Source organism: Pantoea sp. B9002, from assembly GCF_013385945.1.
GTDB lineage: Bacteria > Pseudomonadota > Gammaproteobacteria > Enterobacterales > Enterobacteriaceae > Pantoea.
The window spans coordinates 237-44,122 of the sequence record NZ_JACAPA010000048.1; the positions used below are offsets into that span (position 1 = coordinate 237).

Annotated in this window: 17 protein-coding genes; 7 read left to right on the forward strand and 10 right to left on the reverse strand. The window is 52.7% G+C overall.

Translation table 11 applies throughout. The features are described from left to right. A partial coding sequence (locus tag HX773_RS21230) for an Ig-like domain-containing protein (protein ID WP_176973200.1) occupies positions 1-1,260 on the forward strand: 1,260 nt, incomplete at its 5' end. Between the two features lie 313 nt (positions 1,261-1,573). Here HX773_RS21230 and HX773_RS21235 read toward each other — a convergent pair. The 8 genes from HX773_RS21235 to HX773_RS21275 all read right to left on the reverse strand — a co-directional run bounded on the left by HX773_RS21235 (position 1,574) and on the right by HX773_RS21275 (position 24,526). Next, entirely contained in the window at positions 1,574-4,192 is a 2,619-nt protein-coding gene (locus tag HX773_RS21235; protein ID WP_176973201.1) for an autotransporter outer membrane beta-barrel domain-containing protein, read from the reverse strand. A gap of 1,535 nt (positions 4,193-5,727) precedes the next feature. Continuing rightward, positions 5,728-6,432 carry a response regulator transcription factor gene (locus tag HX773_RS21245; RefSeq protein ID WP_255433288.1) on the reverse strand — a complete coding sequence of 235 codons (705 nt, stop codon included), beginning with the start codon at positions 6,430-6,432 and terminating at the stop codon, positions 5,728-5,730. Positions 6,433-6,494: 62 nt separating this feature from the next. Continuing rightward, positions 6,495-8,363, reverse strand: a complete 1,869-nt coding sequence (locus tag HX773_RS21250) for a TolC family protein (RefSeq protein WP_255433289.1) — start codon at positions 8,361-8,363, stop codon at positions 6,495-6,497. 3 nt (positions 8,364-8,366) lie between these two features. Beyond that, positions 8,367-9,596: an HlyD family type I secretion periplasmic adaptor subunit gene (locus HX773_RS21255; protein WP_176973202.1), complete on the reverse strand. Its 1,230-nt coding sequence runs from the start codon at positions 9,594-9,596 to the stop codon at positions 8,367-8,369. 10 nt (positions 9,597-9,606) lie between these two features. Further along, positions 9,607-11,919, reverse strand: a complete 2,313-nt coding sequence (locus HX773_RS21260) for a type I secretion system permease/ATPase (protein WP_176973203.1) — start codon at positions 11,917-11,919, stop codon at positions 9,607-9,609. A 149-nt stretch (positions 11,920-12,068) separates the two neighbouring features. Continuing rightward, entirely contained in the window at positions 12,069-12,938 is an 870-nt protein-coding gene (locus HX773_RS21265) for a hypothetical protein (protein WP_176973204.1), read from the reverse strand. An 85-nt stretch (positions 12,939-13,023) separates the two neighbouring features. Continuing rightward, positions 13,024-13,911 carry an OmpA family protein gene (locus HX773_RS21270; protein WP_176973205.1) on the reverse strand — a complete coding sequence of 296 codons (888 nt, stop codon included), beginning with the start codon at positions 13,909-13,911 and terminating at the stop codon, positions 13,024-13,026. A gap of 118 nt (positions 13,912-14,029) precedes the next feature. Next, positions 14,030-24,526 carry an Ig-like domain-containing protein gene (locus HX773_RS21275; RefSeq protein ID WP_176973206.1) on the reverse strand — a complete coding sequence of 3,499 codons (10,497 nt, stop codon included), beginning with the start codon at positions 24,524-24,526 and terminating at the stop codon, positions 14,030-14,032. A 302-nt stretch (positions 24,527-24,828) separates the two neighbouring features. Here HX773_RS21275 and HX773_RS21280 point away from each other — a divergent pair, with 302 nt between their 5' ends. From HX773_RS21280 to HX773_RS21295, 4 genes are all read left to right on the forward strand, one after another. Next, complete coding sequence (locus HX773_RS21280; protein ID WP_176973207.1) at positions 24,829-28,071, forward strand: transporter substrate-binding domain-containing protein; 3,243 nt, start codon at positions 24,829-24,831, stop codon at positions 28,069-28,071. Between the two features lie 145 nt (positions 28,072-28,216). Beyond that, positions 28,217-31,840 carry a transporter substrate-binding domain-containing protein gene (locus HX773_RS21285; protein ID WP_176973208.1) on the forward strand — a complete coding sequence of 1,208 codons (3,624 nt, stop codon included), beginning with the start codon at positions 28,217-28,219 and terminating at the stop codon, positions 31,838-31,840. Between the two features lie 132 nt (positions 31,841-31,972). After that, entirely contained in the window at positions 31,973-32,599 is a 627-nt protein-coding gene (locus HX773_RS21290; protein WP_176973209.1) for a response regulator transcription factor, read from the forward strand. Between the two features lie 153 nt (positions 32,600-32,752). Then, positions 32,753-33,145, forward strand: coding sequence for a response regulator transcription factor (locus HX773_RS21295; protein WP_176973210.1), 393 nt, complete (start codon positions 32,753-32,755; stop codon positions 33,143-33,145). Positions 33,146-33,329: 184 nt separating this feature from the next. On the opposite strand, the gene HX773_RS21300 is transcribed toward HX773_RS21295, so the two are convergent. Continuing rightward, the gene (locus HX773_RS21300) at positions 33,330-34,559 is read right to left on the reverse strand and encodes an Ig-like domain-containing protein (RefSeq protein WP_176973211.1); all 1,230 of its coding nucleotides are present in this window, start codon (positions 34,557-34,559) and stop codon (positions 33,330-33,332) included. Between the two features lie 483 nt (positions 34,560-35,042). Then, entirely contained in the window at positions 35,043-35,444 is a 402-nt protein-coding gene (locus tag HX773_RS21305) for a hypothetical protein (RefSeq protein WP_176973212.1), read from the reverse strand. Between the two features lie 873 nt (positions 35,445-36,317). On the opposite strand from HX773_RS21305, the gene HX773_RS26200 reads away from it, so the two are divergent. Both HX773_RS26200 and HX773_RS21315 read left to right on the forward strand, forming a co-directional pair. Further along, the gene (locus tag HX773_RS26200; RefSeq protein ID WP_176973213.1) at positions 36,318-41,984 is read left to right on the forward strand and encodes an Ig-like domain-containing protein; all 5,667 of its coding nucleotides are present in this window, start codon (positions 36,318-36,320) and stop codon (positions 41,982-41,984) included. Between the two features lie 342 nt (positions 41,985-42,326). Beyond that, positions 42,327-43,886 (forward strand): Ig-like domain-containing protein (locus HX773_RS21315; protein ID WP_255433290.1); only part of this gene is annotated, 1,560 nt, incomplete at its 3' end.

Here is a 43,886-nt window from a genome sequence, read left to right on the forward strand (position 1 = left end):
GTGACCGTCTTTAACGGCAGCACCGCCGTCGGCAGCGTCACCGCCGGCGCGGACGGCAGCTGGAGCTGGCAGTACAGCAGCACTGAGCGCTTTGCAGAGGGAGCCCACGCGCTCACCGTGCGGGCCACCGACCCGGCAGGAAACGTTTCGATGCCGTCTGCAGCCTTTACGATTACTGTCGATACAATTTTACAGGCCGCAACAATTACAGCGGGAACGGACAATGTTGGTGCATTAACAGAAACAATATTGCGAGACCGGGTAACAGATGACACCACGCCTGAATTCCATGGCACTGCCGAGCCTTTCGCGCTAGTCATCCTTTATGACAACGATATTCCGTTAGGTTCTTTCCATGCTGACGCAAACGGGAACTGGAGCTGGACGTTGCCCGAACTGTCTCCCGGTCGTCATAATTTGACCATTTCCTCCAGCGATAAAGCAGGAAATATTCAGACCTCGAATGAAACCTATCCGTTCCAGGTTGGCCAGGTATGGGACTTTAATGACGGTACGTTTAATGGTTGGACAATCCATGGTGCTCATGCTGCTCCCGGTGCGACATTCACTACTGAAACAGGTGATGGTGGCTATCAACTTGAGTTTACGACCCCTGGCGGAGCAAACTATGCTGCCGATGTGATGAGCTTACAGATACAAGTTGAGGCAGGTAAAATCTATGATTTCAGTTTTATCCTTAGTCGGATCACCAGTTTCACGCTAATAAACCCTGCACAGCTAGCATTAACAGTAGATGGTGTTCCGGTGAGTAACTATTTTACTGTCCTTGATACACCACAAAAGGTTGAAGGTTCCTGGACATCAAACATCACAGGAACAGTGACATTAGCAATCAATAACTTGGTGACAACTGGATCTGGAAATGATTTTTGGATTGATGATATTGCCATTGCGCCAAGTGAACTGGCTGGTCCGGTGATGACATTCAGCGCTCCGTCATTTGAAAATGAGCTCGCAACACTTACCTTCCAGGATTCAGTTCCTGGAATGGAAGAAGATAATAGTGAAACCATTTTCCTGACACAAAGAGAGATTTTGCCCCTGAGCGAACCGTCTTTGTTTGCAGAGGTTGCAGAAGATCATGATACAGAGCTATTGATTAACGATGATCTGATGGACCAAGAATTGCACGATACATCAGTTATCGAGCAAGATATAAATGAGCATCAGCTTTTCCTCCCAGTCAACAAACAAGTTGATTTAATAGCCGAGCAAAATATTGACGTAACTCAACACTAGTTAACACAGTAAACCTCCCACTTATTCTCTTTATGGGATAGCTAAAGCACTGCAGATATAACTTGCAGTGCTTTTTTTACAGTGCAGATCTGTAAAAAAACGTTGGAAGAACAGTCAAAAATATTAAGAATATAACATCATGTGTCAGCTGCATGATTAAACCAATATCTAAATAGTCATAGCCCGTCTAAAAGTAAGTGACAGTTTAAGTCAGCATTAAGGTTATTTGGATAGATGGCACCGAGATTTTAGTGGTATTGATACAATAAAAACGGGCAGCCTTAGCTGCCCGTTTTTATTGGCTGTTTTTTATTTAGAACGAATAACGTACGCCAAAGCCCGCGCTGTAACTCTCGCGCTCTTTGAGCGCAGAAGAGGATGCGCCCATCTGGTAACCCAACGCACCATACACTTTCAGATTAGTCGTCAAGCCGCTCCCCACGCCCACTTCGGTGCTAATACGCCCTGCTGATGAAGCCAGCGGTGCACTATCTTTCCCGTCGTAAACCGTAGTAGAACGGCCATTCCAGTCTTGCCAGTAATTGACACTGGCAAACGGTTCAACCACTGCGCCAGATGCCGTTTCAATGCTCCATTTCGCGCGCAAACCTAAGCGTCCTGTCGTGCCGGTGGTTTTACCTAACGCAACGTTGCTCTGACGATCTGCACTGTCTTTGAAGCGCGTTTCCTGCCAGATGAGTTGCGCTTGCGGCTCAAGGGTAAAGCCCGCACCGAATGACGGTAAGGCAAACGGATAACCGCTCTCCAGCGAAGCAACCAGACCATATCCTGTCGTCTCGAGGCTGCCTGACTCACTCGCTGCGCTACCGCGATAGCGGGTGCCCTGCACTGTAGCATCCAGATAGCTGTCGCCCGGACCATAATGCGTCCAGTAGCCGCCCAGTGAGGTACCGGTGAGTTTTACTTTACCGGTGTTCTGGCGTTCATATTGCGTGCCCGCTTCGTTTGTCACCAAACCGCTAACCGAGATATTGGCGCGGGTTTGTGCCGCATACAGGCCAAAGCGTTCGCGATGTCCTTCAATGAAACTGCCCTGCCAGAGATCGGCACCTATCTGTAAACCGCCCAGCGTGCCTTTTGCCGTTGGTGCAGCAAAGGCCTGATATGAATGATCTATTTCGCTCACCAGCAGACGTGTCCACATCGCCGGCCCCTGCGCAGCATCGTTGATCATCAGTGCCATATCGCCGCCGCGCTGGCTCAGCGTGCCCAGCGTCAACATGCCGAGTTCGCGAGCAACGGGTTGAACCACACCGTACGTCGCCACGGCAGGACCGATCACCGGATACTCACCCGGCGGCAATACGGCCGGTGGCGGGGTTAACGGCAAACTTGTACCGGGTCGACCCGGTTTAGTCGGATCAACATCTTCGCCAGGCTCGGAGGGCAGCTCGGGATTCACCGGTTCGACGATGTCACCGCCTTCGCCTGGATCAACAGGCTTCCCCGGGTCAACCGGGCCAACAATGAACTGATTACGCAGATACCAGCTATCCGTATCTGCGCCACTCAAACTTCCACGGAACAGACGATAACTCAGCGCGCCGCTGCGTGTATCGCCAGCCAGACGGAAGGCATCGTCTTCGGTGGTTGCACCATTTATCGCCTGAATAATCTGAATGCCGTCGGCATAGGTATACTCTTCGCCGCGGTTGGTATTCGTGATAGCAACGCGCGTGGTACCGCTGGCATGGCCGCCATCCAGGATCAACTGGTCTGTTGGCGAACCGTCTGCGCCCAACCAGCTGTTCAGTGCCAGCACACCGTCGTTGCCAGTGTAGTCTCCCGTCACCGTTATCGCGCGATAATCGGCCGCACCAACGGCACCGGGGCGCAGCGTCCCGCTATTAGTCAGTGACCCGAAAATTTTTGCCTCACCTGTCAACGTACCTGCTGCGGCAATAGTGGTATCAGACTGCACAGAGCCCTGAATACGCAGAGTGCCATTCTCAACGCGCGTCGCGCCGGTATAAGTTTGATCGCCCTCAAGCGTCAGCGTGCCTCTGCCCAGTTGCACCACATCACCGCTGCCGGTGATTGCATTACTGAAGGTGATATCATCACTGCGATTAAACTGCAGCGTACCTACATTGACGACATCGCCGGTAATACTGCCGCTGGTGCCGCCATTTCCTACCTGCAGCGTGCCGTTCGTGATGGTAGTTCCGCCGCGCCAGCTGTTATCCGCGCCAAGCACGGTAGTGCCGCTGCCCATCTGCTCGAAACGTCCTTCGCCGGAGATGACGCCGTTCAATAATGTGGCGTCTGAACGATTTACCTGCAATCCGGCACCGGAGGCAATATGCACATTCCCGGCCAGATTGCCGCGCGTGCCGCCATCACCGACTTGTAGGTTACCCGCTTCAATTTGGGTACCGCCGGTATGGCCGAGATCGCCGGTCACCACGCTATTACCCGTTCCCCTTTGTACCAGGGCGCCACTGCCGCCGACGTTGCTGGTCAGTGCCAGTACGTCAGAACGATTAAGTATGAGTTGCGTGTTATTAACAATATCACCCAGCAAACTACCGGAGGTGCCACCATTACCAATCTGTACAACACCGTCATCAATAACCAAGGTTCCGTTCAGGCTGCTGTCACCGGTCAGGATAAGTGCGCCACTGCCCTGTTTGACTAACATCCCACCGCTCCCGGTGATGCCGCCGTTGAAAGTCAGATCGTTACCATTATCGTTGATAATTCCACCGTTGCTGCCCACGGTAAGACGATCTGAAATATCGCTGGTATTGCCGGTCTGCCACAGCAGCGTTCCGCCGTTCAGTTCGACCGTTCCGCTTCCGAGGTTGACACCATTATCAAAAGAGAGCGTGCCCTGTTCGATGCGGGATCCACCATTCCATGAATTATTACCGCTTAGATTCAATGTTCCTGCGCCGGTTTTGACTAGCATGCCAGTGCCGCTTATTGGACCTGAAATATCCATGGTAGAAGCCGTCCCGTCAGCCAGGAAAGTGCCAGTGCCCCCAAGCATTATTGGCACATCAGTTCGCAAATCGTCGTTGACGCTAAAATTGGCTAAGGTACCATCATTTAAGCTGATCTCTCTTGTCGCGATACCATTACCGCTTAGGATGTTACCTGCGCGCAATAGCGCGCCACTTTCAACAGCAATGCGCGCGATCATGGAGCCGGGTCCACTGATGATATCGCCCATGGTGATGGTATTGGCCCTGATGACTCCACCATTACTGACACTTAAATTAGCGAACACGCTTCCAGTACCTGAAGAACGTTCACTTACGCCTAATCGCAATTGATCAACTTCTAATAGCCCAGCGCCCATACTCAGTGTTCCTCGTGCCGACTGGGAGCCATATCTAGCAGTACCAATCGTAAGCGTATTCACTTTCGCACTAAGTGTCCCATTTTGGGTGTTTAAAGAACCTGTAGATCCGGTGAAGTTGCTGTTGGTGCCGGTACCAATATCGATATTCTTCACTGCATCAATACCATTGGTTCCACGCAACACTAATATTCCGCTATCGATCGATGCATTAAATACTACTACACCAGTACTCTGATTATTTCCCAGCATCAGTGTTTCTATATTGAATATATTCGTCTTGCCCAATATGAGTACACCAGAGTTAATCATATAACCACTTGATGATCGGTTAATAGAGCCTACACCTAACATTTTTGCTGATATCGTATTTGTTTCATCCGCGAGGGTGACAACAGCGTGGGTATGACCAGAGTTATCAGAATTATTACCTGTGCTACGCCCTGAAATAATCATAGAACCTAATGGGTTTTCGAAAACAAAATGGGATAACCCCCCCATTCCTAAACTAGTACTGGTATTGGCTCTATCACCACCGATCAACAAATCACTGGTGCCGTTATAAACAAGGGTGCCGCCCTTGCCGGTGACGTTAGCAGCAATGTTATTGCCCACACTTAAGCCATTAATCTCTTTGCGTTGATTGGCAATATCTTCCGTGCGATTTGAGGTGAAATCCCAGACCTCCGCTGAGGCAGCACTCCCAAAGGCTATGCTCAGTGAAAAAAGACAAAGGGTTAATGCATTTAAAGAAAATGTCGGCACTGTAATATCAGCCACCGGCGGTGATGAATGAATAGTTGATGGCTTCGATATGCGCATGGCACTTCTCCTGCTATTAAGAATCATGGCCAGGTAAGGAATTTCTTACTGATGGCCTATTCTAGGGGGAGCGTGCTTAAATGCTTGGCGAGACATTTCTCGAAAATAGGAATTGGCTGTAATTATAATGACTAATTTAAAGGATATTGGGCGTCGACAACGGTATGAGGCAGGCAGAGGCAGAGCCGATATGCATAGCGACCTTACGAGGAATTAGCGGAGATAAAAAGCATACTTACAGCAATCCTTTGCATGCCAGTATGCTCACACTTAAAGCAAGAGTAGATAATAATAAGAACGCAAAAATGAAATAAACGGGCTTAAAGCCCGATTATCAAATCCTGATAACGGAAAAGCTCAACATCAGATTTCATGCCAAGCTTACGCAGCGCACCCTGCTTTTGGCCGCTGATGGTTTTACGACTGCGATTAAACTTCTCGGCAATTTGCGTAATATTCAGACCAGCAAGATAACAGCGAATTACCTCCATCTCACGCGGGGTGAGTTCACGCACCAGAATCTCAATATCTTTTCCACCGGGACGCACACTCGGAGCGATATAGGGATACATATCAGCGTCTGGCTCATTAAACATATCCAGCTCGTGCTGCATATCGGTGCTGAGATAACGTTTACCGGACGCTACTTTACGAATAGCCGCAATCAATTCTTCCTGCTCTTTGCTTTTACCCACAAAGCCCATCACGCCGGCTTTAATCACCTGATTGACCACCGCTGGGCTTTCAATGGCCGACGAGACCAATATTTTCAGTTTTGGATAGTGCAGGCGAAAATGTTTAACCAGCTGCAGACCATCGAAATCCTCTTCAGCCAGCAAATAATCCAGGACTAACAGATCAATCTCGCCATTTTGTAAAGCTGACGTGATTTCCTGCCGATTTTTGTACATACCGACCAAATTCAGGTCTAACTCATATTCCAGGCTGTAGTGTAACGCTTTGCGAATAAGTGGATGGTCATCCAGGATCGCCACTTTAATCGGGGGATTTTTATTTAACATCATTTTCATCCGTAAGAGTAAGGGGAAACCGCAACAAATGCTGTGGCGTCATACCCCAAAAGGTGTTAACGACCTGGCGTGTTCAGCCATTCGATCAATTGTCCTGAACTGGCATAGCTACGCATAATAGCGGCATAACCATCGAAACGACTGCTGACTTCACTGACCCGATTATTATAGTAGTCAGATTCCGCGCTGAGCACATCCAGTAAGGTGCGCTTGCCTAAATGATACCACTGTTCAAAGAAAGCCAACCGGATACGATCTGACTCCACTTTCAGGTTCTGGTACAAGTCAGCGCGTTCCAGTAACGATCCGGCATCCTGATTAGCCGCGCGAACACGCTGCTCAAGATCGCGATGCTGCTCATCCACTAAATGGCGATTTGCCTCCGCGCGCGCCAGCGCAGCACGTTCAGCTGCACTGTTTGAGCCACCACGGAACAGTCCCCAGCTCATTTGCAGACCGGTCTGGAAGGCCTGCGTGCGGCCAAGCTCATCTTCCCCGGTATTTTTGCTCACTACCCAGTTCAGGCTTGGCAAACCGGATGAACGAACCGCTGCGGCTTCAGAAAGCGAGGCCTGCGCATCGGCTTTTGCTTTGAGGATGGTCGGGTGACGATCCAGCCGTGCCAGCTGACCATTCAGGTTAGGTAAACTCATATTCCATTGCGCGGCAGCTGGCAGCGCAACCTGTGATTCACCCAGCAGGCGATAAATAACAATCTCGGTATCACGGGCGCGCGAAACGGCCGCATCCAGCGACGATTGAGCCGTCAGTAAACGCCCTTTCGCCTGGGTTAATTCGCTGCTGCGTCCTTTATCTACCGCAACAATGCCGCTCAACATCGCCGTTAATTCTTTCATGCGGGCAACAAAATCCTCGCTGAGTGCAATGATCAGACGCTGCTTGTTGAGCTCAATCATCGCATTACTCAGTTCCCACGCGGTGTTTTCTTCTTCAGCCGCGATGCTTACCGTTGCGGCACGCGCCTGATCCTGACGCGTTTTAATGGTGTTACTGGTCTGGCCGAAGTCATACAACGTGGTCGCAACATTAATGCCCACGGAAGGAACATCACTGCTGCTGCCACCATTGCGGGTGCCGCTGCCAAAATAGAGGCTTTTGCTGTTACTGGTAAGATCAACCTGCGGCCAGCGCTGGCCTTTTGCTTCATCAACACTGCTTTCTGCCGCCGCCGCTTGTGAGCGTGAACTGCTGATGCGTGGACTGATGCGCAATGACTGACGCACCGCGTTCGCAAACAAGGTTTTAATTTCGGCTTCTGACGGCGCATTCGCTGCCGTACGACGCGGCGTAGCGACCTCGCGCGGCACCGAAGGCATCGGCGTTAACGCTGGCTGCGCCGCGGTGTTGACCTCGCGGAAATAGGACGAAGTGCTGGCGCTACTTGTTGGTAAAGATACAGCAGACGGTGCGTCCAACGGAGCCCTTACCGGCGCGGTTGCGGGTTGCACCGGCTGAAATAGCGGCCTTTGCGATGTGACTGGCGGCTGCGCCACAGTGGTCTGTGTCACTGGCGGCTGCACCAGTGGCTTTACTGGCTGCGGCTCGGGTTTGACCGGTGCCACAGGGCGATTGAAGAAGCTGCCGGAAAGCGATGGGTTCACCCAGTTGGCAGCCGGAGCCGTGCGCCGGGGAGCGCTTTGCGGCGCTTCAACGCGTGCCGGAACAGCGGGGGCCGCAGCCACCGGCATCGTCCTAACGGCTGGCGCGGCAACCGATGCCGGTGCCACCGGTTTAGCGGCAGACGCAACCGGACTCGACGGTGCCACCTGAATAAACATCAACAGCTCATCGTCGTCGCTGGCTGAAATAACCGGCAGGCTGGCCATTCCGCTCAGCGCGGCGACAATCGCCAGCGTCAGCAGCTTAACGTTATAAGGACTTTTTTTCATATTACGTTGCGACATCTGTTAGCGCTCCCGGAAGGCTTCACGGGCTTTCAGCACCGGTTTAAGTAAGTAATCAAGAATGGTTTTTTCACCGGTTTTGATTTCAACGCTGGCAACCATGCCGGGAATAATCGGCAACTGTTTGCCGCCCGCCTCAAGATGGCTGTTATCGGTCAACACCATCACGCGGTAATAAATCGCATCAGGGCGGCCTGCGGCAGCTTTTTGATCGTCCTTTAACGTATCGGGACTGATATTTTCCACCACACCGGTCAACCCGCCGTAAATGGCGTAATCGTAGGCGGTGATTTTCACCGTGGCTTTTAAGCCAGGACGCAGGAAGGCCACATCTGAAGGACGAATCTGGGTTTCTACCAGCAGCTGATCTTCCAGCGGGATGATTTCCATAATGTGTTCGCCGGGCTGAATAACCCCGCCAATCGTACTGACACGTACATTCTTAATGGTGCCGCGTACCGGTGCCGTAACGGTGGTGCGGTCCACGATGTCGGCGCGTCCCACCAGGTTTTCGGTGGTTTGCGAAAGTTCAAGTTCCAGCTTGATCAGCTCGGAGTTCGCTTCAGCCTGATAACGGTTTTTGCGCTCGGTAACCTGCGAAAGAATGTCGTTGGCCTGGCGACGCATACGCAGCATTTCCACTTCTGACAACAATCCTTTTGCCGCCAGCGGTTCCGACATCCGGATCTCGCGGGAAGCCAGCGCGTGGCTGCGTTGAAGAGAAGCCACGCTGTCATCTAATGCCCGCAGTCGCGCGTTATAGGCACGGGTTTCCTGCTCAACCACTCCCGGGTCCTGCATGACTTGCTCATCAAACTTCAGCGGCAATGAATAGGCTTCGGCGCGCAAACGGGCGATGGTGGCTTTCAGCCCGATTACTTTGGACAGCGCCTCACGATAGCTTGACTGCGCGCGAGTAGGATCGATCTGTAACAGCATCTGGCCGCGTTCGACTACGTCACCTTCATGCACATTCAGGCTCGCGAGAATGCCGCCTTCCAGGCTTTGAATCACCTGCTCACGGCTCTTAGAAATGATCTTCGCTTCACCGCGCGTAATCTCTTCCACGCGAGCAAACTTCGCCCACGTCAGGCCACCAATAAGCACCACCACAATCATGTACAGCACCAGTTTGGAGCCGGGCGTGGTTTGTGCCAGCAGCGACTCCTGAACGTCATCCATAAAGGCGGCGTCCGCTCTGGATAGTTGTGGTTTTTTCTTTTTAAACAACATGTTCAGTCTCTCAGGCTAAGTTAGGTTGCTGGGCATCAGCAGCAGGTTCATTCGCCGCTGGGATGGCTGCCTGGCTGGCTGTCGGAGGCGCGTTAACCGCGTCTGTGGCCGCCACCGGCTGTTTTTTCGCCGCCGGTTTGCCCTGCAGTTCGGCCAGCACCTTCTCTTTCGGGCCGTCTTTTACCACCTTGCCCTCTTCGACGATGATGATGCGGTCAACCAGCGCCAGTAATGACGGACGATGGGTCACCACAATCAACGTCTGGCCCTGAATCGCTTTATGCAGCTGCTGAATGAATAACTGTTCGGTCATGTTATCCATCGCGCTGGTCGGCTCATCCATCAGCAGCAAGGTCGGGTTTGCCAGCAGCGTACGCGCCAGAGAAACCAGCTGGCGTTGACCGCCGGATAAACCGTCGCCGCCCTCGCCAACCGGCAGATTGATGCCGGCAGGATGTCGAGCCGCTACCTGATCCAGGCCGGTCAGCTTCAGCACACGTAACAACTCACGCGGCGTGGCGTCCTGGCAGCCAATCATCACGTTTTCACGCAGGGTGCCGCAGAACAGGCGTGCATCCTGGCCGACATAGCCGACCGCTTTACGCCAGTCGGCGGGGTCAATCTGATTAACGTCCAGGCCATCAGCAAACATCTGTCCGCCGGTCGGTTGATACAGACGCGCAATCAGGCGCAGCAGGGTCGATTTACCACTGCCGATACGGCCTAAGATGGCGACGCGTTCACCTGCGTTAATGTTAAGGGACACTTTTGTCAGCACCGCCGGATTTGGCTGCATTGGAGGCGCAGGATAGGAGAAGTCCACCGCTTTCAGCGCGATCTGGCCGGTAACCTCGGGGTTGGGCAGATAATCCTGGGCCGTATCGCGGTCAACCGGCATTTCCATCAATTTGTTGAGGGAATCCATTGCCGCTTTGGCCTGCTGGTAACGAATCGCTAAGCCCACCACCTGGCCTAAAGGCGCAGTCGCACGACCTGAAAGCATCACCGTGGCGATCAACGCACCCATGGTCAGCGTGCCGGCATCAATCAGATGCACGCCGATAACGATCAGCATCACCGTTTGCAGCTGCTGGAAGAACGCAACCGAACCGGTGGCCATCGCCGAATAGCTTTTGGATTTCATGCCCGTAGCAGACTGCAAGGCACTGAAATTCTGCCAGCGACGCTGCATCCATGAAGTGCCGCCGGTGGATTTGAGGGTCTCGATCCCTTCAATCGATTCGATCAACACGCCCTGTTTCAGCGATGACTCTTTCAGGTTCTCTTTCATCACCTTCGAAAGTGGCCACTGGATGATGACGCTGACAATAATGATCAGCGGGATCATCATCATCGGCACCCAGCCCAGCGCACCGCCGATGACGAAAATCACGCCAACAAACATCAGGGTAAACGGCAGGTCGGTAATGGCAGAAAGCGTGGCCGAGGCGATAAAATCACGTACCGATTCGAATTCACGAATCTGGTTAGCAAATGAGCCCGACGAGGCTGGCTTGTGCTCCATGCGAATCGACATCGCCTGGCGGAACAACATGCTGCCTATCACCAAATCCGCTTTTTTTCCGGCCACATCCAGCAGATGGGCGCGGATATAGCGCGTGACGGCTTCAAAGATCATGGCGATCACCACGCCAATGGCCAGTGACCATAAGGTGACAAATGCCTGGTTGGGGATCACGCGGTCATATACGTTCATGGTGAAGAAGATGGAGGCCAGTGCCAGCACGTTAATGAGGACGGCGGCAATGGCGGTGCTGCGGTAGTAGCGGCGATAGCGCCATAAGGTGCTGAACAACCAGTGACCGCTCGGTTGCGGCAGCATGTCTTCTTCACGCTTATCAACTTTAGCCACAGGCTTCACCAGAATGGCGTAACCGGTGTAATACTGGGTCAGCTCGCTGTGCAGGATCTGAACCGGCTTGTCGGTGACTTCCGGCATGATGATCTGATAGGCGTACTCTTTTTTGCCTTCGGCATTTTCTGCCACGCCGCGTGACAGCAGCACACAGCCACCGGAACCTTCACGCAACAGGATGATTGGCATCACCTGCTCAGGCAGCTCATGCGCGCCGCGTTCAACCAGACCGCCCGCCATGCCGGCATTTTCCAGTGCCTGCAATGCCAGTGAGGGGGAGAGTAAGTTGCCGTGCGGAAGTCCCGCCAGCAGCGCCTCATCGGATTTATCAAGACCGTAGTGGTGACAAACCCATGAGACACTTTTGAGCAAGCTGTCGTCCAGGCGGGTAAACGCCTTGGCTTCCACGACTTCCGTCTGCTCCGTAGTGTCAGTGCCTTGTTGCATAGTTATCTCTCTGTCAGATCATAATTCCAAAGCAAAAAGTCGGTGATGCAGACGCTTTTGCGTAATGGAGAAAATTCTGACAGAGAGAGGTCAAAAACCTACGCAAGACATTTCCCGAATCCAGTCCTTATTGGGACATTTCTTATCGATTAGCGTGCGTAAACCACAATCTGCTGCTGCGGCACCGCGCACTCACCGATGCAGGTTTGCGGCTTGACATCTGACTGTACCGTGGCGGAAATAGCGACCAGTTCGGAAGGAACTGCGTTGTAGATCAACTGATTACGAATAATCTCTGCACGCTGCTGACGCAAGCTATCCGCTAACACATTGCCATGCTGATCGCGGGATTGACTCAATACATCCACCTGATTGATGCGGTTGAGATCCTGCCTGATGGTCAGCGCCAGATCCCGGAGTGCTTCTCGTCCTGGCTCAGACAACGTGCTGCTGCCCGGCGAGAACAACACCGCAATATCGATGGTGTATTGTCGCGTTGCCTGCTCGCGGTCGCGATCGTAAGCACAGGCCTGAATCTGGGTGGCCCGGTTGAGCATGTGCGCCTGACGATGGATGCTTTGCAGGCTGGCTTCGGCCTGTATCCGATCCACTGACTGTGGCTCGGTTACGCCCAGTTCATTGACGCGCAGGAAATAGGTGCTGCCTCCCTGCAGATCGGCTTGGTACAGATGGGTGTTTTTACCTGGATAATGCGCGCCCTGGGTGAAGTAGGCACCCAACTGGTGCCTGCCCGGTCGCAGGCAGAATGCGGTGTAGCCGCCTGGCAATAGCGTGGTATGAAATTCGCCGTCAACGTATACATTAGCGCCTGTAAGCTGCTGGAATTCGCTGCGCTCACGGTAATAAATCACCTGAGCAAGTTGGTTAACCACCGGTAAGGTGATATCAAATTTTTCAGCAAACAAGGGGCGTGAGGGTGTGTGTATAGCGGCTTCAGCGGCGGCGGCGAGGGAAAGTGCGGCCAACCCGCAGCGCCATCCGAAACGGATAATAGCCATCAGGATTTATTCTCTTTCGCTAGAGGAATGAAAAAGCAGCGATGCCGGGAGCGGCCATCGCTGCGTTGGGACAAAAAGAAAGGCGTTACTCGCTGGCGGCGCTGCCGTCGACGCGAATGGTGACGCGGCGGTTCGGCGCATAACAGGCGATTTGCTCCGCCTTGTTACCGGCGCAGTGCTGCACCAGTGGTTCGTTCATCCCGGCGCTGCTGGCCGTGATGTCCCGCGCCGGAATCCCCGCCTGAATCATCATCAGACGCACCGTGGCCGCACGGCGCTGGCCCAGCTTGTCGTTGGCCGCAGCCGAACCGATCTGGTCGGTATGGCCGGTGACCACCACGTTTCGCAGCGTGTGGTTCTCGCGGCGGATCTGCTGCACTAACTCAGTAATGGCGCGATCGCCTTCACGCGTCAGGCTGCCACGTTCAGACTTACCGAACGGGAACAGCACGTCGCTGGACAGCGTGTAATCTTTAAACTGCTTTTCGGTGTACTGACAGGCTTCCACCGCTGAGGCGCGCGACAGCGTGTGATTCTGCTTACGCATCGCCTGCAGCACCTGTTCGGCATCCGCCCGGCGTACCGCCTGCGGCAGACCGGTAACACCGTCACCTAAGCGCAGAAAGTAGGTACGCCCGCCTTCCAGCGTGCTGCGCCACGGCTGAGTGGCTTTGCCCTGATACGACGGCGCATCTTTGACGAATGCCCCAACGCTGTGGTCGCCCGGTGCCACGCAGAAGGTGGTATAGCCGTTGGCTAACAGCGCTGACTGGAACTCGCCGTCAATATAAATATTGGCGCCGCCCGGATGTTCGTCGCTTTCGCGGTAGAACACGATCTGCGCCTGGGTTTTACCCACGCTCGCCACCGGCTGGTAGCTGTGCGCGTAGGCTTCAGGTTTGACCGCCGCCTGAACGGTGAATAAGGCGCTGCTCAGTACCAGTGACAGCGCGCTGATTTTAAATAGAGTCATAACGTCTCCACGGCTCCCGCAAAGGGAGTCGGAAATTAGATGAGTGGAATGGTGTTGCATGCTGCCGGGCTGCCGTTCAGGCCAGCCCGGTCATTTACATGCGTTAAGATGCTGCTGGTCAGATCAGGTTGGTCTGGACACCCTCCTGAACTAACAGCTCGGCGTTGACGGTGCTGTGTTTGTAGACTTCATAACGCACGCCCGCCACTTCCACCACGCCGGTCTCTTTGGCCCAGTCTCCCGGATCGGTACCGTTGAGCATGTCATCGAGGTTAACCACGTCACCTTCGTCACCGTTGATCATCAACTGCACGCTGCCGTCGGCAATAAACAGGTCTTTATCACCGTGCGCCAGAATATCGCCGAGGCTGATATGCAGGGTGTTATCGCCGCTGCCGGTAATGTCAATCACCTCAATTCGCTGTTGCGCCGGGTCGACGTTGCTGAGATCGATAACCTGGTCTGCACCGTCAAGGATTAGCAGGCCGTCTTCGAGCGCTGGCTGAGCCAGAGATTGCTCTAAATGTTGTTCTGCTTTCTGCTCCAAAACCGGAGTTAGTTTTGAATCATTCTCATGCTGAAGAGCTGCAGCTATATCATGCTCATTCTCTTTTTCTTCATCACCTGCAAAAGTCTGTAAAGTTGATGGATAAGTACCGTACGATATATCCCAAACATTTGAAACAAGACCAGGAAATGTTTCATATCCAAATTCAATAACTTTGACACCTTTAGGTGGCGTAATTGTAAACCTCCACGTATAAACGGTAGCATTAATGGGATCATTCACACCGTTTCCAACCCCCCACAATGCCGTTCTATACTGAACGGGTATATATGAGACATATGGGTTTGCAAGTCCAACATACACTCTTCCAGTAGAATCTCTAAATCGGATTCTATGATCTGTCACAGGGTTAGTCGGAATATTGGTATATATACCCATTTCTATCGTTAGTGAGTCCACGCCTCCATTTAATATTCTGAAATTATTCAGAACAGAAGAAGCATTTGGGTTGGCTGTTTGCAATGCATAATTCAATTTCCAGCTTGACTCCCCCTGTATAACGTTGGGGTTAGGTAATACATGACCGGTCTGATTTGTCCCTTTTGAATATCCCACGGCACTAACACCGCCACCTCCAGATGTAAATTGGAACATGCCTCCACCAAACGTGCGACCATTCGTTGCGTTGAAAGATCCCGCCCCACCATAACTCTCCCAGTCTTCAGCAACACCTGCATAGACAGGCGCCACCGGCGCATCCGGCTCAATTCTCACCTGTACCGGTGCCGTATGCCCGCTGCGGTTACCCAGGTCGTCCTCAAAGGTCGCCGTCAGGTTATGCGTGGCGTTGTTTGCAAGCGCTGGCGTAATGCTCCACGTGCCGTCCGCTGCAGTCACTACCACAGAACCCACCGCCGTGTTGCCGCTCCACAGGATGACCAGGTCGCCCACGACGCCGCCACTGCCGCGGATTTCCGGGGTCATGTCATCGGTGACAATCTGCGCGCCCGTATTGGGTCGCAGACCCGTTGAGGCACCTGCATCGTCAAACAGGCCGGTAATGCTGCCCACCGCTGGCGGCGTGGTGTCGATGGTGAACGACCACGCGTCAACCTTGCCGCTGGCGTTGTTCGCCCGGTCTACGAACTGCGCCTGATAGATATAGGTGCCGTCACGCTGCGCCGGTAAGGTTACGCTCCAGCGACCGTCTGCGCCCGCCTGAACCGACGCAATCGGATTGCCGCCACGGCTGTCGTAGATATAGACCATCGCCAGCGCTTCGGTCGTGCCCGTCAGGGTTGGCGTGTTGTCATCGGTACGCCCATTGACTGGAATCGACCCGGTGGCACCATCGCCGCGTGCACCCGCATAGTCATCAATGATGTCGGTAATGGTGCCCGTCGGCGGCGTGGTGTCCACGTTTATCACCCACGGTGCCGTCACCGTCTGGTGCAGGCCGTCGTCAAAGGTCGCCGTCAGGGTGTGCGACGCCTCGGCCAGTGCCGGGGCCACCGTCACCTGCCATGTGCCGTTCGGCTGGACAATGGCCGAGCCGCGTGCCGTTCCGTTCGCGTCACGCAGCGTCACGGTGGTGCCCGCCTCGCCCGTTCCGCTGAAGACCGGCGTTGGATCGTTGGTCAGCCCGCCGTTGGTCACCGCCACCGGATTCGCCGGGTCGTTGTCGTTCAACACGCCGGTGATCGCGCCCACCGGCGGTACGGTATCGATGGTGATCGGCCACGCGTCAACCTTGCCGCTGGCGTTGTTCGCCCGATCAACAAACTGCGCCTGATAGGTATAGGTGCCGTCCGGCTGCGCCGGTAGCGCCACGCTCCAGCGCCCGTCCGCGCCCGCCTGCACTGACGCAATCGGATTACCGCCACGGCTGTCGTAGATGTAAACCATTGCCAGCGCTTCGGTCGTGCCCGTCAGGGTTGGCGTGTTGTCATCGGTGCGGCCGTTAGCGCCCACCGATCCCGTCACCGTTCCGAAGTCATCAATGATGTCGGTAATGGTGCCGGTCGGTGGCGTCATATCCACGCTCACCGCCCACGGTGCCGTTACGGTCTGGTGTACGCCGTCGTCAAATGTCGCCGTCAGGGTGTGCGATGCCTCGGCCAGCGCCGGGGCCACCGTCACCTGCCACGTGCCGTTCGGCTGGACAATGGCCGAGCCGCGAGGCGTACCGTTCGCGTCGTGCAGCGTCACCGTAGTGCCCGCCTCGCCAGTGCCGCTGAAGACCGGCGTTGAGTCGTTGGTCAGTCCACCGTTAGCTACCGCCACCGGGTTCGACGGATCGTTGTCGTTGACCACGCCGGTGATCGCGCCTACCGGCGGTACGGTATCGATGGTGATCGGCCACGCATCGATCTTGCCGCTGGCGTTGTTCGCCCGGTCAACGAACTGCGCCTGATAGGTATAGGTGCCGTCCGGCTGCGCCGGTAACGTCACGCTCCAGCGCCCGTCCGCGCCCGCCTGCACCGACGCAATCGGATTACCGCCACGGCTGTCGTAGATATACACCATTGCCAGCGCGTCGGTCGTGCCGGTCAGGGTCGGCGTGTTGTCGTCGGTACGGCCGTTAGCGCCCACCGATCCCGTCACCGCCCCGAAGTCATCAATGATGTCGGTAATGGTGCCGGTCGGTGCCGTGGTGTCCACGTTCACCGCCCACGGTGCCGTTACGGTCTGGTTCGCGCCGTCGTCAAAGGTCGCGGTCAGCCCGTGGCTGCCCTCCGCCAGCGCCGGGGCCACCGTCACCTGCCACGTGCCGTTCGGCTGAACAACGGCCGAGCCGCGCGCCACGCCGTTCGCATCGTGCAGCGTCACTGTAGTGCCCGCCTCACCCGTGCCGCTGAAGACAGGGGTGGTGTCTTTCGTCCAGCCGCCGTTGGCAATCGCCACCGGGTTCGACGGGTCAATGTCGTTGACCACGCCGGTGATCGCGCCCACCGGCGCTACTGTATCGATGGTGATCGGCCATGCGTCGATCTTGCCGCTGGCGTTGTTCGCCCGGTCAACGAACTGCGCCTGATAGGTATAGGTGCCGTCCGGTTGCGTCGGTAACGTCACGCTCCAGCGCCCGTCCGCGCCCGCCTGCACCGACGCAATCGGATTACCGCCACGGCTGTCGTAGATATACACCATCGCCAGCGCTTCGGTGGTACCGGTCAGGGTCGGCGTGTTGTCGTCGGTGCGGCCGTTAGCGCCCACCGATCCCGTCACCGCCCCGAAATCATCAATAATATCGGTAATGGTGCCGGTCGGTGCCGTGGTATCCACGTTCACCGCCCACGGTGCCGTTACGGTCTGGTTCACGCCGTCGTCAAAGGTCGCCGTCAGGTTGTGCGATGCCTCGGCCAGCGCCGGGGCCACCGTCACCTGCCACGTGCCGTTCGGCTGGACAATGGCCGAGCCACGCGCCACGCCGTTCGCGTCGTGCAGCGTAACCGTGGTACCCGCCTCACCCGTACCGCTGAAGACAGGCGTGGTGTCTTTCGTCCAGCCGCCGTTGGCAACTGCCACCGGGTTCGACGGGTCAATGTCGTTGACCACGCCGGTGATGGCGCCCACCGGCGGTACGGTATCGATAGTGATCGGCCAGGCATCAATTTTGCCGCTGCTGTTGTTCGCCGGGTCTACAAACTCGGCCTGGAAGGTGTAAGTGCCGTCCGGTTGCACTGGCACGGTGATGCTCCAGCGTCCGTCCGCGCCCGCCTGCATTGACGCAACCGGAGTCGGGTTAACGCCGTCGTAGATATACACCATCGCCAGCGGCTCAGTCGTCCCGGTCAGGGTTGGCGTGTTGTCGTCGGTACGACCGCCGGACCCGATGGATCCCGTCACAGCACCGAAGTCATCAATGATGTCGGTGATAGCGCCGGTCGGTGCCACGGTGTCGATATTCACCACCCACGGTGCCGTTACCGTCTGGTTCGCCCCGTCGTCGAAGGTCGCCGTCAGCCTGTGGCTGCCCTCGCCCAGCGCTGGTGAGACAGTCACCTGCCACGTGCCGTTTGGCCCTACAATCGCAGATCCGCGAGGCGTGCCATTCGCGTCGTGCAGCGTCACCGTCGTGCCCGCTTCGCCCGTACCGCTGAAGAGCGGCGTTGGATCGTTAGTCAACCCACCGTTCGCCACCGTCACCGGGTTCAGCGGATCGTTGTCGTTGACCACGCCGGTGATCGCACCGGTCGGCGGTACGGTATCGATGGTGATCGGCCAGGAGTCGGCGCGCGCCGGCGCGGCGTTGCCCGCGCGGTCCACGAACGCCGCGGTAAAGTTGTAGGTACCGTCGTTCTGCGGAGCCAGCTCCACTTCCCACCGCCCGTTAGCCCCTACCTGTACCGACCCCAGCACAACGGTGCCGTTGCCGTCGTAGATGTATACCCAGCTCAGCGGCTCGCCCGTGCCGCGCAGCGTCGGCGTGCGGTCATCGGTGATGCCGTCGCGCCCTATCGCGCCGGTGACCGGGCCAAAGTTGTCAATAATTTCGCTGATGGTGCCAGCCGGCGGTGCCGTGGTGTCCACGTTCACCACCCACGGTGCGCTCACCGTCTGGTGCACGCCGTCGTCAAAGGTCGCCGTCAGCGTGTGCGAGGCCTCGGCCAGTGCCGGGGCAACCGTCACCCGCCAGGTACCGTCAGCGCCCACGATAGCAGACCCGCGCGCCGTGCCGTTCGCGTCGTGCAGCGTCACCACCGCACCCGCTTCGCCCGTGCCGCGCAGCACCGGCGTGGTGTCGTTGGTCCAGCCGCCGTTCACCACGTCGACGATGTCCGACGGGTCGTTGTCGTTCGCCGCGCCGGTAATTGCACCGGCCGGCGGTACGGTGTCAACCGTCACTTCCCACGCCTCCGAGCGCGGCCCTTCAATGCCCACGTCGTCGCTGAAGCTCACCTCTATCTCGTAGGTGCCGTCCTGCTGCGGCGGCAGCGTGTAGTTCCAGCTGCCGTCCGCATTCACCGGCACGCTGTCAATCTTCACGCCGTCTACGTAGACGTTCACCGTCTCGCCCGGCGTGCCGCGACCCTGCAGCGTCGGCGTGCTGTCGTCCGTGCGGCCCGGGTTGGTCAGGTTGCCCTGCACCGCGCCCACGTCGTCCACCACGTTATCTATCACCGCGCGCGCCGGCCCGGTGGTGTCCACGCTCAGCTCAAACGGGCTGGTCACGGTGGTGGCACCGCCCGGCGCCGTGACGCTGGCGGTTATGCTGTAGGTCCCTTCGCTCAGCGTCAGCTCAAGCGCCCAGTGGCCGAACGCGTTGGTCTGCACAGAGCCCACAGCCACGCCGTCTACCAGCACGGTCACGACGCTGTTCGGCGTCGCGCGGCCGTGCACCACCGGCGTGGTGTCGTCGGTGCGGCTGCCGCTCGCCAGGTCGCCGGTCAGCGCGCCCTCGTCGTCCGCCACGTGGGTAATCGATACCACGCGCCCGGAGGTGTCCAGCGTAAAGTCAATCGCCGGACGCTCGCCGCCCGAGTTGCCCGCCGCGTCAACCACTTCCACCGTCAGGCTGTGGTCGCCGTCTTCCAGCGGCGTGGTTGGCGTCACGCTCCAGTCGCCGTTCGCGTCCGCCACGTCCGTGCCGATGACGTTGCCGTCCTGGTCACGCACGATGACCGTCGCGCCCTCTTCCGCCTTGCCCTTCAGCGTCGGCGTCGGGTCGTCAGTCGTGCCGTCCTGCGGCACCTCCACCGCCGGGTTGTCGTTCTCGTCGTCCCACAGCGTTACGTCGCTCGCCGGGTCCGGCGCGTCGAGGTCAACGGTGATGGTCCAGCCGCCCGTCGCCTGGCCCAGCGTACCGTCGGCCAGCACCGGACGCGCGCTCAGGGTGTGCTCACCCGAGGCCAGCGCCGGGGTGGTGAGGCTCCAGCGGCCGTCCGCGCCCACGGTAACCGAGTTAAGGAAGGTGTTGCCGTCAAACAGGTGCACCACGGTGCCCGGCGTGCCGGTACCCTGCACGGTTGGCGTCGCGTCGTTGGTCAGGCCGCCCTGCTGGATCGGCCCCACGTGCGCCAGCTCGTCGTCCAGTACCGCCACAATCGCCACGTCCGGCGTGATGCCGCCGCCGACCAGCGCCAGGTCGAACGGATTCGACGGCAGGCTGGTGTTGCCCGCCTTATCCTGCGCGGTCGCCGTCAGCGCGTGCTCGCCCTGCGCCAGCGGACGCTCCGGACGGAAGCTCCAGTTGCCGCCCGCGTCGGCCTGCGCCGTGCCCAGCAGCGTGCCGTCGGTGTCGTAGATCTCAATCAGCGCGTCCGCCTCCGCGGTGCCGCTGATCAGCGGGTGCGGATCGTCGGTGCTGCCGCCGGTGACCGGGCCGTTCGCGTCGGTCACGCCGGTGATCACCGGCGCGGCCGGGGCCACGGTGTCAACCTCGAACTCAATGGCCTCGCTCTCCGGACTGCGCTGGCCTGAAGGCTCAACGATGATGATGCTCACCGCGTGGTCGCCGTCGTCCAGCTCGTTACCCGGCTCCGGAGTGAAATTCCAGTTGCCGTCTTCATCCACGATGGCGGTGCCGATAATCTGCTTGTTGCCGCCGAAGTCGTCCCAGATCTCCACGGTGTCGCCCGGCTCAAGGCCGCCGCCGGCGAAGGTCGGACGGTCATCGTCGGTCAGGTCGTCGATCAGGCCGGTGTGCGGGCCCACGTCATCCCACGCGCCTTCCAGCGCCCCGCCCGGTCCGGTGCTCGGAATGCCCGGTGCAACGGTGTCGACTTCAATCACCCAGCTGTCAGAACGCTCAGAGATCCAGCCCGCCTGGTCCTGCACTGCCACACTGAATTCATGGCGACCCTCGTTCAGGCCCGGGTCAGGCGTCCAGCGCCAGTTGCCGTCCGCGTCAGCCTGCTGGCTGCCGATACGCTGGCCGTTGTTATAAATGATCACCAGCGCGTGCGGCTCGACGTTGCTGCCGGTCAGCGTTGGCGTAGGGTCATCGGTGATGGCCGGGTTGGCCAGCGGGCCCTGAATGTGACCCACGTCATCAAGAATGGCGTCAATAGCCGGTTTCGCCGGCGGGGTAAGGTCTACGATGAGGACAAACTCACCGGTTGGCGCGCTTTCGCCGCCCGCCGGGGTGGTGACCGTGGCGGTGATACGGTGCTCGCCTTCGGTCAGCGTCGGGGTGTGGGTCCACTCGCCGCGGCCGTTCGCCATTACAGAGCCCACGGCGGTGCCGTCAACGTAAATCGTGACCAGCGCGTTCGGTGTCGCCTGACCGCGCAGCGTCGGCGTGGCGTCATCGGTAACCGCGCCGTTGCTTAACGGACCCTGAATCGCGCCGACGTTGTCGGTGGCTGAATCAATGGCGATCAGCACCGCGCTGGTGTCAACGATGAAATCAATTGGCGTGGAGGGCTGGCTTTCGTTGCCGGCCTGGTCTGCGACGATCACGTCAAAGCTGTGTTCGCCTTCGCTCAGAGGCGGCGTGGTCCAGCTCCAGCTGCCGTCGTCTTCGGTGCGTACGCTGCCGATGATGACGCCGTTATCGCGGATATACACGATGGCGTCTGGCTCCGCCGTGCCGTTAAAGGTAGGCGTGCGGTCGTCGGTGGTGTCGCCGGAGTTGATTGGCCCGACAATGTCCGGCACGTCATCAATCAGTTCCAGATCGCCCGCAGCGGCAGGCGCCGTCACGTCAACGTGGATAATGTATTCGCCGGAGGGCGGCGTCAGGCCGTTGACCGCTTCAGCGACAATAACGTGTTCACCGGTAGCCAGATCGCGATCGGAGACGATGCTCCAGCGGCCGTCTGCATCTGCCGTCACGCTGCCAATGGATACGCCGTCAATCGTGACGTTAACCACGGTACCGGCCGGGGCGGTACCCTGCACCTCTGGACGCGGATCGTTAGTGACGCCGCCCGGGGCGATGTTGCCGACGATGCCGCCCGCCACGTTGTCAATCACGCCGGTGATGGCCGGTGAGTCCGGGATCCCGCCGGCCTGTACGATCAGATCGAACGGTTCGGACACCTGGCCGCGGTTGCCCGCGCTGTCGCTGGCCTGCGCGGTGATGATGTGCGCGCCGTTGCTTAACTGGCGCTCTGGTGTAAACGTCCAGCTGCCGTCAGCATCGGCCATCACCGTGCCTTCCAGCACGCCGTCAATGTAGACCCACACTTTACTACCCGCATCCGCGGTGCCGCGGATTTCAGGCTGGGCGTCGTCGGTCGGCACGCTGCTGTCGATAGGGCCGGTCACCGCGCCCTGGTCGTCCCACAACTCGGTGATCAGCGGCTGTCCCGGCGGGGTAAGGTCGACGGTAAAGTCGAGCGGATCGCTCGGCTCGCTGACGCGCCCCACCTCATCTTCAATGACAATTTCAAACACGTAGTCGCCATTGCTCAGTGGGCTATCCACTTCTGGCGTCCACGTCCAGTTGCCGTTGGCATCAACGATGGCGGTACCCATTTCGCCAAAGAAGTCCTCGCGGATATGTACGATGTGGCCCGGCGTTAAGCCGGTGCCCTTAAATTCAGGGCGGCTGTCATCGGTGCTGCTGCCGGCTTCAATCTGGCCGACGATTTCACCCACGTCATCCCAGGCGCCTTCAAACTGGCTGCCGGTAGGCTTCGGTGGCGGAACGGTGTCAACGGTAAACTCAAAGGCCGGGCTCGGCTCGCTGCGGTTCTGCGCCGGATCAACAATGATGATGGAGATGCTGTGCGGGCCTTCGCTCATGTCGGCTTCTGGCGTAAACGTCCAGCTGCCATCGGCTTTAACAATGGTAGTACCAACAAGCTCGCCAGTGACAGAATCGTGGACTTCAACGGTGTTACCGGGAACCAGTCCACCACCATTAAAGGTTGGACGATTATCATCAGTGATATCACCGCTGGAGATAGGGCCGGTTTTAAGGCCGACATCATCAATGACGTTATCAAGATCAAATGCGCCCGGCACCATCACCGGCGGCGTAATGTCGACTTCGAAGTTAAAGGGTGGCGTGGTCAGGCTCGGGTTGCCGGCGGTGTCCACCACCACCAGTTCAACGCTGTAGTGACCTTCCGGCAGTGGCGCATCCGGTGTCCAGGTCCAGTCGCCGTTCGCATCAACCGGAACCACCTTAACCACTTCGCCGTTCAGGATGATTTCAACCGTGGCATTCGGCTCTGCCTTGCCGCGAAACTCGGGCTGCTGATCGTTGGTGCTGCCGTCATTCTCCACCGGGCCTACGCCGGGAGCCACGTCATCCCAGACTTCATTCAGTTCGGCACGGTCTGGGGCTTCTAAATCGATAATCAGCTCAAAGCCTTCTGAAGGCAGGCTGGTGTTACCTTCAGGATCGCGCTCAACAATGATAATGGTGTGATTGCCATGCTCCAGCGGCGGTGGCGTGTAGCTCCAGCTGCCGTCACCGCCTACGGCCACTTCACCCAGCTTGGTTTCGCCATCCCAGATCTCAATGGTGTTGCCCGGCGTACCGCTGCCGTTAAAGGTCGGCGTGCTGTCATCGGTCACATCGCCGCTGTTGAGCGGGCCGGTGATGCTGCCAAAATCGTCAATTACTGAACCGACGGAAGGAATGCGACCCCCGATACCGCCAGCGTCGCCCTCGCCGCCGCCAGAGCGGCTATTTGCATTGTCGTCGCTGTCACGGCGGCCAGCCAGATAACCCAGACCCGCTGCTGCAGCCAGCGCGCCCAGCATACCGAGCGCGATAAGCGCCGGTGAAATCGCCGTGGCCGCCATCGCCAGGCCATCCAGACCGGCGATGGTATTCGCCCCGAGTGCCACACCGCTGATTTCACCGTCCATCAGGAATGCGGCGTCGTCTTTCTCTTCACCACTGGTGGCAATGTATTCGTGCCACTGGCCATCTTCGCCCTTACCGACCAGCTCGCCTGGATGATCATAAAAACCTTCGATGATCAATTCCGGATGCTCTATGTCTGAACCTTCAAGGATGACATGCAGGTTCTTACCGACACGCCTGAGCGTAATGTTTTCTGGCGCGACGCCGTTTTCACCCTCGGCCAGTACGTATTTTGCACCGGGAATGGCTTTAATCTTGACCGCTTTACCTGCGGTTAACACTTCTGCTTTGACTATCGTATTATCGTGCACGACGGCCGCGTTAACAGGAATTACACTCATTGAAACTTTCCTTTATGTGAGTTTGGTTCTTTGCGACAGCCGCTGCGGCGGCGCAAAAGACAGCCTGGAACACACATCCCCGATGAGGGAGTTCGCCAGATGGGTAAATCATCACCCCGTCTAGGAAAATTCCTTGCAGAGACATTTCTCGAATATTTGAATCAAACAGTGAGCCGCTCAAAAGACAGGGACTAAAACAATCAAAGCACCATGGAAATAACCCCATAATATTTATACTGTTATATTGATTTTACCTTCTAAAAATGTCGTATTTACGCGACGCTCAGCATAAGGAACGTTTTTTGCTATTACATCGATTGACCAGACTGATTATGTTCATAGCAATGATTTGTCTTACAGCGCTGGCGCATGCTGCAGGACAACCGGTGCATTTGGCCGAGCGCGTTTCAGCCGTCGTCGCCCCCATCGTTCTGCCTGCATCAGGCGCGGCATGGCTCAAGACGCATACGAGCCTGAATGTCGGCGTGTGGCTGCCGGCGCAACCGCCTTTTATGATGGATTACGCACCGCAGAAAGAGTTTGAAGGTTTATCCGCCGATTATCTTGCGCTATTGGGGAAAATGCTGGATGTGTCCGTTAAGGTTTACGTTTATAACGATCGGCGGAGTGCCATTACCGCGCTTGAGCAGGGTGAGGTTGAACTACTCAGCGGGCCTGCATTACATGGCGAGCATGATAGCAACCTCATTTACTCCATCCCGTTTATTCAGGACAGCGCAGTACTTATCCATCAAAAAGGCGTTCAGCCTTCATCACCCGAGACGTTACGCGGCAAGCAATTGCTTTACGTTGGCGATGATGAAGTCGCCCTGGCGCTAAGCAATGCCTGGCCGGATGCCGTTCTCTCGCGCCAGACCAGTTATTATCGGGCTATCGCAATAGTGAAAGATAATCCCGATGCGCTGCTGTGGGGAAGCCGTCGTACGCTGGAAAGTATTAACCACCAGATTTATCGATCTGCGTTGGTTACCACTCCTGCCTCAGTAGGCGCATCCCTCTCGCAGGGTTATTTAACCCGACCGGAGAATCAGCCATTAATCGATACCATCAATGCGGCACTCGAAAAAATCCCAACGGAAACATTGAATAAGCTTGATCAGGTCTGGCGTCAGTTCACTAACGGTGAACCTCAGACCGGAATATTAAATCTCAGTGAAAGCGAAAAAGCCTGGCTGCGGGATAATCCGGTTATCCCGGTCTATCTCGACAATAACAACTCGCCTCTCTCAATGGTTGATTCCGAAGGCCATGCGCACGGCATCGTCATTAATTTGCTCAATACCATTGCCAACCAGAGCGGGGTGAAATTCCGCTATGAGCGCATGAATAATCTGGTGGATATGCGGCAAAAGCTGATCAAAGAGAATGACGGTGTGATTGCCACCGCCGATGCCTCTGCGCGTCACGAGCCTGATATACGCTATACAACCCCCTATTTTATTTCCCGCTGGGTATTGGTAACGCGTGATAATGCGCCAACTATCACCTCTCTGGCCGATATGGGCGGGAAAAATATCGTGGTCTATCCTGGGGTGTATTATCTTGCCGAATTGAAAGCGGCATATCCGCAAGTGCATTTCACTGAAAGCACAATGTCATTTAGCGGTTTTTTCAAAATTCTCACGGGAAAAACAGATGGTGCAATCGTTCCAGTCCTGGTAGCCGATGTATTGAATGACACCCTTGTTGATCGGTTTTTTAAAGTGGCGCTAGTGATGGATTTACCACCGGTAAGAATGGCGATGGCCGTCAATACCGCCAATAGTCAACTCCTGTCCATCCTGAATAAAGCCATTGAACAAGTGCCACCGCGTAATATGGTCAGAGAATATGTGCAGTGGCAAAAGCATCATCCGCTTTCTTCATTAAGCTTATGGGACCGTTATAAATATTATCTTTATGCAGCGCTGCTGTTAATTACGGTCATTGTGGCATTTATATTGCTGCGCAATGCAATGCTGAAGAAAAATGTGGCAGCGTTAGAAAGTCTGCAGGCTGAGCTTGAGGCCGCCAGAAAAGCGGCAGAACAGGCCAGTCTCTCGAAGGGAACGTTTCTGGCGCAAATGAGTCACGAAATCCGTACGCCAATGAACGCGCTGATTGGATTACTTGAACTGGAAAACTTCGGCCACTCCACGCCAGAACAACGCAGGAACAACCTCGCGGTAGCCTATGAGTCCTCCAAATCACTGCTGATGTTGGTGGGAGACATTCTGGATATGGCGAAAATTGAGTCAGGTTCTTATACCGTGCGGCATGTGCCGGTTTCGCTCAGTGAAACATTAAACAGTGTGACCACGCTGTTCCGCTACAGCGCCGAGGAAAAACATCTGCAGTTATCCTCCACGCTTGAGGTTACACATCCTGATATTCTGTTTGATCCCATTATGTTGAAGCAAATCCTGTCTAATTTGCTCAGCAACGCGATTAAATTTACCGAGCAGGGCGAGATTGAGGTGGGCCTTTACCAGTCGGGTGAGGTTAATGAAAATCGCGCTGTCTATGTGATTGAAGTGTCAGATTCTGGCAGTGGTCTTAGTGAGACGCAGCAACGCGAGATTTTCGAGCCATTCGTCCAGGTTGAAGATTCTCGGGCCCGACATCAGGGAACCGGACTTGGCCTCAGTATTTGCCGTCACCTGGCGGATTTACTGGGAGGACGGTTGAGTATCGACAGTGAGCCTGGCGAAGGATCAACGTTTATTTTTCGTTTTAGCGCCGAAGTAAACCATAACACCGCCGCGGTGGCGTCCAGCCGCGCAGGGATACCGCGCACAGCCCACACACTCAAACGAATTTTGATTGTGGATGATCATGCACCTAACCGTCTGTTGCTAAGCCAGCAGATCGCCTTTGCCGGTCATCATAGCGTCGCGGTTGAATCAGGTGCGCAAGCGCTGCTGGCCTGGGCTGATACCCAGACGCCATTTGACGTGGTGATAACCGATTGCAATATGCCGGAGATGAGCGGATTTGAGCTGACGAAAAAACTCCGTCATATTGAGCAAAACGCTGGCCGTGTTCCCATTCCGATTTTTGGTTTAACCGCGATGGCCGAACAAGATGTCGCCATCCGCGCTCGGGCCTCTGGCATGACCGATTGCTTATTTAAACCGATAGAAATTGCAAATTTGCTGGCACGTATCGACGGAGATGTCGATGCGCCAAGCCCCATACAGAGTGAAAGCCCAACTATCATGACGTTGGATAAACTCGCCCGTTCAAACCCTCGCGCCTTTGACGATTTAGTGTTGACCATTATTGAACAGAATCAAAAAGATATTGAACAACTCGCACTGCATATTGCAGCCGTTAATTTTCCGGCAATTGCGATTACGGCACATAATATTTTGGGTGGCGCGCGGTTGATTGACGCGTCTGATCTGGAAGAAGTTAGCAAGAAAATTGAGTCGGCGGCGAAGGAAAGTAATTTAAATTCCGTGTCAGAAGCCTACCAGCAGTGTGTGGGGGTGATCTTACAACTTGAACATCAGTTGCAAGCAGCATTAAACGCCAGCAATTAACGTTTATATTCCAACCACACGTGAACAAGACTCTTCTCGAATAATGCCCTTTTCATTACGGAAAGGGGATTTGCACTTGCCGCGAGCGACAAACAGAATAAGAATCCTCTGACTCATACCGTTGTCACCACCAGGAATAATCATCGTGAGAGTGGATATTTACGCTTTCGCATGGGCGCTTATTGTGTTTTTTTTCTCAATTGAAAACGTACCCGCTTATGCAAAAAAAAATCAAGTTGAGTTATTAGCCAGAACTCAAATCGCCTCACCTGAAATAATGCTGAGTGGCGAGAGCGTACGCTGGATTATTGATAATAAAACCATAAAATTAGCCATCTGGGGCAACCCACACCCGCCTATTTACATGGGATATGACAGCAAAACTTACGAGGGAATTGGGGCGGACTATGCCAACATTCTGGCAAAAACACTCAACAAACGCGTTGAGGTTTACCATTTTACTACCTTAACCGAGGCTAAAAAAGGCCTTGATCAGGGTGACGTAGATGCGCTTGCATTTTATACGCCAACCGATTTGAAGGCTGATAATTATCTTACCACGCAACCTTATTTGCTTGATTATCAGGTTGTAGTGCACAAGAATAATCTCGACTCTCAATCCTTGCTCAATTTTAAAAAAAGTGAATTAGCTTTTGTCGGTGATGATGAAACACAACGTTCATTAAGAAGCTATTTTCCTGAAGCGCGATTAAAACCGTATCTTTATTTTAGTGAAGCGATGGCATCTCTGGCTTATAAAGCCACCGATGCATTCTGGTTGAATGCATCAACGGCACGATTTCTCATAAAGCAGGGTGTTGAGACGCAGGCCAAGGTCATGCTGCAGACCTTACCGGCCACTGCCAATGTCTCGTTTGCTGTTCGGTCTGAAAACCGGGGCCTGTTCCAGGCCATTGAAAGCACTCTCACAGCCTTGCCGCTGGCGGATCGTATCCGCATCATCAATAACTGGGGCCTGGACGCATCGTTTGTGGTTAAAAAGAATCCAATGATGTTAAATCCAGATGAGCTCGCATGGATCCACCAACATCCTAATGTCCCGGTTATCCTGCCACGCGCGATGCATCCACTGAGCTTTGTTGACGAACGGGGTTTTACGAATGGTTATGCCCACTCCTTACTCACGCTAATCGCTGAACGAACCGGTATTAAATTTTCACACGTCACCCCAGCACCTGGCTTACATGAAGGATCGCTACCGGAAAAACAGGCGCAAGGTGTTATCGCTAGCGTAATAAGACAACCGCAACCCGAGGTCGGCATGCGCTACAGCCGTAGTTTTGCCATATCTCCTTGGGTGCTGGTGGTTGATGGACGTGGAGGAGAGTTTACTTCCCTGGCTCAAATGGCTGGAAAAACGGTGACCTTAACGCATGATAGTGGACTTTATTCCTCCCTTAAAGCGCACTATCCTCGGGTGAATTTCGAGTTAACCCACAATCTGACAGATGCCATGTTGAAGGTAGTGCGTAAGCAAGCCGATGCCGCTATCAGTCCACAGATTTCAGCAGACTATCTGATCAATAAGCAGTTCTATAATAAGCTGGTGATTACCAATGCACTCGGCATTGCACCGGCAAATTTTGTTATGGCCGTCAGCAGTGAAAATCCAATTCTGTTGAATATTTTAAATAAAGCCATGTTAGATCTTTCACCTAAAACGATGCAGCAGGATTTATCGCCCTGGCAGAATTATCAGGCTCCACCCAAGGTCACCGTCTGGGACAAGTACAGCCGTGACCTGGTAAAAGTGGCGGGACTGGTTATTCTTCTACTCATGTTCTTCTTTGTCCGCAACCGTTATTTAGGCCGCAGATTAGCCGAACGTAGGCGTTATGAACAGCAGTTAGAAGATCAATTACGTTTTATTCGCACTTTAATTGATGATTCACCCGTGGCGCTGTATGTCCGGGATCTGCGTTGGAAAATGCTACAGTGCAATAATACCTATTTGCAGTTTTTTAATACCAAACTAGAAACGGTGAAAGATAAAAGCCTCGCCGAATCTGGCATTATTAGCGCGGCCTCAACGAAGGCATTTCAGCGGCTTTATCAAAAAACTTTGCAGTCTAAAGCACCATTATTTACCCAGCTTTCGATGACAACCAATGATGGCAAAGTGTCGCAGGTTTATCATTGGTCCCTGCCCTATCGCGATCACCGAGGTGAAATCAATGGCATTATCGGTGGATTTATTGATATTACAGAACGTGAGCAATTACTAACGGAACTTAAGCAGGCAAAAAAGGTGGCGGAAAAAGCCGCTGTTTCAAAAACCATTTTTCTCGCCCAAATGAGCCATGAGATCAGAACGCCGTTAAACGCATTAATTGGGTTGTTAGAGCTGGAGCATCGTCAGAAATCCGCACCTGCGAAACGCGCTCATAATATTGCTGTGGCCTGGCAAGCTTCTCAATCGCTGCTTGCTCTGGTAGGCAATATTCTTGATATGGCAAAGATTGAGTCGGGTACACACAACATTAAAACCAAACCGATTTCCCTGCGGGATGCAATTCAGTCTCAGCTGACGCTGTTTAATCATCTCGCTATGCAAAAACAATTAACGCTGAGCTATCACTGCGATACTACTGATAATGACATCCTTTCCGACCAAACAATGTTTAATCAGATTGTGGCCAATCTACTGAGTAATGCCATAAAGTTCACTGAACGAGGAAAGGTGGAAGTATGCCTTCAACAGCGTGATTCACGTCGTCAGGGGCTGAAACACTATATTTTACGCGTGACAGACACCGGGCCAGGCTTAACTGAATATCAGCAGCAGGCGATTTTTGAGCCATTTGTCCAGGTGGAAGATGGCAGAACGAATGCAGAGGGTACCGGGCTAGGGTTAAGTATTTGTCGTCAACTCGCGAATAAGCTCAATGGGGAATTAACCGTTGAAAGTCAACCCGGCGTGGGGGCGAGTTTTATTTTCGATTTTTATGCAGAGAGCCACTGTCCTGAGAACATCAGCGATGCCAGCGTGGATCCTGAAACGAACCAGCGGGCTTTAAATATCCTGGTTGTTGATGACAACGCCCCTAACAGGTTGGTGCTTTGCCAGCAGTTAGAATACATCGGTCATAATGCAGTCGCGGTAGAAGATGCCCACCAGGCGCTTATCCGCTGGAACCTCGCCAAACCGCCATTCGATATGGTCATCAGCGATTGCAATATGCCAGGCATGGATGGTTTTGAGCTAATAAAACAGCTGCGTAATAAAGAGCAGGAAAAGAAATTACCTCGTCGCCCCATGTATGGGCTTACTGCGATGGCTGAACACGAAGTGGTTGAGCGTGGGAAAGCGGCAGGTATGACAGCCTGCCTGATTAAACCTTTATCATTAGAGGCGCTCAAAGCGCATCTTGCTGTTGAGAATTTAACCGATAATGCGATCCCAGCGAAAGAGGGGGACGTAAAAACATTCTTCTTCAGTCGCATGCCCAATTTAAGCTCAAGTGCCATAAGAGATCTTAGTGAAACGTTATTGGTAAGTAATGATCAAGACATTAAGCAATTACAAGCAGCAATTTCGTCAAAAAATCCTCAGCAGACAAAAGACTGTGCACACCGTTTGTTAGGCACCGCGCGAATGATCAAAGCGGAGAAATTAGGACATTTATGCTCTGATATTGAGCGTTTTTCGGCAAGCGAACAGTGGGATATTATTGAAAGCTTGCTTGTCTCTTGCATTGATGAAGTCAGGGATATCGCCTTCAACCTGGAACGGGAATATGAGTGTTAAATCTTACATTTAACCAGTTGATTATTGGTTTTGAAGAAATGTCTTGGCAGCGTGAGGATAATTTTCTTGCATACTATAACCACTGGGACATCACGTTATGCTGCCGACTGAGAAAGGCACCAAGGATTAATTATGCAAAAAAATATAGTACTGGTTGACAAGCATCCATTGATTTATCAAGGCATACGTCGACTCTGCCATTATCATGGCTATCATTTGATTGATGCCTACGGCCAAAGTGGTGATATCTATGACACGATAATCCGTACGCAACCTAAGTTCATCATTATGGATATTCATCGGGTCGACATGAATAGCGCCGAGATCAGCCGGGTTCTAGACACCTTACAGCTTATCTCTCGCACCATTGTATTTACTGAACATGATAATCTTTTCTATCAGAGGGAATGCTTGTTACTCGGTATTAAAGCTTACATTCCTAAGAAGCTTGAACCTGATGAAATCATTAATGCCATGCATGCAATGAACCAGGGATTAATTTATTACCCTACGCTGAATATGCGTTGTAAACTTCGTGGCATAAAAAAATTCGATAAATATATCGTTGATAACCTGACAGAACGCGAGCAGGTGGTATTAAAAAAATTATCTGCTGGCATGTCTAATAAAGAAATATCTGTTGATTTAAATTTAAGTGATAAGACTATCAGCACTTACAAGCAGCGTTTACTGGAAAAGTTGGGTGCTCGTAGCCTCATTGAAGCGGTAGATATTGCACGCATGCATGAAATCCCCTAAATTATAGTAACTAGAAAATGGAATGATATTACTCGTAAAGTCTTGACCGCCAATGGCATTGATTATAAAAAGTTGACTACTAATTTAAATACCATCTCATCATAAGTCGAAAGGCTGTGGAATTTATTTATCAACACCAACTTAAAAAATTAAATGAACAATAATATATTTTTAATTGATAAGCATCCTATTATGCTACACGGCTACGGCATGCTTTTTGAGTCTCGGGGCTTTCACACTGCAGGTATGACGAAGATTGATAACGATTTTTATGATAAGGTGAAGTTGCAAGAACCTGCATTTATTATTATTGACTGTTATCAATTTCCTTTAGAGACTCATGCAATACTACAATTTGTAGTTCAGCATGAGATTAACAGTAAAATAATTGCACTCAGTGAGTGCGAGCATAACATTCATCAGGACATCTGGATGAATTCTGGAATTGTAGGCTATATGAAAAAGAGTCAAGCACCAGAAAAAATTTTCGAATGGTTACTGCCAAATGTTAAAAATGGCGAATATAAACAAAGGAATGCGATTTAATTTAGGGAGTGAAAAATGCGAGAAGATATAAATAGCATTAACAGTTACCACCTTATCTAAAATTTATTTTCATACTATCTACCCCAATAATTAATTACCTCTATTCATTGAATTACAAACTCAACAAAAAAAGCCATAAAAATTCACTAAGTATTAAATATTAGAAAATAGTTATGGCTAATGATTAGTAATCAGTATCGTATGGATTTGGGACAATTATATTCAGGTCAAGCATTACATCTTTGAGATTATATTCAGAGCCATTTTGTAGACTCGCATCACTTTCAACCCAGTTAAGGATACCTCCTTCGGAAATCTGCAGGATGTCCAGGTCCGACGTATTGAGTTCTTCAAGGTACAAACTGTCAGGCGAAACCATGAAAAGTTCATTTGCGTCATTATAAATCAATTCACTTAAATCAATATTAACTGGCTTAATTTTAACTGGTTCTACAGTGGTAAATATACGCGTAAGATTAACCAAATCACCATTTTCATTCATTGGGATCACACTAAATAATGGTGGTTCCGCCTCAATGTTGATGGCGTTTTCCGTTGAAATTTCCAGACGAATTTTATTCGTACCTAACGTGTTATTATCTGTAGGATCAGTGTTGTAAAGTGTAAACTCATACTGGCCGTCAGGCAGCGTTTGCGGGAAATTAATCCGCCATTGACCCTGGTTGTCTACCGCTGTGGTAGCGACAAGTTTGCCGTCATGATTGAAAACTTCAATCAGACTAAAGGGCTGTGCATTACCCGCTAGAATGGGTTGGTTATCATCCGTGGTGGTATCCAGCACCGACTTTCCGTTTTTATCCCGAATATCAATCCTGAATTCACTGACATATTCGGTGTAGGTATGAGCACTTTGCTGAATATCATTGAGCGATATAGCGCTCATCATTTCCGGCGTGAGATCAATAAATTTATCCGCGTTCTCTACCAATGGGTGTTCATGGCTTAACAAGATAGGAACCGGGGATTCAATGAGCGAACTTAACTCAGATGGCTGCATTAGCACATCTGCATGGCTCGCTGAATGATTCTCCTGCTTAACCGCAGGCACCGATTCAGCGTTCATTGACTTAACGACGAAGGAATCCGGTTGTGGAATGATCGGTGTTGTGGGTGCCGTCAGAATTTCATGACTGGTTTCTAGCCCCACTGCCGCCATATTTCCCAGTGCTAATAACGATGCACAGGCTGCACCATGTACAACCAGACCGTTGAGCGTCGTCATGCCGGTCTGCTGTAAATAGTTATATTCTATGTAAGCTTGACCGCGCAGATCCAGATTCTGCCCCAGCCCCTCTTTTGTTTTCTCCTGACGCGCATCGGCAGGCATTTCGGCAGCATCGCTATCTGAATGTCCATCAGCGACGTTAAGCAGATTTGATTTCGGGTAGTTCATTCAGGATGTCCTCATATACCGCGAAAGATGTTTATATAGGGTATTACCCATAATTTGGAGCCGATATAATGCGTTCGCCAGCAGCAGACAATCCTGACCTGGTGACTAAAAAATCGCCACGAGAAGCTTCTCGAATATTTATGATAAGACAAGAAGAATCAAGTTCAGATCTAATATCATTATAATGGCTTTATATATGTGTGATAATTAGCTTGCCTTACTCACTAAAGAAATGATTTTGACATGCCAAGGCTATGATTTTTTATCACCATAAGACAATAAATATAATTGAGTAAGTTTTTCAATCTGGTTTTGCCACTTAACCAATAAGTTATTCCTTAAAAACATAATTTTACCAGAATTTTTAGTCGAAATAAGTGGCGTTGATTGATCTTATATTCAAAATTAAATTTATAGCGGATAACGTCTAAAATAATCATCCTTAATCAGGATGAAATACTTTGCAGTACGCAATTACGAGAATTAGACCGTTTTAACAATACTCGTCGCCAGATCAGTCTTGATGCGGAAGCATACGTCACGAATGGCAAATTGGTACTTTGGCATGGCCAGTTCGTTAATGTCATTACCAATACCGCCTTTTACCTCGAGATATTTTTTCAAATGACTTGCTGTTTTATCAAATTCTGATTTATAGCTTTGATATTTTGGTGGGTTGTAAGACTGCATCGCATCCAGTTCTTTACGGCACTGAATTAAACGAGATGCAGAGTCTTGAACCATATTTGCACTCGCGTTGGTTTGCGCAGCAGTCACTTGCGGCGTGATTGCAGATGTAATAACGCTATTTGCTACTGGCTTATTAGATGCAACACAACCAGATAATAACAATGTGACAGTGACTGCTGAGAAAATCGTTTTCATATGATGACCATGTAAGTTGATAAATTAAAAATAAATTGATAAGTGCCCTACTGAGTTGACACACATCGGCAAATCTGGCGCAGATAATAGGACATTTCTTATCGAAACACAGACAAGACATTTCTTGATTTGCGGAAAGAGTAGGATTTAGATGACAGAGTCTGAGAACACCTAAAAATGCAATATTGACCCATTAACGGATTGGAAAAATCCAGTTTATGTTGCGGGCTCTTGTCAGGGATAAAATCATACAAAATCATTTAAAGGTTTGCTGCCCAGCGTTACGTAGAGATGTCTTGCTTAAGATATAAGGTCAATAATGTTCAGCATCAGAAATTAAACATGAATTTTCCTTAACAACTTTTCTGTATTAGTGAGATTGGTGTTCATAAAAATCGTTAGCATAATCACCTGCAAACATTCACAATTTTGTTAACTATTATCCTACAAAGAGACTTTTTTTGATTAATACCATCATGCTTGCTGAAATCAATAATGAACACAAATATTAAATTGATATTCATACTGACATACAGAACTCATGGAGGGACAAAAAAATACCTTTAACTATCAATTGGATAAAGAGAAAATCTGAAAAGAAATCGACTAATATCGCTATTCCTTCATTACCTGAACTTTAAAAGCCCGCAAGATTACCCCTACGACAAGAACCTGTAATTTATAAATAATCCTTGAACATATTATAATTGACATTATCTCTTTGCTGTCCGTAAGGAATATTAAAGACATAACCATTTATGCAATAAGTTAAACATTTAAGAACACCTTAGAACAATCGAGAAATGGCTTATGGATAGCGCCGTGCCATAAATCGATACTCAAGATTCAAATAAATAAAGAAAGGTATTTAAAGTGAAAAAAAATTCACCTGATTCGTCTGTCAAACAGACGTCGGCTCGCACAACGTCAACCGATCCCACGCAGTATCCACTTTCAATCAATAACGCTTACGACAATGTTGGCAAAACACAATATTTAGCAAGTGGCGTCTCGGTAACGGACGACGCTCGCCCTACTTTCTCTGGCTGGGGGCCAGCAGGTGAAGTCGTCACCCTCTATTCTGGCAATCAGACTCTGGGCTCTGTCACGGTAAATGCGCTGGGGCAATGGGAATTCGAAATTACTCATGACCTACAAAGTGGCAGCAATGAAGTACTCGCCCGTACCTCATCAATGGCCAGCAATTTCTTTGAGGTCTATGTGCAACTGGCGGCCGATGTCCCGTTAACCATAGCCGTTGTAAATGATGATTATGGCCAGCCTGGCGTAATTGAAAATAACGGGACAACGGACGATAAGAGCCCGATTTTCACTGGCCGAGCGGGTGTAGGCGAGATCGTCGCTATTTATGTCAACGGCCAGATGATGGGGAGCGTAGAAACTGCCATCAATGGTATATGGAGCCTTGAACTCAGCGAGGAATTGACGCTGGGTGATTATACCGTAACGGCAAAAACCGCCACCCAGGAAAGCAAGGAATTCAATTTCACCGTTGAATCAACTGCTAACCAACCTGTTGTGATTCAAACCGCTTACACCACGCTGGACGATGGCACGGTGCAATATCTGCCTTCAGGTGATGGCGTTAATCATGTTGTTCGACCAGCCTTCACAGGCACGGCAGGCGTGGGGGAAATAGTCATACTTTCAGCAGGTGATATTATTCTGGGTAGCGTACAAACGGAAGCGGATGGCAGTTGGAGTATTGAATTAACGTCAGACTTACCCGATGGCATTAACACCATTATGGCTCGTACGGAAACTCAGCAGAGCCAGTCGTTTATCTATAACGTCCAGTCCTCTGATATTGCCCCAGTAACAATTGAAACAGCCTTTGATAATATTAATGTTCTCCAGATTCTGTTCAGTGGCCAAGGTAAAACGGATGACGTCCGTCCAACGTTCAGTGGACGCGCCGGTATCGATCAAATCGTTACCTTGTATGCCGGTGAAAAGCTGCTTGGAAGTATTCAAGCCGATGCTAATGGCCGTTGGAGCCTGGAAATCCCTACCGAGCTGTCCGAAGGCACTCATGAGATCGTCGCCCGAACTGAGCACAGTGAAAGTAGTCCGTTCGCTATCACCGTTGAATATGATCCTAATGCCTTTGTTACTATCGACGCGGCCTACGACAACTATGGTGTTGAGCAGCAGCTGACCAACAGTTACTTGCAGAAAACTGATGACCGTCGTCCTACGTTCAGCGGTGAGGCTGGTGTAAACCAGCTCGTCACGCTTTATTCTGGTGACCTTGTACTCGGCAGCGTGCGCGCTAATACCGAGGGGCGCTGGAGCCTGGAAATTACGACCGATCTGCCCAACGGCATCCATTCCGTTGTTGCCCGCACCAGCCATCGTGGAAGTACCCCTTTTGTCCTCAACGTTGAGTGGATTGAGGAAAGGCCTGTGACCATTACCGACGCATACGATAATGTTAATAGAGCCAAGTTTTTGGACAGTGGCGTCGGAAGCACTGATGACAGCCGCCCACAATTCTACGGAGCTGCAACGCCTGGCCACATTGTAACCCTTTACGCTGGGTCGATTATTCTTGGTAGTGTGCAAGCCGACAGCGCTGGCCGATGGAATCTGGAAATTACCACCGATCTGCCTTCTGGTACCCATGATGTGATTGCCCGCGTCAATGGCGTAGACAGCCAACCCTTTAACATCACCGTAGTGCCTGCAGAAGTCTTCATCACAGAAGTCTGGGATAATGTCGGTTCGCAGCAAATCCTCTCGAGTGGTGCGGGAAGTACTGATGACACACGTCCCACATTCAGTGGCCGTGCTGGTGGATTTGAGATTGTCACGCTGTACTCCGGGGATATTGCGCTCGGCAGCACGCAGGCTGATGCCAGAGGTCATTGGTCCCTGGAAATCAGCACTGAGCTTGAAAGCGGCATAAACACGATAACGGCACAAACTCATTCAGGCGAAAGTGCTGCGTTCATCATAAACGTGAGTTTATCCGCCGATGTTTCCGTCACTATCCTCAGCGCTCACGATAACGTAGGCGAACATCAGGGACAACTCAATGCTAACGATACAACCGACGACACTCGGCCTACATTCAACGGTCATGCCGGTGTGGGCCAGGTTGTCTTCTTGTATTCTGGAGATATCGTACTTGGCAGCGTACAGACTGGCGCGAGCGGTAGATGGAGTCTGGAAATTACTACAGACCTGCCGATCGGCGCTAACAACGTGATCGCCCGCACTGAGACGCAGGAAAGCACTGCCTTTGTGGTCAACATTGAGCTGCCTGCCGAACAACCGGTATTTATCGATTACGCTTACGATAATGTCGGCCAGCATCAGTATCTGGACTCTTTCGGCAGCAAAACTGACGACGCCCGTCCAACCTTCTATGGCACCGCCGGAGCCGGCCAGCTCGTTACTCTCTACGCCGCCGACACCGTGCTCGGCAGCGTGCAGGCTGACGAGAACGGCTTCTGGAGCCTGGAGATCACCACCGACCTGAGCAGCGGCTATAACTACGTCAGCGCACGCACCGAGTTCCAGGAAAGCGCCACGTTTACGGTTAACGTGGAGACCGCCGCCGATGTGCCGGTAACCATCACCTACGCTTACGATAACGTCGGCCAGCATCAGTATCTGGACTCTTTTGGTAGCAAAACTGACGACGCTCGTCCGACCTTCTATGGCACCGCCGGAGCCGGCCAGCTCGTTACTCTCTACGCCGCCGACACCGTGCTCGGCAGCGTGCAGGCTGACGAGAACGGCTTCTGGAGCCTGGAGATCACCACCGACCTGAGCAGCGGCTATAACTACGTCAGCGCACGCACCGAGTTCCAGGAAAGCGCCACGTTTACGGTTAACGTGGAGACCGCCGCCGATGTGCCGGTAACCATCACCTACGCTTACGATAACGTCGGCCAAAGCCAGTACCTTTACAGCGGAAGGGGCACAACTGACGACACCCGACCGACCTTCTACGGCACCGCCGGCGCGGGCCAGATCGTCACCCTGTATGCCGGTGACAACGTGCTGGGCAGCGTGCAGGCGGGAATGTACGGAGACTGGAGTCTGGAGGTCACTGCCAACCTGAGCAGCGGTATTAACTCCATCATCGCACGCACCGAGTTCCGCGAAAGCGCCACGTTTACGGTTAACGTGGAGACCGCCGCCGATGTGCCGGTAACCATCACCTACGCTTACGATAACGTCGGCCAAAGCCAGTACCTTTACAGCGGAAGGGGCACAACTGACGACACCCGACCGACCTTCTACGGCACCGCCGGAGCGGGTCAGTTAGTGACCTTGTACAGCGGTGAGAATGTGCTTGGCAGCGTGCTGGCAGGAGCGAACGGCAGTTGGAGTCTGGAGATCACAACTGATCTGAACAGCGGCTACAACACCATCACAGCACGCACCGAATTCCGCGAAAGCGCAACGTTTGACGTGAACGTTGAGTCGCCTGCCGATGTACCAATTACGATCATAGAAGCCTACGACAATGTCGGTGCGCGACAGTATCTGGAGAGTGGTGTTGGTAAAACGGATGATACTCGTCCTACCTTCATTGGTCGTGCAGGCGCAGGCCAGCTTGTAACGCTTTACTCCGGCGAAGTGGTACTGGGTAGCATTTTGGCTGACTTACGCGGCAACTGGAGTCTTGAAATCACCTATGAACTGCCAATGGGCGAACATCACGTGGTTGCTCGCACCTCGACACAGTCGAGCAGCGTATTCGACATTCTGATTGAATTACCAGGCTACGAGCCTGTTACTATCGAAAGAGCCTTTGATAGCCTTAATTACCAGGATCTTGAAAATGGTATCGGTGAAACGTTTGATACTCGACCTACATTCACAGGTCGTGCAGGCGCAGGTCAGATAGTGACACTCTATGACGGTGAAATCGTATTGGGCAGCGTACAGGCAAATAGTACTGGCAGGTGGTCATTGGAGATATCCACCGAATTAACCGGTGGTGCGAATGCCGTGATCGCTCGTACTGAAAACCGGGAAAGTGATGCTTTCTTTGTCAACGTTATTGCGCCTGATCAAGTGCCAGTGAGCATCAGTCATGGCTACGATGACGTCGGAGAATATCAGGGTGCAATAAGTCATCACAGCACATCAGATGACGTCCGCCCTAGCTTCACAGGCTTCGCCGGTGCCAATCAGATTGTAACCTTGTATACCGGTGATCTTGTGCTGGGTAGTGTGCAGGCAAACTATCGTGGCGTATGGGTAATGGAAATTGACTCTGACCTCGTACCGGGCAGCCACGCGATCATTGCGAAGACCGTTTCACAGCAGAGCGCTGAATTCGTTCTCCACATTGAGGCTGCACAGCCACCCGTTGAGCCTGAGATTCCGGTATCAGAAACAAGCCCTGTAGTTAAGCCGGTAATCGCTGAAATGAGGGATCCTTTGAACGGTGAACTGCTGCAAGAAGGGAGTACATCTCGCACTACCCCAATCTTCTCAGGTATTGCCGCTCCTTTTGCTGAGATCACGCTTACGTTTAACTTACCGGGAAATACTCAAGGTTCGTTAATTCTTCAAGTTCTCACGGCAAATGAAAATGGCGAATGGTCATCTGATCGTCAACTGCCAAGAGGTGTGGCTCGGGATTACGAAATTCGCGTAGTTGTGAACGGTGAAACCAGCGATCCTGTCACTGTCAGAATCGATCCTGCTTATATCGTACCACCTGTTGAATCGGTTGATGAGGCAGAGTTTAAAGACACTCCTGTTACCATTGCGACCGCTTATGACAACGTGAACAACGAACAGTATCTGGGTAATCACCGCGGCATTACCGACGATACGCGTCCTACGTTCTACGGTATGGCAGGCGAAAATCAGATTGTCACCCTCTATTCTGGTGAAAAAATTCTGGGTAGCGTGCAGGCAAATGCGAATGGCGAATGGTTTGTTGAAATCACCCATGATCTGGCTATCGGTTTCAATGACATCGTAGCCAGGACGGAAACACATCAGAGTGAAGGGTTTGTCGTTATTGTGGCGAGTGAAGTGACGGCGGTAACGCTCATTCTGAACGATTCAGATAATGAAGAGACAATTGGAAATGGCGACACCGTGTCTGCAATTCCAACGCTTTCCGGTACCGCTGCGCCGTTTTCTCTGGTTGAATTGACGTTTACCACAGAAAGCTGGAGCTACCATTCAAGTGTTTATGCCAGTGAAGAAGGAAAATGGCAACAAACGCCTGACTTCCTGGTCATTGATAATGTTTTAGGCTCAACCTTTGAAATTGTTGCCAGCAGTGGCGATAGCACCAGTGATACCATTGTTGTTAACATTTCGTCGATGCAGAGTTCAATGACTGATATTTTGATTGATAGCAATATGTCGTTGTTCAATGAATTGCCACATCTGCCGTTTGAAGAGAACCTCGTACTGTCAATCAACGAAGCCGATATGCACTATCAGAGTGAAGGTGCAGTTATTCTTGACGTCCAATCCCGTCCATTGAACTTGCTAAGTCAAGAGGAACAGAACTATCTGGTCAATGGTATTTAACGGTTAATATTGAGGGTGGAATATGCCACCCTCATTTTCAATGCGGATGAGCAACAGATAAAGACTGAATTTTTATTCATGCGTCTTTACTCATTGCATTTCACTTTGAAAATAAAAAACAGCCTTTAAGAAACCCTACGCCAAGCTAAAATTTAATTGGTTCGAACACACCTAACCCACAGAAAAATAAACCACTAAAATCTATATGGTGATATTTTTACGGTGTAGGCATGAGGTGAAAATCAAGCAAAAAAATGATAATTCGATATTTACAAGAAGCTTCTCGTTGGGAATGCCCCTTAATTAATTATAAACTTTTCACTTTATCAAAAGGATATCAAGATGCAAAAAACTGACAACACATATTCCAGCGGCATATCCAATAACTCTAATGAAAAAGCACTTGTCATTGAGGCTTACTACAATGTTACTCCGCCCTCAGTGCCAAACGGATTCATACCTATCGGTAAAAAACCACCCACACTTTCCGGTACGGGATCCACAGGTGAAATAGTTACGCTATATCGCGGAGACGCAGTTATCGGAAGTACAGTGGTGGACCAAAATGGTCAGTGGAAACTTGAAATCAATGCGGCTTTAAGTATCGACAACACCCTCATTACAGCCCGAACGGCCTCACAGGTTAGTCAGGGGGTAAATATCTTAGATTTGACGGCTGGAGTGCCTGTCGCCATTGATTTTGCTCGGGAAGGCACTGTCGATGGAAATAATAATGGTCTTCAGACCAGTAATGCCAGAACTTATGACACGCGACCAATCTTTGGCGGCAGAGCAGGTGCAGGTCAGATTGTAACTCTGCAGGCCGGTGATATCCTGCTAGGAAGCGTACAGGCCGACGCAAATGGAATATGGAGTTTTGAAATCACGACTGATCTGCCAGGCGGTCTCAATCACGTTACTGCACATACGGCAATACAAGAAAGTAATCCCTATAACATTACTATTTTGGTGCCGGAGAGTATCCCTGTCACCATCAGTCACGCCCATGATAACGTCGGTTACCAGCAGAACCTGACGAATGGCAGCGGCAAAACCGACGACACCCGCCCCACCTTCATCGGCCAGGCCGGTGCGGGTGAGATTGTGACCCTGTATGCCGGCGATATTTTGCTTGGTAGCGTGCGTGCTGACGCGTCCGGCAGCTGGAGTCTGGAGAGCGCTACCGAACTGACCAGCGGCACCCACATCGTGACCGCGAGCACCAGCTCTCAGTCTAGTAGCCCGTTCCGGATTACCGTGGAAGCTCCAGCCGACGTGCCCGTGAACATTAGCTATGCCTACGATAACGTGGGTGCCCAGCAGCAGTACATTTATAACCAGTCCAATGTTAAGACGGATGACACGCGTCCGACCTTCTATGGCAGCGCCGGCGCAGGCCAGCTCGTTACCCTGTACGCGGGCGAAACGGTGCTGGGCAGCGTGCGCGCTAACGCCAGCGGCCAGTGGAACCTGGAGATCACTACCGAACTGATGACGGGCACGCAGAATGTCATCGCCCGCACCGAAACTCAGGTGAGCAGCCCCTTCCGCATCACCGTGGAAACGGCGGCCGACGTGCCGGTGACCATTATCCAGGCCTACGACAACGTCGGCACGGCGCAGTACCTGAACAACGGCAGCGGCAAAACCGACGACACCCGTCCGACCTTCTCCGGCACCGCCGGCGCCGGCCAGCTCGTTACCCTGTTCGCGGGCGATACGGTGCTGGGAAGCGTGCGCGCTAACGCCAGCGGCCGCTGGAGCCTGGAAATCACCGCCGAGCTGGCCAGCGGCACCCACGCCGTCATCGCCCGCGCCGGGACCCAGGCGAGCAGCCCGTTCCACATCACCGTGGAAGCCGCGGCCGACGTGCCGGTGACCATTATCCAGGCCTACGACAAC

What these genes read in the sequence shown, in the direction of transcription:
- HX773_RS21235 (WP_176973201.1), bottom strand. Translation starts at nt 4,192, where the DNA reads ATGCTAGTCAAAACCGGCGCAGGAACATTGAATCTAAGCGGTAATAAT.
- HX773_RS21245 (WP_255433288.1), bottom strand. Translation starts at nt 6,432, where the DNA reads ATGATGTTAAATAAAAATCCCCCGATTAAAGTGGCGATCCTGGATGAC.
- HX773_RS21250 (WP_255433289.1), bottom strand. Translation starts at nt 8,363, where the DNA reads ATGTCGCAACGTAATATGAAAAAAAGTCCTTATAACGTTAAGCTGCTG.
- HX773_RS21255 (WP_176973202.1), bottom strand. Translation starts at nt 9,596, where the DNA reads ATGTTGTTTAAAAAGAAAAAACCACAACTATCCAGAGCGGACGCCGCC.
- HX773_RS21260 (WP_176973203.1), bottom strand. Translation starts at nt 11,919, where the DNA reads ATGCAACAAGGCACTGACACTACGGAGCAGACGGAAGTCGTGGAAGCC.
- HX773_RS21265 (WP_176973204.1), bottom strand. Translation starts at nt 12,938, where the DNA reads ATGGCTATTATCCGTTTCGGATGGCGCTGCGGGTTGGCCGCACTTTCC.
- HX773_RS21270 (WP_176973205.1), bottom strand. Translation starts at nt 13,911, where the DNA reads ATGACTCTATTTAAAATCAGCGCGCTGTCACTGGTACTGAGCAGCGCC.
- HX773_RS21275 (WP_176973206.1), bottom strand. Translation starts at nt 24,526, where the DNA reads ATGAGTGTAATTCCTGTTAACGCGGCCGTCGTGCACGATAATACGATA.
- HX773_RS21290 (WP_176973209.1), top strand. Translation starts at nt 31,973, where the DNA reads ATGCAAAAAAATATAGTACTGGTTGACAAGCATCCATTGATTTATCAA.
- HX773_RS21295 (WP_176973210.1), top strand. Translation starts at nt 32,753, where the DNA reads ATGAACAATAATATATTTTTAATTGATAAGCATCCTATTATGCTACAC.
- HX773_RS21300 (WP_176973211.1), bottom strand. Translation starts at nt 34,559, where the DNA reads ATGAACTACCCGAAATCAAATCTGCTTAACGTCGCTGATGGACATTCA.
- HX773_RS21305 (WP_176973212.1), bottom strand. Translation starts at nt 35,444, where the DNA reads ATGAAAACGATTTTCTCAGCAGTCACTGTCACATTGTTATTATCTGGT.